General features: G+C 59.4%; 58 protein-coding genes and 1 tRNA gene (1 of these 59 cut by a window edge). 30 read left to right on the forward strand and 29 right to left on the reverse strand.

Going from position 1 to position 55,856, the window contains the following annotated elements; all coding sequences use genetic code 11:
• Together R6X40_RS01020 and R6X40_RS01025 are read right to left on the reverse strand one after the other, a co-directional pair.
• Positions 1-833 carry the 5' portion of an HWE histidine kinase domain-containing protein gene (locus tag R6X40_RS01020; RefSeq protein WP_412178317.1) on the reverse strand. 115 nt of this gene lie to the left of the window's left edge, so the window shows 833 of its 948 coding nt (coding positions 1-833); its start codon is at positions 831-833; its stop codon lies off the left edge, out of view.
• Between the two features lie 251 nt (positions 834-1,084).
• A complete protein-coding gene (locus R6X40_RS01025; protein ID WP_318410239.1) occupies positions 1,085-1,879 on the reverse strand; it encodes a response regulator in 795 nt (264 codons plus the stop codon).
• Positions 1,880-2,020: 141 nt separating this feature from the next.
• On the opposite strand from R6X40_RS01025, the gene R6X40_RS01030 reads away from it, so the two are divergent.
• The 3 genes from R6X40_RS01030 (at position 2,021) to R6X40_RS01040 (ending at position 4,465) form a co-directional block, all read left to right on the forward strand.
• Positions 2,021-2,218 (forward strand): NepR family anti-sigma factor, encoded by a 198-nt coding sequence (locus R6X40_RS01030; protein ID WP_318410241.1) that lies wholly within the window; start codon positions 2,021-2,023, stop codon positions 2,216-2,218.
• 8 nt (positions 2,219-2,226) lie between these two features.
• The gene (locus tag R6X40_RS01035; RefSeq protein ID WP_318410243.1) at positions 2,227-2,781 is read left to right on the forward strand and encodes an RNA polymerase sigma factor; all 555 of its coding nucleotides are present in this window, start codon (positions 2,227-2,229) and stop codon (positions 2,779-2,781) included.
• Between the two features lie 178 nt (positions 2,782-2,959).
• A complete protein-coding gene (locus R6X40_RS01040) occupies positions 2,960-4,465 on the forward strand; it encodes a sensor histidine kinase (RefSeq protein ID WP_318410245.1) in 1,506 nt (501 codons plus the stop codon).
• Between the two features lie 18 nt (positions 4,466-4,483).
• On the opposite strand, the gene R6X40_RS01045 is transcribed toward R6X40_RS01040, so the two are convergent.
• The 7 genes from R6X40_RS01045 to hemP form a co-directional block, all read right to left on the reverse strand.
• Positions 4,484-4,915: a hypothetical protein gene (locus R6X40_RS01045; protein ID WP_318410246.1), complete on the reverse strand. Its 432-nt coding sequence runs from the start codon at positions 4,913-4,915 to the stop codon at positions 4,484-4,486.
• Between the two features lie 119 nt (positions 4,916-5,034).
• Complete coding sequence (locus tag R6X40_RS01050; RefSeq protein WP_318410248.1) at positions 5,035-5,424, reverse strand: hypothetical protein; 390 nt, start codon at positions 5,422-5,424, stop codon at positions 5,035-5,037.
• Between the two features lie 144 nt (positions 5,425-5,568).
• Positions 5,569-6,354, reverse strand: a complete 786-nt coding sequence (locus R6X40_RS01055) for a heme ABC transporter ATP-binding protein (protein ID WP_318410249.1) — start codon at positions 6,352-6,354, stop codon at positions 5,569-5,571.
• Between the two features lie 3 nt (positions 6,355-6,357).
• A complete protein-coding gene (locus R6X40_RS01060; RefSeq protein ID WP_318410250.1) occupies positions 6,358-7,482 on the reverse strand; it encodes an iron ABC transporter permease in 1,125 nt (374 codons plus the stop codon).
• Positions 7,469-8,419, reverse strand: coding sequence for a hemin ABC transporter substrate-binding protein (locus R6X40_RS01065; protein ID WP_318410252.1), 951 nt, complete (start codon positions 8,417-8,419; stop codon positions 7,469-7,471). Before R6X40_RS01065 ends, R6X40_RS01060 begins: the two co-directional genes overlap by 14 nt.
• Before the next feature lie 10 nt (positions 8,420-8,429).
• Complete coding sequence (locus R6X40_RS01070) at positions 8,430-9,488, reverse strand: hemin-degrading factor (protein ID WP_318410253.1); 1,059 nt, start codon at positions 9,486-9,488, stop codon at positions 8,430-8,432.
• Between the two features lie 9 nt (positions 9,489-9,497).
• Positions 9,498-9,635, reverse strand: coding sequence for a hemin uptake protein HemP (hemP, locus tag R6X40_RS01075; protein ID WP_412178318.1), 138 nt, complete (start codon positions 9,633-9,635; stop codon positions 9,498-9,500).
• Positions 9,636-9,900: 265 nt separating this feature from the next.
• On the opposite strand from hemP, the gene R6X40_RS01080 reads away from it, so the two are divergent.
• The 5 genes from R6X40_RS01080 (at position 9,901) to R6X40_RS01100 (ending at position 12,527) form a co-directional block, all read left to right on the forward strand.
• On the forward strand, positions 9,901-10,335 hold the full coding sequence (locus tag R6X40_RS01080) for a hypothetical protein (RefSeq protein WP_412178319.1): 435 nt from the start codon (positions 9,901-9,903) through the stop codon (positions 10,333-10,335).
• Between the two features lie 25 nt (positions 10,336-10,360).
• A complete protein-coding gene (locus R6X40_RS01085) occupies positions 10,361-11,278 on the forward strand; it encodes a TonB family protein (protein ID WP_318410255.1) in 918 nt (305 codons plus the stop codon).
• 172 nt (positions 11,279-11,450) lie between these two features.
• Complete coding sequence (locus tag R6X40_RS01090) at positions 11,451-11,870, forward strand: DUF2325 domain-containing protein (protein ID WP_318410257.1); 420 nt, start codon at positions 11,451-11,453, stop codon at positions 11,868-11,870.
• 62 nt (positions 11,871-11,932) lie between these two features.
• Complete coding sequence (locus R6X40_RS01095) at positions 11,933-12,202, forward strand: hypothetical protein (protein ID WP_318410259.1); 270 nt, start codon at positions 11,933-11,935, stop codon at positions 12,200-12,202.
• A 10-nt stretch (positions 12,203-12,212) separates the two neighbouring features.
• On the forward strand, positions 12,213-12,527 hold the full coding sequence (locus tag R6X40_RS01100) for an antibiotic biosynthesis monooxygenase (protein ID WP_318410260.1): 315 nt from the start codon (positions 12,213-12,215) through the stop codon (positions 12,525-12,527).
• A gap of 56 nt (positions 12,528-12,583) precedes the next feature.
• On the opposite strand, the gene R6X40_RS01105 is transcribed toward R6X40_RS01100, so the two are convergent.
• Positions 12,584-12,952 (reverse strand): DUF423 domain-containing protein, encoded by a 369-nt coding sequence (locus R6X40_RS01105; protein WP_318410262.1) that lies wholly within the window; start codon positions 12,950-12,952, stop codon positions 12,584-12,586.
• A gap of 2 nt (positions 12,953-12,954) precedes the next feature.
• Complete coding sequence (locus R6X40_RS01110) at positions 12,955-13,350, reverse strand: group II truncated hemoglobin (protein WP_318411264.1); 396 nt, start codon at positions 13,348-13,350, stop codon at positions 12,955-12,957.
• Between the two features lie 153 nt (positions 13,351-13,503).
• Here R6X40_RS01110 and R6X40_RS01115 point away from each other — a divergent pair, with 153 nt between their 5' ends.
• The 4 genes from R6X40_RS01115 (at position 13,504) to R6X40_RS01130 (ending at position 16,416) form a co-directional block, all read left to right on the forward strand.
• Positions 13,504-14,064, forward strand: coding sequence for a TetR/AcrR family transcriptional regulator (locus R6X40_RS01115; RefSeq protein ID WP_318410264.1), 561 nt, complete (start codon positions 13,504-13,506; stop codon positions 14,062-14,064).
• A 51-nt stretch (positions 14,065-14,115) separates the two neighbouring features.
• A complete protein-coding gene (locus tag R6X40_RS01120) occupies positions 14,116-14,457 on the forward strand; it encodes a DMT family transporter (RefSeq protein ID WP_318410265.1) in 342 nt (113 codons plus the stop codon).
• Between the two features lie 121 nt (positions 14,458-14,578).
• The gene (locus R6X40_RS01125; protein ID WP_318410267.1) at positions 14,579-15,364 is read left to right on the forward strand and encodes a ThuA domain-containing protein; all 786 of its coding nucleotides are present in this window, start codon (positions 14,579-14,581) and stop codon (positions 15,362-15,364) included.
• Between the two features lie 8 nt (positions 15,365-15,372).
• A complete protein-coding gene (locus R6X40_RS01130) occupies positions 15,373-16,416 on the forward strand; it encodes a Gfo/Idh/MocA family protein (protein WP_412178320.1) in 1,044 nt (347 codons plus the stop codon).
• Here R6X40_RS01130 and R6X40_RS01135 read toward each other — a convergent pair.
• Positions 16,413-17,432 carry a substrate-binding domain-containing protein gene (locus tag R6X40_RS01135; RefSeq protein WP_318410269.1) on the reverse strand — a complete coding sequence of 340 codons (1,020 nt, stop codon included), beginning with the start codon at positions 17,430-17,432 and terminating at the stop codon, positions 16,413-16,415. The two genes, R6X40_RS01130 and R6X40_RS01135, sit on opposite strands and share 4 nt — an antisense overlap.
• Positions 17,433-17,472: 40 nt before the next feature.
• Positions 17,473-18,516: a DUF4105 domain-containing protein gene (locus R6X40_RS01140; RefSeq protein ID WP_318410270.1), complete on the reverse strand. Its 1,044-nt coding sequence runs from the start codon at positions 18,514-18,516 to the stop codon at positions 17,473-17,475.
• Positions 18,517-18,877: 361 nt separating this feature from the next.
• On the opposite strand from R6X40_RS01140, the gene R6X40_RS01145 reads away from it, so the two are divergent.
• From R6X40_RS01145 to R6X40_RS01175, 7 genes are all read left to right on the forward strand, one after another.
• Positions 18,878-19,933, forward strand: a complete 1,056-nt coding sequence (locus tag R6X40_RS01145; RefSeq protein WP_318410272.1) for a dipeptidase — start codon at positions 18,878-18,880, stop codon at positions 19,931-19,933.
• 47 nt (positions 19,934-19,980) lie between these two features.
• On the forward strand, positions 19,981-21,624 hold the full coding sequence (locus R6X40_RS01150; RefSeq protein WP_318410274.1) for an ABC transporter substrate-binding protein: 1,644 nt from the start codon (positions 19,981-19,983) through the stop codon (positions 21,622-21,624).
• Between the two features lie 14 nt (positions 21,625-21,638).
• Positions 21,639-22,706: an ABC transporter permease gene (locus R6X40_RS01155; protein ID WP_318410276.1), complete on the forward strand. Its 1,068-nt coding sequence runs from the start codon at positions 21,639-21,641 to the stop codon at positions 22,704-22,706.
• Entirely contained in the window at positions 22,703-23,638 is a 936-nt protein-coding gene (locus R6X40_RS01160; RefSeq protein WP_318410278.1) for an ABC transporter permease, read from the forward strand. Before R6X40_RS01155 ends, R6X40_RS01160 begins: the two co-directional genes overlap by 4 nt.
• Entirely contained in the window at positions 23,635-24,468 is an 834-nt protein-coding gene (locus R6X40_RS01165; protein ID WP_318410279.1) for an ABC transporter ATP-binding protein, read from the forward strand. The genes R6X40_RS01160 and R6X40_RS01165 overlap by 4 nt, the downstream gene beginning before the upstream one ends.
• The gene (locus tag R6X40_RS01170) at positions 24,465-25,226 is read left to right on the forward strand and encodes an ABC transporter ATP-binding protein (RefSeq protein ID WP_318410280.1); all 762 of its coding nucleotides are present in this window, start codon (positions 24,465-24,467) and stop codon (positions 25,224-25,226) included. The genes R6X40_RS01165 and R6X40_RS01170 overlap by 4 nt, the downstream gene beginning before the upstream one ends.
• A gap of 144 nt (positions 25,227-25,370) precedes the next feature.
• On the forward strand, positions 25,371-26,792 hold the full coding sequence (locus R6X40_RS01175; RefSeq protein WP_318410282.1) for an FAD-binding oxidoreductase: 1,422 nt from the start codon (positions 25,371-25,373) through the stop codon (positions 26,790-26,792).
• 260 nt (positions 26,793-27,052) lie between these two features.
• Here the strand turns inward: R6X40_RS01175 and R6X40_RS01180 are convergent, their stop codons facing one another.
• The 5 genes from R6X40_RS01180 to xylF all read right to left on the reverse strand — a co-directional run bounded on the left by R6X40_RS01180 (position 27,053) and on the right by xylF (position 31,170).
• On the reverse strand, positions 27,053-27,406 hold the full coding sequence (locus R6X40_RS01180; RefSeq protein WP_318410283.1) for an HNH endonuclease signature motif containing protein: 354 nt from the start codon (positions 27,404-27,406) through the stop codon (positions 27,053-27,055).
• Positions 27,407-27,594: 188 nt separating this feature from the next.
• Positions 27,595-27,671, reverse strand: a tRNA-Arg gene (locus tag R6X40_RS01185).
• Positions 27,672-27,898: 227 nt separating this feature from the next.
• The gene (locus R6X40_RS01190) at positions 27,899-28,684 is read right to left on the reverse strand and encodes an ATP-binding cassette domain-containing protein (RefSeq protein ID WP_318410285.1); all 786 of its coding nucleotides are present in this window, start codon (positions 28,682-28,684) and stop codon (positions 27,899-27,901) included.
• 14 nt (positions 28,685-28,698) lie between these two features.
• Positions 28,699-30,012, reverse strand: a complete 1,314-nt coding sequence (locus R6X40_RS01195; protein ID WP_318410286.1) for a sugar ABC transporter permease — start codon at positions 30,010-30,012, stop codon at positions 28,699-28,701.
• A 117-nt stretch (positions 30,013-30,129) separates the two neighbouring features.
• On the reverse strand, positions 30,130-31,170 hold the full coding sequence (xylF, locus tag R6X40_RS01200; protein ID WP_318410288.1) for a D-xylose ABC transporter substrate-binding protein: 1,041 nt from the start codon (positions 31,168-31,170) through the stop codon (positions 30,130-30,132).
• A 229-nt stretch (positions 31,171-31,399) separates the two neighbouring features.
• Between xylF and R6X40_RS01205 the strand changes: the two genes are divergently transcribed.
• Positions 31,400-32,635, forward strand: coding sequence for an ROK family transcriptional regulator (locus tag R6X40_RS01205; protein ID WP_318410290.1), 1,236 nt, complete (start codon positions 31,400-31,402; stop codon positions 32,633-32,635).
• 47 nt (positions 32,636-32,682) lie between these two features.
• Here R6X40_RS01205 and iolG read toward each other — a convergent pair whose 3' ends face one another.
• The gene (gene iolG / locus R6X40_RS01210; protein ID WP_318410292.1) at positions 32,683-33,678 is read right to left on the reverse strand and encodes an inositol 2-dehydrogenase; all 996 of its coding nucleotides are present in this window, start codon (positions 33,676-33,678) and stop codon (positions 32,683-32,685) included.
• A 388-nt stretch (positions 33,679-34,066) separates the two neighbouring features.
• Between iolG and R6X40_RS01215 the strand changes: the two genes are divergently transcribed.
• Positions 34,067-34,294 (forward strand): hypothetical protein, encoded by a 228-nt coding sequence (locus R6X40_RS01215; RefSeq protein WP_318410294.1) that lies wholly within the window; start codon positions 34,067-34,069, stop codon positions 34,292-34,294.
• Between the two features lie 3 nt (positions 34,295-34,297).
• On the opposite strand, the gene R6X40_RS01220 is transcribed toward R6X40_RS01215, so the two are convergent.
• Both R6X40_RS01220 and R6X40_RS01225 read right to left on the reverse strand, forming a co-directional pair.
• Positions 34,298-34,765, reverse strand: coding sequence for a hypothetical protein (locus tag R6X40_RS01220; RefSeq protein WP_318410295.1), 468 nt, complete (start codon positions 34,763-34,765; stop codon positions 34,298-34,300).
• A 52-nt stretch (positions 34,766-34,817) separates the two neighbouring features.
• Entirely contained in the window at positions 34,818-35,795 is a 978-nt protein-coding gene (locus tag R6X40_RS01225) for a LysR family transcriptional regulator (RefSeq protein ID WP_318410297.1), read from the reverse strand.
• A 291-nt stretch (positions 35,796-36,086) separates the two neighbouring features.
• Here R6X40_RS01225 and chvE point away from each other — a divergent pair, with 291 nt between their 5' ends.
• From chvE to R6X40_RS01260, 7 genes are all read left to right on the forward strand, one after another.
• Positions 36,087-37,154, forward strand: a complete 1,068-nt coding sequence (chvE, locus tag R6X40_RS01230) for a multiple monosaccharide ABC transporter substrate-binding protein (RefSeq protein ID WP_318410299.1) — start codon at positions 36,087-36,089, stop codon at positions 37,152-37,154.
• Between the two features lie 118 nt (positions 37,155-37,272).
• Positions 37,273-38,808, forward strand: coding sequence for a multiple monosaccharide ABC transporter ATP-binding protein (gene mmsA, locus R6X40_RS01235; RefSeq protein WP_318410301.1), 1,536 nt, complete (start codon positions 37,273-37,275; stop codon positions 38,806-38,808).
• Positions 38,808-40,016 (forward strand): multiple monosaccharide ABC transporter permease, encoded by a 1,209-nt coding sequence (gene mmsB, locus R6X40_RS01240; RefSeq protein WP_318410302.1) that lies wholly within the window; start codon positions 38,808-38,810, stop codon positions 40,014-40,016. The genes mmsA and mmsB overlap by 1 nt, the downstream gene beginning before the upstream one ends.
• Before the next feature lie 231 nt (positions 40,017-40,247).
• Positions 40,248-41,240, forward strand: a complete 993-nt coding sequence (araD1, locus tag R6X40_RS01245; protein ID WP_318410303.1) for an AraD1 family protein — start codon at positions 40,248-40,250, stop codon at positions 41,238-41,240.
• A gap of 70 nt (positions 41,241-41,310) precedes the next feature.
• Complete coding sequence (locus R6X40_RS01250) at positions 41,311-42,744, forward strand: aldehyde dehydrogenase family protein (protein ID WP_318410304.1); 1,434 nt, start codon at positions 41,311-41,313, stop codon at positions 42,742-42,744.
• A 54-nt stretch (positions 42,745-42,798) separates the two neighbouring features.
• Positions 42,799-44,538 carry an L-arabinonate dehydratase gene (araD, locus tag R6X40_RS01255; protein WP_318410306.1) on the forward strand — a complete coding sequence of 580 codons (1,740 nt, stop codon included), beginning with the start codon at positions 42,799-42,801 and terminating at the stop codon, positions 44,536-44,538.
• Positions 44,539-44,837: 299 nt separating this feature from the next.
• The gene (locus tag R6X40_RS01260; protein WP_318410307.1) at positions 44,838-45,527 is read left to right on the forward strand and encodes a hypothetical protein; all 690 of its coding nucleotides are present in this window, start codon (positions 44,838-44,840) and stop codon (positions 45,525-45,527) included.
• A gap of 42 nt (positions 45,528-45,569) precedes the next feature.
• Here the strand turns inward: R6X40_RS01260 and R6X40_RS01265 are convergent, their stop codons facing one another.
• The 4 genes from R6X40_RS01265 to R6X40_RS01280 all read right to left on the reverse strand — a co-directional run bounded on the left by R6X40_RS01265 (position 45,570) and on the right by R6X40_RS01280 (position 49,072).
• Positions 45,570-46,391: a transglutaminase family protein gene (locus R6X40_RS01265; RefSeq protein WP_318410308.1), complete on the reverse strand. Its 822-nt coding sequence runs from the start codon at positions 46,389-46,391 to the stop codon at positions 45,570-45,572.
• A gap of 21 nt (positions 46,392-46,412) precedes the next feature.
• The gene (locus tag R6X40_RS01270; protein ID WP_318410310.1) at positions 46,413-47,351 is read right to left on the reverse strand and encodes an alpha-E domain-containing protein; all 939 of its coding nucleotides are present in this window, start codon (positions 47,349-47,351) and stop codon (positions 46,413-46,415) included.
• A gap of 6 nt (positions 47,352-47,357) precedes the next feature.
• Entirely contained in the window at positions 47,358-48,752 is a 1,395-nt protein-coding gene (locus tag R6X40_RS01275) for a circularly permuted type 2 ATP-grasp protein (RefSeq protein WP_318411266.1), read from the reverse strand.
• A 119-nt stretch (positions 48,753-48,871) separates the two neighbouring features.
• Positions 48,872-49,072 carry a hypothetical protein gene (locus R6X40_RS01280; protein WP_318410312.1) on the reverse strand — a complete coding sequence of 67 codons (201 nt, stop codon included), beginning with the start codon at positions 49,070-49,072 and terminating at the stop codon, positions 48,872-48,874.
• Between the two features lie 49 nt (positions 49,073-49,121).
• Here R6X40_RS01280 and R6X40_RS01285 point away from each other — a divergent pair, with 49 nt between their 5' ends.
• Positions 49,122-50,012 (forward strand): DMT family transporter, encoded by an 891-nt coding sequence (locus tag R6X40_RS01285; protein ID WP_318410313.1) that lies wholly within the window; start codon positions 49,122-49,124, stop codon positions 50,010-50,012.
• Between the two features lie 55 nt (positions 50,013-50,067).
• Here the strand turns inward: R6X40_RS01285 and R6X40_RS01290 are convergent, their stop codons facing one another.
• Complete coding sequence (locus R6X40_RS01290) at positions 50,068-51,618, reverse strand: DEAD/DEAH box helicase (RefSeq protein ID WP_318410315.1); 1,551 nt, start codon at positions 51,616-51,618, stop codon at positions 50,068-50,070.
• A 301-nt stretch (positions 51,619-51,919) separates the two neighbouring features.
• Positions 51,920-53,020, reverse strand: a complete 1,101-nt coding sequence (locus R6X40_RS01295) for a DNA alkylation repair protein (protein WP_318410317.1) — start codon at positions 53,018-53,020, stop codon at positions 51,920-51,922.
• A gap of 246 nt (positions 53,021-53,266) precedes the next feature.
• Between R6X40_RS01295 and R6X40_RS01300 the strand changes: the two genes are divergently transcribed.
• Positions 53,267-53,713, forward strand: a complete 447-nt coding sequence (locus R6X40_RS01300) for a host attachment protein (RefSeq protein ID WP_318410319.1) — start codon at positions 53,267-53,269, stop codon at positions 53,711-53,713.
• 49 nt (positions 53,714-53,762) lie between these two features.
• Here R6X40_RS01300 and R6X40_RS01305 read toward each other — a convergent pair whose 3' ends face one another.
• Both R6X40_RS01305 and R6X40_RS01310 read right to left on the reverse strand, forming a co-directional pair.
• Positions 53,763-54,068 carry a hypothetical protein gene (locus tag R6X40_RS01305; RefSeq protein WP_318410320.1) on the reverse strand — a complete coding sequence of 102 codons (306 nt, stop codon included), beginning with the start codon at positions 54,066-54,068 and terminating at the stop codon, positions 53,763-53,765.
• Between the two features lie 114 nt (positions 54,069-54,182).
• The gene (locus tag R6X40_RS01310; protein ID WP_318410322.1) at positions 54,183-55,769 is read right to left on the reverse strand and encodes a trimethylamine methyltransferase family protein; all 1,587 of its coding nucleotides are present in this window, start codon (positions 55,767-55,769) and stop codon (positions 54,183-54,185) included.
• Positions 55,770-55,856 lie beyond the last annotated feature (87 nt).

Consider the following 55,856-nt stretch of genomic DNA (forward strand, 5'->3'; position numbering starts at 1 on the left):
ACCGTGCGCGCAAATGTATGTTCGTCAACCTCCCGCTGGGTGGCTGCCGGTGGCAGGTTTTCGACCCATGCCAGTTCGATGGCCGCATTTTCATCCAGCATCGTCTCGAAGCAGTCGATCGTCAGCGAGTTCACGCCCGCCGAGATCGCCCCATAGGATGCTGAATTGACGATCAGTTCGTGCAGTGCAAGGCCAATATGCAGCGTCGCATTGGGAGAGAGATGCGCATTGATGCCATTGATCGCGATCGGCGTTTGGGAATCTGGCCAATAGGCGCTGAATTGCCGCTCGGTCAATGCAAAGAGATAGGCCCCACGCCAGCTTGAATCGGTGACGAGGTCCTGTGAATAGGAAAGCGACTGGATGCGTCCGCGAAATTTTGTGAGAAAATAGTCCAGCGACAGAGCCTGGCGCGCTGTCTGCGTTGCAATCCCCTGGATGATGGCGAGCAGGTTCTTGGAGCGATGGCTCAGCTCGCGCAACAGGGTTTTCAAGATGCGTTCGCGATGCCGGGTTTCCGAGATGTCGGTAATCACGCAGAGAATTCCGGTCATTCCGGTGACATCGACGCGTTCGATATCGATCCGGTATGTCAGCACTCCTGTGGCCGATGTCAGGTCTATTTCGGTCGATGCTGGGGTATTCGTACAGGCGACGCTTCGTTTCAGCGCGACCAGACGTGTGCTTTCCTCGGCGCCAAAAACAGTTTCCTCTCCCAGATGTTCTGTTGCGAGCAGCCGCAGCCCTTCAGGCAGATTTCCGGAAATGACAGTGTCGAAATTGTCTGATTGATACACATATCCGGCCCCTGATTTCTTTAACACCAGTTCCATCAGGACCATGCTGGTATCGGCGCCGGTCTCGTTCGAGGCTGAATTGCCTGCATTACCCACGCGAAGCGCCTTCCATTTTCTGATCGGTTCTCAATGCCATTCCCGTGCTCGGCAAAGGGCGAAAATCCGATCGGCATACGGCCGGAAATGGGCCCGGCTCTCATGCCTAAAATTTACACGGGGGTTAATCGGTTTCCCCCGTGTCATTTTCCAATGAGATTATTCGACCACTGTTTCTGGCAGAAGCAATCTCAGGCCGCAGCCTTCGTGGATTCATTGAAGAACAATGCCTGGCTGATCAGGGCCTTCACCATGTCCGGGTTAAACGGTTTTGTGACCAGGAAGGTTGGTTCGGGCCGCTCGCCGGTCAAAAGGCGCTCTGGAAATGCGGTGATGAAAATCACCGGAATGGCAGTATTTTTCAGGATGTCGTTGACGGCGTCGATGCCAGAGCTGCCATCGGCCAGCTGGATATCGGCAAGCACCATGCTTGGCCGCGTCGCCTTGAACAGGGCAACGGCTTCGTCGCGCGTGCGGGCAATGCCGGTGACTGTGTGTCCCAGGCTTTCGACCATCTGCTCGATGTCGATCGCGATCAGCGGCTCGTCCTCGATGATCATGATGTCTGTTGCCACCTGCCGCGAAATCTCTTCCGACGCGCGCTCAAGCAGCTGGTTCATGCCGCTTTCGGTGGTGTCGAGAACCTCGGCCGCTTCGCTTGAGCGGAACCCTTCGACGGACACCAGCAGGAAAGCCTGACGGGCGAGTGGCGACACGGAAGCAAGATTGATCGACGCGCGCTTTTCCCAGGCAAAGGGCGAAACCGGTTCCGGGATCAGGACGGACGATGAACCGAACAACTTGGTATAAAGCTGAAACAGGGCGACCCTGTCGTTGCTCGCCTCCGGGAAAATGCTGACATCTGCGATCAGTGCTTCCAGAACGGCTGCGACATAGGCGTCGCCCGATGTCTGCGATCCGGTCAATGCGCGCGAATATCGGCGCAGATAGGGCAGAAACGGAGCGATCCGGGTGGAAAGTGACATATAAAACTCCCTCAATCTGGCCGAGACTGGTGGCCATGACAGCCGGAAAACGCGGCGCGAAAAAAAAGGTTCCTTTCGGCGGAACATTTTTTTTCGCCGCGCATTATGCTGCCAGATGAATATTGAAGGTATTTGGCATTGATGACCGATAAACTTGGGGCAGGGCGCGAAACTGGACGGTTCGCGCGCACCGACAATCCAAACGCGCAGATTGCAACGAAGCTCCGCGCGCTCTATCTTTCTGTCCAGGAAGAAGCAATTCCGGACCGCTTTCTCGATCTGCTGGAAAAGCTCGATGCTGTCGAGCAACGCCAGTCGATGCCGGATGTCGCAGAATGAGTGGCGCCATGACGTCTGAGGAACCCAGTTTCAAGCGTGAAATGCTCGCAGCCCTTCCAAGTCTGCGTGCCTTTGCCATGTCGCTGATCGGCCGGCATGATCGCGCTGACGATCTGGTTCAGGACACCATCATGAAGGCATGGGCTAAGCAGGACCACTTCGAGATGGGCACCAACATGAAGGCATGGCTATTCACCATCCTTCGTAACGAACTCTATAGCCAGATGCGCAAACGCGGCCGCGAGGTTCAGGACAGCGACGGCTATTTTACTGAGTCGCTTGCCCAGCATCCGGCGCAATATGGGTCTCTCGATCTTCAGGATTTCAAGCGGGCCCTGGATACGCTTCCGCCCGACCAGCGCGAAGCTATCATTCTTGTCGGCGCCTCAGGCTTTTCCTATGAAGAGGCAGCGGAAATCTGCGGTTGCGCACTTGGCACGATCAAGAGCCGCGTCAACCGCGCCCGCCAGCGTCTGCAGGATATTCTGCAGGTAACCGGTGAAAACGAATACGGTCCGGATGCCACGTCTGCGCCAATGACGTCGCGGGCTTTCATCTCCTGACATCGCCTTCATCGCTCGCTGAACTTGGTCGCCAAGGCTCGGCGGGCGTTTGCTGCGACAGAAGCCTCGCTTTGTGTGATTGCTTCGCCGCCCGCGATCGTGCAGAAACTGTGGCGGGCGCATTGCGGCGCTGAGGTTGTGCGGGATTTTGGTGCTGCCTGGGTTGGGTATGGAATTCATGAGTAAACAGACGAGTGATCTGCAGCCAGCAGTGGCAGCTGCTCTGGCCTCAGCCCAAAGGCTTGATGTCCTGCGCACGGTCGTCCCGGATATGGCCGAACCGGACGCGGATTTCCGCGATCTCGCCGATATCGCCGCCACTCTCTTTCAAGCTCCCGTTGCTTTGGTGACCCTTGTCGATGCGGAAAGCCAATGGTTCAAGGCCGCCAGCGGTATCGATGAGATACAGGCGCCAGCGGCCGGTTCCTTTTGTGTTCATACGATCGCCGGGCCCCTGGATGGAGCGCTGGTGGTTGCTGATGCCACGACGGACGCTCGTTTTTCTGATCAGCCGCGTGTCGTCGGGGCACCTTTCTTGCGATTTTACGCCGGTGTTCCGCTGGTCATCGAAGGCCAACCGGTGGGCACGATCTGTGTTTTCGATGTCAAACCACGCGAGGAGCTTGATCCGCAGCTCGTTGTGCAGCTGCAAAGGCTGTCCCGCGTCGCTTCCTCTCTCTTTTCGTTAAAGCATGAGGCCCATCAACGCGCCCTGAAGGAAGCTGCGCTCTCCCGCGAGGAGCAGCGGCAGGCGATGGCGCTGGATGCTGCCAATGTCGGCAGCTGGCTTTGGGATATTCGCTCGGGCAATGTTTCCTGTAATCAGCCAATGCTGCGGATGTTCGGCATGCCGTTCGCCAAAAGTGTGCAGGCCCGGGATATCTTTGGCGCCATTCATCCTGAGGACCGCGTGGCGACGCTTTCGAAGTTGCGTTCGGCGATGACGCAGGACCGGGAATATGACGGAACCTTCCGTGTGGCATCGACGGGGCGTTGGCTGCTCGGCCGGGGCCGGGTTCACGAGCGCGATGCCAAGGGCAAGCCGACCGTTTTTCTCGGAATCAATATCGATGTGACTGAGGAGCAGGGGGCGACCCAGCGAACCCGGCTTTTGCTGCGTGAACTCAATCACCGCGTCAAGAATACGCTGGCCATGCTGCAATCATTGGCGCGTCAGACGCTGCGGCAGACAAGCGACCCGCAGGAATTCATGACGGCGTTTGCCGGGCGGTTGCAGGCGATTTCTGAAGCGCACGGGCTCCTCTCTGATCATGAATGGGGCGAAATCCGCCTGTCCGCTTTGCTGGCCAAACAGTTGGCACCGCATGTGCGTGATTATGAAAAGCAGATCGAGATCCATAAGGACGAAATTCTGCTCGGACCGGATCAGGCTGTCGGTCTGGGGTTGGTTCTGCATGAGTTGGCAACCAACGCCGCAAAGTACGGATCATTGTCGGTTTATCACGGCCGTGTGGTGTTGACGGCACGCAGCGTCGATGAAGACGGCCGCCGTGTGCTACACATGACCTGGACGGAGGTCGGTGGCCCGCCGGTCGAAGAGCCGGCGCGGCGTGGTTTCGGCTCCATCCTGATCGAACGCAGCCTGGACAAGGTGATGGGCAGTTCGGTGAAAGTCGAATATCTACCGGCAGGTCTGACCGCGATCGTCCGCCTGCCGCTCTGAAAACCGTTTCTACCGATATCAAGATCGGTTGTTGTCACCTGACTTGCGCATCAGTCCGAGAACCGTACCAACGCCGACTGCAAGGCCGGCGGCCAGAAGCGGCTGCTTGCGGAAAAGGGTCAATGCCGTGGCGATGGCGAATGTGGTCTGCGCCTGCGAGCGGCGGCGCTTTTCGGCCGCGAGACGCTTATCGCGCGCATTGAGCGCGTACATGATCCCTATGATGATAAGGCCGATCACGATGGAAACCGCGGCAAGAATGAGGGTGGCTTTCAACGGCGTATACAGCGCGCTTAAATAAATTGCGCCGGCCACGAGTGCGAAGATGTAAGCGGTCAGGAAGAACAGCGATGCAACAGCCCACATCGCACCGTTGCGCTTGTAGCGCGACACGGTAACGCCGACATCCGTCACGACAAGAGCCGAAAGCATTGCGGCCAGAGGACCCATTTTTTTCTCCAGGAGGCGGATGGCACAAAGGCTGGCTGACAACCGTGTTGTTTCGCCAGCCTTTGACAGGAATGCAGGCGGCCGCCCATATGGACTGCCACCTGCCAGGATCGGCGTGTTTATCGGCGGATCAGCGCAGCAACCAGCAGGCCAAGTGCGGCAGCAGCGCCCAAAGTGGCGACCGGGTGCTGGCGCACCGTATGGCGAACCTGCTTTTCGGTTACCGAATAGCGGCTCCGCAGTTCGGCAAACAGCGCCTCGCCATTTTCCAGGAGGTCCTGAAGTCCGGCTTCGGCCTGATCCCGGGCATCATAGGCACGCTCACGCACATCCCGGGATGCTTCGGATGCCCTGGAGCGCACGTCTTTCGATGCATCTGCACCGCGTTGCGACAGGAGCTTGGCCAGTGATGCGATCTCGTCGCGGATTTCGCTTATCTGATCTTCGATCGGGGCATCGAGAAGGCTGCCGTTGCGCTTCTTTGCGCCGGAAAATAGACCTGTGGCCATTAAAAAATTCCTTCATACGTCGGGACTGCGACCTCAGGCCAAGCCCCGGTGTGCGGGTCGTGCCGACACGTGACATGGTCACAGTGTCAGCGGTTCACCCCATCAACGCGCAAAAAGGTTTTTGGTTCCATCGCCGCGCGCTATCTAGGCGGCCGTATGGGGAAGGACGAACGGGACATTGCCCATCGGCGTTGCATTGACGCGCATGGCGCAGCCGAACACCGCTTCCATCACAGCATCCGTCATGACGTCGTTTGGATGTCCCGTCGCGTGGACGCGTCCGGCCTTCATCATGATCATTCGGTCGGCGAACATCGCAGTCAGATTGAGATCGTGCATGATGGCAATGACACCGCCACCGCGGTCGCAGAAATTCCGGGCCAGCCGCATGATGGTCAGCTGGTGGCGGATGTCGAGGCTCGATACCGGCTCGTCAAGCAGCAGAAAGGCGGGCTCGCCATGCTGGACCGGTTCCCAGATCTGACACAGCGCACGGGCGAGCTGGACACGCTGTTGCTCACCACCGGAAAGCTCCTGGTAGAACCGGCCTGCAAACCCGGACAGATCGACCGCTTCCAGGGCATCGCGCGCAATCCGGTCGGTGTTGGCCGCATCGGCCTTCGCTCCGCCTGACAGCCCCATGCGGACGATTTCACGCACGGTGAAGGGAAAGGAAATGACGGTCGATTGCGGCAGAACGGCACGTTTCAACGCCAGTTCCCAAGGCTTCAGTGTCGAAATGTTGTGACCGTTGATACTGACGGTGCCGTTATAAGGCAGTTCGCCGGCGATAGCCTTGAGGCTGGTGGTCTTGCCGGAACCGTTAGGGCCGACGATTGCCGTCAGCTGGCCGGCCGCAGCTTCTATGCTCACGCTGTGCAGCACCTGGGTGCCGGAAAGCCGGACGGAAAGATTGTTGGCCTTGATCATGGTCTAAAGCCCCATATGGGAGCGCCCGCGCAGCAGGATCCACAGAAAGAACGGCGCGCCGGCAAACGCGGTGATGATGCCGATCGGCAATTCGGCCGGCGGGACAATGGTGCGGGCGATCATATCGGCAAAGATCAGCAATGTACCGCCGAGCAGGGCGGATGCCGGGAGCAGATATCGGTGGTCCGGGCCAATCACCATTCGCAGAACATGCGGAACGACGATGCCGACAAAGCCGATACCGCCGCTGACAGCAACCGAAGCACCGGTGGAGGCCGCGACGCTGACGATGGCGATGTTCTTCAGCCTTTGGACCGGAATGCCCATGTGGAAGGCAGCAGCCTCTCCAAGAGTCAGGGCATTGAGGCCGCGCGCGAGGAACGGAACGACCGCCAGCGAAACGAGGATGATCGGACCGGCCGACAGGATTTTCATCCAGTTGGCACCAGCCAGCGAGCCGAGGCCCCAGAAGGTCAAGTCGCGCAATTGTTTGTCGTCGGCCATGAAAATCAGGACGCCGCTGACCGCGCCAGCCAAAGCGCCCAGTGCGATACCGGCAAGCAGCATGGTGGCGACGGACGTCTGGCCGCTGCGGGTGGCGATCTTGTAGAGCAGCAAAGTCGTGATGAGGCCACCGATGAAGGCTGCAACCGGCAGAGCATAGAAGCCGAAGACCGCAAAGAGCGGACCGAAAAAAGAGCTGCCGAGCACGATGAGCAGGACTGCACCAAGGCTCGCTCCCGAGGAAACGCCGACCAATCCCGGGTCTGCAAGCGGATTGCGGAACAGGCCTTGCATCACAGCGCCCGAGACGGCAAGCGAGGCGCCGACCATCAGGCCGAGTACGGCGCGCGGCAGACGAATATCGAGGATGATGATCCGGTCGCGGACGCTCAAGGCCTGCTCGGCGCCTTCGATGCGGAGGAGCCAACGCAGAACGTTGCTCAGCGAGGCATCGGCAGCGCCCGTCATGATCGAGGCTGTAAACATCGCGGCGGCGGCCACGATGAGCACGAGGATGAGCAACTGGGCGAGCCGCGAACGGTCGCCCAACTGCCAATCGGATTTCAAGCGGGCTGCAAAAGACTGCGACCGGCCATCACCCGCGACCATTTCACTGCGAGGCATTCGGCTTTTTTCCGTAGATAGCGGCATTGAGTTCGCGCACCGAGCTTGCGGTTCGCGGACCAAAGCCAAGCATATGAAGGCCGTCCATGCGGATGATTGCCCGGGTCTTCGCCGCAGGCGTCAGGCTCAGGGCCGGATGGCTGAACAGTTCGTCGTCGCTGGCGGCGTGGCCACCGCTTCGGGTCATCATCAGGACGACATCGGGTTTGGCTTCGATGATGGCTTCGTCTGTCAGCGGCTTGTAGCCCTGGAATGTGCCGGTGGCGTTGACGGCGCCGGAGAGTGTAATGATGCCATCGGCAGCCGTGCCAGCGCCGGACGCCATGACCTTGCCGCCCTGTGTGCTCAGGATGAAGATCACGCGCTTGCGCTCGCTTTCCGGACGCTTGGCGGCATCTGCGACCGCTGCGTCGAGGTCGGCTTTGACCTGCTCGGAAAGAACGGACGCCTTTTCAGGGACACCGAGAAAATCTCCGACAGCACGGATTTTCAAGAGAATGCCGTCACGGTCGTAGGTTTCCGGAGCCGTCTGGAAGGGAATATTGGCGTCCTTGAGAACGGCGAGTGTCTCGGCCGGGCCGCTACCTTCGACGGCGATGATGGCACTCGGATTGATGGCGATCACGCCTTCCGGTGACAGTTGCCGCATGTAGCCGACATCCGGAAGCTTGGTTGCTGCTTCCGGATAAAGGCTGGTCGAATCGCGGCCGACGAGCTTTCCTTGTTCGCCGAGTGCGTAGATGATCTCGGTGATGGCTCCGCCAACCGACACGAGCCGGGAGGTGTCGGGCTTCTGCATTTCCTGTGCGACAGCCGAGCGGACGAAGGATGCGCCATCGGGCAGGGCTACCGGCAGCACAAAGGGGGTGGAGACTGCGAAGAGCGCCAAAGCCAGTTCCCAGGAACGCAGCCGACGGAGATTATAGGGAGCTTTCATGAGCGTTCCTTCAGGCAGCTTCGGTGATATCGAGCCGGACGAGATTTTCCATGACGGAGCGCCATTCCTCGCGTTCGGCAAAGCCTTCCTTGCGCTTTCCGAAGAACTGGATGACCATGTCGCCCTTGGCGTCGAGCGCTTCGAGCGAGGTTACATGGCCGTCGGCGGTCGGCTTGCGAACCGCCCAGATCTCGGCAAGGTGATCGCTGCGCAGGTGCAGATGCAATGTCGGATCCATGATGTTGAGCCAGGGACCCATGGTCTGGATATTGGCCACCGGACCGGAATGGATCTGGATGATGCCGTGATTGCCGACGAAACACATGATCGGCACTTCAATCCTGGCCGATTCGCGCAACATCGCTTCGACGGCTTCCGGGTGCAGTTTCCAGGCGTAATCCTCGCCGACTGACTGCAGCGCCTGGCGGCGGCCGAGCTTCAGCTTGCGCAGCAGTCCATGGAACTGGTGCGTATCGGTCATCTTGCTCCACTCGTCACGCAGTGTCGCAACATCGACCGGTACGGTCTCGCCATCGGCGATGCTGTCGACCTTGGTCTCAGGGATGAATTCCTCCGACTGATCATCAAGCCGGAACGCGTCGACAATGCTGTTATAGGCATCGAGATTGGAGGCGGGGCGCAGATGGACCTTGTGAACAGCGGTTCCCTGCTTGTCGAAGAACTGTAGGCTGCGGCGCACGTCGTCGCCATCGGTCTTGGTCACGGCAAAGCCATGTGCCCAGGCGCCGGGAAAGATGCGCAGGTCGATATTCTCGCCGAGCACGATCGAGGCATGTTTGCCGGGTGTGATGTTCTCGTAGATACCGATCTTTTCGTGAACAGCGCTTTCGTTGCGGGTCAGTGCCATGACTTCGCCGAGCTCCGCTGCGCGTTCCAGAAAGCGATTGGCGCCGCCATCGATCCGGATGCTGGTCAGGCCACATTCGGCGGCAACGAGGGCGGCTTCCGAAATGCCAAGCTGAGCAGCGATATCGCGCTCGCGCATCTTCGGATTTTCAGCCCTGTAGGCACGGATTTCGGTCGGGGTCGGGCGGGATGTTTGGGTCATGTGTCTGGCCTATTTGTTCAGAATAAGTTTGCCCTGGCGGGTGATCTTCATGCGATAGATCGCGCCTTCATGTGCGATAAGGATTTCGTTTCCGCCGCGGAAAAGCTCGCGGCTTTCGACTATGCGCTGCGTCTGGCCTGCCGGCAAAACGAGCGGCACGGCTTCTGGTTCATTCGGTGTCACAGGCTTCCGGTCCTGATCGTGGCGGTCAAAACCGGGGATTTTTCCCCTTCTTTGACCGGGTCATTGTGATTAGTATCTTGACTTCATTACTCATCTTTTATTATGGACGCAATACAGGATTTTTTTAGTCCAGTTTAATTGCCGAGCCGAAATGTGCTGTGTGCGGATGGGCTCCAAATGAGCCGATGTCTCGGTTGCAAGGCCACTCTGTGGGGATGGATAGACTATGATGAAACTTGTTCGCCTGCTCCCTCTGACTGTTCTGATTGCCTTGTCTTCAGGCTCGGCCGTATGGGCGCAGGATGCTGGGACGTCCGGCAACCTGTCGATCGAGATCAACGACCTCACTCCATCCGAAAAAGGCTGCAAGTTGACATTCGTGGCGGCAAACGACCTGCCGCAATCACTGTCGAAAGCCTCCTTTGAATTCGTGCTGTTTGATGAAAAGGGCCTGGTCGAGCGGATGGCTGTTCTCGATTTTCGCGATCTGCCGGCCGGCAAGACGAAGGTTCGGCAGTTCGATCTGCCCGGAACGAAATGCGAGGCTGTGAAGAGCCTGCTGATCAACGACGCCCCGGTTTGCACCGGCGATGGTGTTGCCAAGGACGCCTGCATGAAGGCGTTGAAGACAGGTTCAAAATCACCCGTCGAACTGAAGGGCTGATGCGGGTTTCGTATCGGTATCTGTGATGAACACTACGATCAAATGGACCGGGGCGATCCTGCTCTCGCTGCTGGCACATGCTGGCGCGACACAACTGTTCGAGCCGAACGAAAAGCCGCTCGATCAAGCATTGTTTGCAGGCGGCGAAGCTATGGAAGTGGCTGTTCTCGGCAACGCCTTCGAAGAGACTGTGCTGGCTGGCGATCCCACCGAAGCGATCGAGCCGGAAAAGGTGGAGCCCGAAGAGGTCGTGCCGGAACCGCTGGAAGTGGCGGAGATAGCGCCGGTTCCATCCGAAGTGACAGCGGAGACGCCGACGGATATCGTTCCCACCGAAGCCGATGTCATTCTTCCTGCAGAAGAAATTGTGCCGGCAACTGCCGAACAGCCGGAAATCAGGGCAACCGTTGCGCCGGTAGAGACCGTCATTCCCGAGGAAAAGCCGGAAATCAAACCCGAGCCTGAAAAGAAACCGGAACCGAAGAAGGAACCGGACAAGGAGAAGCCTAAGAAGAAGCCTGTCCGCAAGAAGGCGGGCGATGCCGGCAAGCAGGTCGAAACCGTGACCAAAGGCCAGGCGGATGGTGTCGAAGGCGCCGTTGCCACGGCCAGCACCGGCAAGAAGGGCAAGATGGACCAGGCATTCGGCAATGCGGCGGAAAGCAACTATACAGGCAAGGTCCGCTCGAAGGTTCAGCGGCATTTCAAATATCCCAGATCGGCCGACCGGGCGGGGGTACAGGGAACCGTGACGGTGAGCTTCACTGTATCTGGCAGCGGTGGGGTGAGTGGCGTCCGGATCGTTCGGGGGTCTGGCTCACCTGTGCTTGACGAGGCCGCGTTGAACGCTGTTCGGCAGGCTGCGCCGTTCCCCAAGATTCCAGAGGCTGCCAATCGTGTCAGCTGGCTCTTTAACTTGCCGCTTCAATTCGGTCGCCGATGACGGAGTAAACCCGTTTTTCACGGGTTTGCGCCTCGCCACATCCGTTGTGGCGCAACGCTTGCAGATAATATGATAAAAAAACTCATGTTTATACTTTACTATTTTTATCAAGTTAAATAGGGTTCCCGCACGATCAGCCGAACGGCCGATTCCGAAACACGCGGAGACTGACATGGGTGACAAGCGGCATCAGCTCAAGCCGAAGCAAAAGCAGAGCCGGGAGGCAGAAACACGTAATGCTTCGGTTTCTGTCAAGACGCAGGAAACACGTCTGGAGGGGCGCAGCTTCCTCTATGTCGGCGGCCGCGATTGCCAGGTGGCGCATCTTCGCCAGATCGCCAGCTCCCATGGCGCCGAACTGATCCATCATGACGGTGGTCTGCGCGAAGCGGTGTCCCGCATCGACAATATCCTGCCCTCGGTCGACTGCGTCTTCTGCCCGATCGACTGTATCAGCCATGATGCGTGTCTTCGGGTCAAGACCGGCTGCAAGAAGTGGGGCAAGGCCTTTGTGCCTTTGCGCAACGGCAGCAAGTCGAGCCTGGAGCGCGCTTTCCTGGACCTGAAAGCAAGCCGCAGCAACGCCAGTTGACCTGCTGTTCGGGCCGATATCCGGGCGCATCTTCAGCCGCCCAATTCTTCTGGAGATAAGAGATGAGCAATGAGCGTCCCGATCAATTCACGATGATCGGACTGCACAAGCTGGCTTCGCAATTCGGCGATGGGCTGGTTCCGGAACTGTATGAGCTATTGTCGCGCCGGGCGCGTTTGGTTGAAGACAATCCGAACGTCGAGGCATTTCCCGTCTGGCACGCCCGCCCGCCGGCGCGCGCGCCGTTGGGGCTTGCGCCTGAGCCAAGAGACAATATCCTGCCATTTCCTTCCAATACTGCAGCGACGGTGCAGGCCAAAAATCAAGCTTGAGGATATCCGCATGTTTTTTGCCATGAATAGGTTCAGGATCGCGATCGGCCACGAAACGGCGTTCGAAGACGTCTGGAAAAACCGCGATTCCAGCCTGGCAGAAAATGCTGGCTTTAAGGAGTTCAAGCTCTTGCGCGGCGATACCGTTGCTGACGAAGGCTACACTTTGTTTGTGTCGAGTTCGATCTGGGAAAGCCGGGACGCCTTTACCGCCTGGACAAAGTCGGAGAATTTTCGCGCGGCACATAAGAGCGCTGGCGATAACCGGGCGATGTATCTTGGGCCTCCGAAGTTTGAAGGTTTCTCCGTCGTCGAAGGCGCATAGAGCCATTGCAGCAAAAGTGCGCAGCGATTTTGCGTCCGGAATTGCGCAGAAATGGTCTAGCTTTCTTTCCGCATGAAGAATGCACCGGCTGCGACGGAGAGCCAGCCGAGCATCATCAAAACGCCGCCTGATGGTGCTGACATCGGAAACAGTCCGTGACCGAGGAAATGGCGCGCGGTCAGATCGGCGGCAAACAGGGCCGTTCCTGCCGAAAGCAGCAAGGCTGCAATCGCCGCCGTCCGCATGACCGGCCAGGCGGCATATAGCGCGATCAGGGCAGGGGCGTGCGCCAGACACATTGCCGAAGCGCCACCCAGCAGGCGTGGATCCGCTCCATGAGACGCAGCAGCGGCGCTGATAACTCCGAACAGCCCCATCAGGCCGGCGATGAAAAGGGTAACCGGCCGAAACTGCCCGTTCTGCATGTCTATTCGTCCTTGTTCTGCATATGATGGGCAAGCCGTGTCACCGGCTCCAGAATGATCGATCGCAATTGCGGATGCGGCACCGTCTCTTCCAGTGCTCGCGTAAAGCACAGCAGCCATTCGTCGCGTTCCTCCGCGCCGATTGCAGCACCGAAATGGCGGCTTCTGAGGCGAGGGTGGCCGCGCTTGTCGGTGTAGAGCGGCGGTCCGCCGAGCCAGCCGGTGAGGTATTCGTAGAATTTCTCTTCACTGCCAGTGAGATCGGCCGGATGGATGGCCCGGCAGCGGGCGGCTTCCGGCAACGTATCCATCAATTGATAGAAACGATGAGTGAGCGCCCGGACGGTGCCGTCGCCGCCGATAGCGTTGTAAAGTGTTTCCGTCTGGCCGTCGGTCATCATAATGCCCCTGCTCGATAGCCGTTCTAGCGTGTCATGCTCTGCCGTTCCAACCGTTTTTCACGGGGGAACAAGGGTTGCGTCGATTGATCGCGTCGAAATCCGGAAATTGAATTGCCTTGACAAACCGTCCAGACGGTATCTTAATGCCTCATGTCCATCGCTCACCATCGCCGCAAGCAACCGGAACTGGTCCGCCAGCAACTGCTGGAGGTGGCCGCGCGACTGTCGTTGGAGCAGGGGGCCGCGGGCGTGACGCTCGATGCGGTGTCGCAGGCAGCCGGCGTCAGCAAAGGCGGTTTGCTGCATCATTTCCCCAACAAGATGGCGCTTCTGAACGGTCTCTTCGACGATCTGACGGAGAAACTCGATCGGGCGATCGAGGAGGAAATGCGCAACGATCCGGTCGCCCACGGCCGTTTCACCCGCGCTTACCTGTCCGTCGTCTTTGCGCTGGAGGAGGATGCGGATGCCCAGGGTTGGCAAGTCCTGACCGTTGCTCTTCTGTCCGAGCCGCAGTTGCGTGAACGCTGGCGGTTATGGGTGGCGGATCACGCCGATGAATTCGTCGGCACCGATTCCTCGGCCGGATGTCTGCTGGCGCGGTTTGCTGCAGATGGTCTTTGGCTGGCGGATATCCTCAAAAGCCACGATCTCGACCAGTCGATGCGTCAGGCGATGCGGGCGCAACTCGTGGCACTTTCCCTGCAATAAAAGGCCCCTGCCATATTCTGGCTCTGCAATCATCGGCGATCGGAACCTTACATGAACCCTGCAATGCTCTACGCCGTGCTCGTCGTCGCCATTGTTTTCGAGGTGCTCGGCACATCGGCAATGCAGGCCGCCCAGCATTTTACCAAGCTGGTGCCAACACTCATAATGGTAGTCTGCTACGCGATCGCCTTCTATTTTCTGTCCTACACGCTGCGGGTCATTCCGGTCGGTATCGCCTATGCGATCTGGAGCGGCCTCGGCATTGTGCTGATTTCGCTCGTCGGCTATTTTGTCTTCGGGCAGAAGCTTGATCTGGCAGCCATTCTCGGGCTCGGGCTGATCATTGCCGGCGTTGTGGTTCTCAACGTCTTCTCCAAATCCACCTTCCATTAAACCCGTCCTGGCGTCAGATTTTCACTTGCAAAAGTGTTGGGTGGAATCTATCGCTGAAAATTGAAAGCGGTTTCAATTTTATCGAGCGCTGATGGATGAAGCGTCGAAAGAAGGATTGGTCATGACCATCAAGGCAGTTGTCTGGGGCGAGAATATCCACGAGCAGACCAACGAGGTCGTCAGAAGCATCTATCCGAACGGCATGCACAACACGATTGCCGCGGCGCTGAACACCGATACGGGCATCGAGGCGACGACGGCGACATTGCAGGAGCCGGAGCACGGCCTCAGCGTCGATCGTTTGGCGAACACCGATGTCCTGCTCTGGTGGGGACACCAGGATCATGGCGCCGTATCCGACGAGATCGTCGAGCGCGTCGCCAAGCGGGTCTGGGAGGGCATGGGCCTGATCGTGCTGCATTCCGGCCATTTCTCCAAGCCCTTCAAGCGGCTGATGGGCACGCCTTGCGCGCTCAAGTGGCGCGAGGCGGGCGAGCGCGAGCGGCTGTGGGTAATCAATCCGCGCCATCCGATCGCCGAAGGCCTGGATGAGAATTTCGTGCTCGAAAACGAGGAAATGTACGGCGAGCAGTTCTCCGTGCCGGAGCCGCTGGAAACCGTGTTCATCTCGTGGTTTGCCGGTGGTGAAGTGTTCCGCTCGGGTCTCACCTGGCGCCGCGGGGCTGGCAACATCTTCTATTTCCGTCCCGGCCATGAGACCTATCCGACCTATCATGACGCCAACGTGCACAAGGTTCTACGCAACTCGGTGAAGTGGGCTTACAATCCGCAGGGCACCTACAGCGCCATCCACGATGCGCCGAACGTGCCGGTCGAAAAGGCACTGGAGCCGATCGTCGAGCGCGGTCCCAAACTGCATCAAGCCGGTGAGCAGGGGTACAAGTGATGAAGCCGATCCGTCTCCTCGTTCTCGGCACCGGCGGCATGGCCAATACGCATGCCATGAACTTTGCCACGATCGCAGGCGTTGAACTCGTTGCGGCCGTCGATGTCGATCTCGTTCGCGTGCAGGCATTTGCGGCGCGCCATGAGATCGCCAGGACATTCACCTCGCTCGACGAGGCGATTGCCTGGGGCGAATTCGATGCCGTCACCAATGTGACGCCGGACAAGATCCACTATCCGACGACGCTCAAGCTTCTCGCTGCCGGAAAGCACGTGCTGTGTGAAAAGCCATTGGCCGAGGACTATGCCAAGGCCGACGAGATGGCGGCGGCTGCGGAAAAATCCGGTCTGGTGACGATGGTCAACCTCACCTACCGCAATGTTGCCGAGGTGCAGAAGGCCCGGCAGATGGTTCTGGCCGGCGAGATCGGCAAGGTCCGCCATATTGAGGCGTCCTATCTGCAGAGCTGGCTGGTCTCCAAGGCCTGGGGCGACTGGGCAACGGAATCGCAATGGCTCTGGCGGCTGTCCACCAAGCATGGCTCAAACGGCGTGCTCGGCGACGTTGGCATCCATATCCTCGATTTCGCAGGTTATGGTGCGGCGACCGACGTGGAGCATATTTTCGCCCGCCTGAAGACCTTCGACAAGGCGCCCGGCAACAAGATCGGCGAATACGATCTCGATGCCAATGACAGTTTTACCATGACGGCCGAGTTCGACAATGGCGCCATGGGCGTCATTCATGCCAGCCGGTGGGCCGTGGGTCATCTCAACGAGCTGCGCCTGCGCATGCACGGCGACGAGGGCGCGATCGAGGTGATCCACACGCCCGATGGTTCGACGCTCAAGGCTTGCCTTGGAGACGACATCGAAAAGGGCGTCTGGAAGGATGTCGATGCGGGAACTGTGCTGACCAACTACCAGCGCTTCATCGACGCGGTCCGGGCCGGCAAGACGGTTGAGCCTGGCTTCCGCCATGCCGCCGATCTGCAGAAGGTTCTCGATCTGGCTATGGTCACCGAGAAGGAACGCCGCGAACTCGCGGTTTAGGCCCTCTTTACCGCAGCCGTCGAGTTGCGGATGACCAGTTCCACCGGCCAGACTTCGCGCAGGTTTTCGACCGGTGCCCCCTGCAGCATTTCCAGCACCATTTCTCCGATCCGCGCACCCGCTGCGCGGATCGATGATCGCGTCGTCGAGAGTGTCGGCACGAGGTGATCGGGGCTGATATACGGAAAGACGTCGTCATGGGCGATCAGCGAGATATCCGCGCCGACCGTCAGACCAGCGATGCGAATCGCCCGCATGGCACCGAGCGCTGACATCATCGATCCGGCAACGACGGCGGTCGGTGGGTTTTCGAGCTTGAGAAATCCCTGCATCAGCCGAAAACCCATCTCGTCGGTGAACTCACCATGCCCGCAAAGTGCTGGATCAATACTGACGCCGCGGGCGCTCAGCGCGGTCTGGTAGCCGTCCTGGCGATGTTCGGCAAAGATCCGGCCGCGATAGCCGTTGAGCAGGCCGATGCGGCGATGGCCGAGATCGAGCAGGTGGCTGGTGGACTGGCGCACGGCGCCGAAATTATCGATATCCAGCCAGCCGAAATTGCCGTCGGAATTGGTGCGGCCATGAACGATGAAGGGCAGGCGGAGCGAATTGAGCAGCGCGATGCGCGGATCGTCGAGAAAGGGCGAATGCAGGATGACGGCATCGACGCGTTTGCTGGCGGCAAGACGGCGGTAGGTGGACAGTTCGGCTTCCTCGGAATCCACCGTGGAAACGAGAATGTCGATCTCTTCTTGCTGCAGCCGCCCGCCAAGTCCACCCATGAATTCGCTGGTATGCGGCCCGAATTCGCCACCGCCCTTGAGCACGATGCCGATGGCGCCGACCCGGCCTGTCGCGAGCCCGAGTGCGCTGGTATTGGGCCGGTAGCCATATTCGAGCGCCGCCTTCAGCACGCGTTCGCGGGTTGCCTGCTTGACCTCCGGATAGCCACTCAAAGCGCGGCTGACTGTCGTCTGCGACAGTTCGAGCCGGTTTGCGAACTCCTTGAGGTTCATGCGGGTGTTCCTGTCATCTGCCGTTCCAATTCAAGACGCATTATGGTTGCGGCAAAGGGGTTACGCCCGGCACGCCCTCGCGAATTTGGCGGGAGAAATCGGGCGCATTATCCGCTGCCTGCGCCCGTGCGCTGATGGCGCCGCCGCTCCGGAGTTGCTCCAGCGTAAAGCCGGGCGTGAAGCCATTCACGTCGATGATGTAGGAGGGCAGGTAGCCTGAAAAGATCAGCCGGTAATCCAGCGGCAGAGCGCCGGAGACGATATGGTTGATCATGGCGAAAACGATCGTCGTGCAGTTGCCCGTGATCGTATTGTAATATTGCGGCGTCTCGTTGAGGCCATTCGCCGTGTCGACATAGGACAGGAAAAGCGAGCGCATCGCCGGTTTGGGAATGTTGAGACGGTAGAGATAGACGTCTTCCTTGCGGACATTGGTGCGCACCCTGACGATATCGCGTTCGTCGGCGGCAATGACGCTCATCTCGAATTCCTTGAAGAAGCCGCCGATCTCCGAGAAGCTCTCGGTTCGTTCCTTGCGGATTTCCACCGAGAAGGTGACGAACTGACCATCGTCGAAGCCGAAGGAGACCAGCGTATGGGCAATCGCCGGGCTCGACCAATAGGAAAGCAGCAGATCAACCGAGGCGAGCTTATCGAGATCGTAGGTTCGATTTTCCCAACGTGCCGTGTAGTCGGTCGATGTCCGCCAGTCGAAATTGCGGACATTGGCAAGGGTCACCTGCGGGCCGTTGACGACGCCCGAAACGATATGCGCGACTTCGTCTGCCCAGTCGCGGCTGTTGCTCGCCGGTATGGCGTTCCACCAGAACAGCAGCGCAGCGATCATCAAGGGATAGAGCAGTGCCGCGATACGGGAGTGCCAGCGTATATAGGCATAGAGTGCAACAAGCGAGACGATGACCCATAGCGCTGCGATCAATAGTCTCACCGGTTCAGGACCGGGCGCCTGATAAAACAGCGCCATCGCCCCCCAGGCTGCGAAGCCAAGAATGGCAAGGCTCGAAATCACCCGTATGATGATGCCGAGGAGGTGAAAGCGAGGGCGTTGAACAGGTTCGCTCATAATGCGGCACCCGTCATCGAGGGCTGTGTCGCAAGCACTTCACGCCGTTCCATGTTCATGACAGCCCTCCTTCGTTTCCCTGTCCTGCAATGCCAGATTTTCCCGCCAACAGACATAGAATTTTTGTTTTCCTGCATTTTTTCAACGGCCCGGCTGCACGTCTCCGTCTGCCTGGGGATCACGCCGTTCTCGTCTGACGCGAGCAGGTAAGGTGTTATACCATCATTGTTTTTTGCCTGTTGAATTTTTCAGAAGCCGCATTGTTATTTGTCATATCATTGACTAGCATCGCATTCTTGACCAATCGGACAAAAATTGGCTGACGCCAATAGACGGACCAGGCAGGACGGGATTTTTTTGAATGCAGGCGGTTTTCGACGGCCACAACGATGTGTTGCTGAGACTGTGGAGCAATGCCAAAAATGGCGCTGACCCGGTTATCGAGTTTTCTGAAGGCACAACGGAAGGCCATATCGATGGCCCTCGCGCCAAAAAGGGTGGTCTCATTGGTGGGCTGTCGGCGATCTACATCCCGTCCGACCATCTCGTTCTGAAGACGCCCGACGAGAATGGCCACTATGCCACGGACTTGTCCGAGCCGCTGGAGCGGCAACCGTCTCTCGACATCGCGCTGGAGTTCGCCGCCATTGCTCTCCGGCTCGATCGTGCCGGTGCCTGGAAGCTTTGCCGTTCAACCGCCGATATCCGGGCGGCGATGGAGAAGGGCATTTTTGCCGCGGTTCTTCATATGGAAGGCTGCGAGGCGATCGGCGCGGATCTGACCGCGCTTGAAACATTCCACGCTGCCGGATTGCGTTCGCTTGGGCCTGTGTGGAGCCGCAATAATATATTTGGCCACGGTGTGCCTTTTGCCTATCCGATGGGACCTGACACCGGGCCGGGCCTGACCGAAGCCGGCTTCGACCTCGTGCGTGCGTGCAACCGCCTCGGGATTCTCATCGATCTCGCCCATATCACCGAGAAGGGCTTCTGGGACGTGGCGAAAACCACTGACCAGCCGCTGATCGCCAGCCATTCCAACGCGCATTCCCTGACTGCCGTTGCCCGCAACCTGACGGACCGCCAGCTGGATGCGATCCGCGACAGCAGGGGCCTGGCCGGGCTGAACTACGCGACCACGATGTTGCGGCCGGACGGGCTGGAAAACGCCAATACGCCGATCTCCGACATGGTCCGCCATATCGACTACATGGTCGAGCGTATGGGCATCGATTGCGTGGCGCTTGGGTCCGACTTCGACGGTGCGACCATTCCGGAAGGCATAACCGACGCGGCAGGCAGTCAGAACCTGATTGCTGCCCTGCGGGACGCCGGATATGGTGACGCCGAACTGACAAAAATATGCCGGGAAAACTGGCTGAGGGTTTTGGGGCAGGCCTGGCACGAAGCCGCTTGAACCAAAAAGAAAAGGCCCATTGCGGGCTTAAAAAAGGGAACAGAGAGATGATGCATTCACTGAACAAGCATGTTCGCATGTTGACGGCTGGCGCCGCCATGTCGCTGATCTTGATGGCAGGTGCGCCTGCATTCGCCGAAACCCCAGCCGACACGCTGGTCGAAGGCTGGGCGATCGACGACATTATCAGCATGGATCCGGGCGAAGCGTTCGAACTGTCGACCGCCGAAGTCACCGCCAACACCTATAGCTACCTTGTTCGCCTCGATATCAACGACACGTCCAAGGTCGTTGGTGATCTCGCCGAAAGCTGGACCGTCTCCGACGATGGCCTGACCTACACGTTCAAGATGAAGCCCGACACGAAATTTGCCTCCGGTAACCCGGTAACGGCTGAGGATGTCGCGTTCTCCATCGAACGCGTCGTCAAGCTCGACAAGAGCCCGGCCTTCATTCTCACGCAGTTTGGTCTGACCGGCGACAACGTCACGGAAAAGGCCAGGGCGACGGATGCGAGCACGTTCACATTCACCGTCGACAAGGCCTATGCGCCGAGCTTCGTGCTGAACTGCCTGACGGCAACGGTCGGCGCTGTCGTTGACAAGAAGCTGGTGATGGAACACGTGGCTGCCGTTACGCCATCGGCCGAATACAAGTATGACAACGATTTCGGCAATGAATGGCTGAAGACCGGTTACGCCGGATCGGGCGCCTTCAAGCTGCGCGAATGGCGCGCCAACGAAGTTGTCGTCATGGAGCGCAATGACAACTACTACGGCGAAAAGACGCCGCTGGCCCGCGTCATCTATCGTCACATGAAGGAAAGCTCCGGTCAGCGTCTGGCACTGGAAGCTGGCGACATCGATGTGGCGCGCAATCTCGAGCCGGGCGATTTCGACGCCGTTTCGAAGAATGCCGAGCTTGCCACCACCAATGCGCCGAAGGGTACGGTCTATTACTTCAGCCTCAACCAGAAGAACGCCAATCTGGCAAAGCCGGAAGTCGCGGAAGCCTTCAAGTATCTGGTTGACTACGACGCAATCGGATCGACCCTGATCAAGGGCATCGGCGAGATCCACCAGACCTTCCTGCCAAAGGGCGTTCTGGGCGAACTGCCGGAAAATCCCTACAAGCTCGATGTTGCCAAGGCCAAGGAACTGCTGGCCAAGGCCGGTCTTGCTGATGGTTTCTCGGTGACGATGGATGTACGCAACACCCAGCCGATCACGGGTATTGCCGAATCCATCCAGCAGACGCTGGCTCAGGCCAACATCAAGATGGAAATCGTCCCGGGCGATGGTAAGCAGACGCTGACCAAGTACCGCAATCGCACGCACGACATCTATATCGGCCAGTGGGGCCAGGATTACTTCGATCCGAACTCCAACGCCGAAACCTTTACCGTCAACCCGGACAATTCCGACGAAGGCAAGAACAAGACGCTCGCCTGGCGCAATACCTGGGACGTTCCGAAGGAATGGACGGAAGAGAGCAAGGCTGCCCTGCTCGAGAAGGATGCCGCCAAGCGCGCCGACATGTACAAGGACCTGCAGAAGAAGGTGCTTGAGAAGAGCCCGTTCGTGGTCATCTTCCAGCAGACGGAAGTTGCAGGCACGCGCGCCAACGTGAAGGGTTTCAAGCTCGGTCCGAGCTTCGATACCAATTACGTCTTCACGGTCTCCAAGGATTGATCCGGGGATAGCCTGTGACATCTCCTGAAACAACGCAAGTGGCCGGGCGCAAACGCGCCCGTGCCAACGGCTGGGCTAAGAGCATCCTGCGCTTCCTGGTCATCATCGTCACGACCTATCTCGGTCTTCTGGCCGTGACATTCTTCATCGGCCGCGTGATCCCCATCGATCCGGTACTCGCCGTTCTCGGCGACCGGGCGCCGGCGCATGTCGTCGAGCGAACCCGCGAGTTGATGGGCTTCAACAAGCCGCTCTATGAACAGTTTTATATCTATGTGCGTGATGCGCTGACCGGCAATTTCGGCACCTCGGTGCTAACAACCAATCCGGTCATGGCCGATATCCGCCGCGTCTTTCCCGCGACGCTGGAGCTTGCGACGCTGGGCACCATCATCGGTAGCCTGATCGGCGTACCGCTTGGCGTGCTCGCAGCCGTCAAGCGTGGCTCGATCGCCGACCAGATCGTTCGCGTCATCGGGCTTGTCGGCTATTCGGTGCCGATCTTCTGGCTGGCTCTGCTGTCGCTGCTGTTCTTTTACGCCAAGCTTCGCTGGGTCGCCTATCCGGGCCGTATCGACATTGTCTACGAATACAGTTTTACGCCGATAACCGGCCTCTACCTGCTGGATTCACTCTGGCAGGGGCAGTGGGACGTGTTCCGCGATGTCTTCCGTCACATCATCCTTCCGGCCAGCCTGCTCGGCTATTTCTCGCTGGCTTATATCAGCCGTATGACCCGCAGTTTCATGCTCAACGAACTCGGCCAGGAATATATCGTCGCGGCGCGTGCCAAGGGCCTGTCGGAAACCCGCATCATCTGGGGACATGCCCTGCGCAACGCCGCGGTGCCGCTGGTAACGGTGATTGCGCTCTCCTATGCCGGGCTACTCGAAGGCTCGGTGCTCACGGAGACTGTGTTCGCATGGCCGGGGCTTGGGCTCTACATCACCAATTCGCTGCAGAACGCCGACATGAACGCGGTTCTGGGCGGCACCATCGTCATCGGTTCCGTCTTCATCGCCATCAATATCCTGTCCGATCTTCTTTACCGGACACTTGACCCAAGGACGCGTGCGCGATGAGCCAGTCCAGCCTTCAAACCACCCCCATGACCCGCCGCCAGTGGCTGATGTCCGACAGGCCGCAATCGCGCCTGCAGGCCCGGCTTGGTCGCGCCTATATGACCTGGCAGCGGTTTTCCGCTAACAAGCTTGCGGTTGCCGGTCTCTGCATCATCCTGCTGCTTATCCTGGTTGCCATCTTTGCCGATGTCCTTGCGCCGCATTCACCCGTCATCGGCAATCTTGGCGGTGCACGGCTATTGCCGCCGGGAAGCGAAGGTTATCTGCTCGGGACAGACGATCAGGGCAGGGATATCCTTTCACGCCTGTTGCACGGTTCGCGGTTGACGCTGCTGGTTATCGTACTCGTGGCGATCATCGCAGCCCCCATCGGCCTGCTGGTCGGCGCCATCTCCGGCTATGCAGGCGGCTGGGTCGATGCGGTGCTGATGCGCATTACCGACATTTTCCTCGCGTTTCCGAAGCTGGTTCTGGCACTCGCATTCGTTGCGGCCATGGGGCCTGGCATCCAGAATGCGATCATTGCCATCGCTATTACCTCTTGGCCGCCTTATGCCCGTATTGCTCGCGCTGAAACCTTGAGCGTGCGCAATTCCGATTATATCGCCGCCGTACAACTGATGGGCGCATCGCCATTCCGCATCGTCCTTCGGCATGTGATGCCGATGTGCACGTCGTCGCTGATCGTCCGTGTGACGCTCGATATGGCCGGGATCATTCTGACGGCCGCCGGTCTCGGTTTCCTCGGCCTCGGCGCTCAGCCGCCGCTGCCGGAATGGGGTGCGATGATTGCCTCCGGCCGCCGCTTCATTGTCGATCAGTGGTGGGTTGCCACCATGCCAGGCATCGCCATCCTGATCGTCAGCCTCGGCTTCAACCTTTTGGGTGACGGCCTGCGCGACGCACTCGATCCACGGGAGAGCGGCCAATGAGCACGATGCTGACGGTCGATGATCTCAGGGTCTCGTTTCCCACACGTACCGGCTTGATCGAGGCGGTGCGCGGTGTTTCCTTCACGCTCGGCCGCGAACGGCTCGGCATTGTCGGCGAAAGCGGCTCGGGAAAATCGCAGACGGGCAGGGCGATCATGGGCCTGACGCCCGTCCATGCCAAGATTTCGGCCAAGACGTTGAACTTTGACGGCATTGACCTGCTGACCGCGCCGGCGAAAACCCGCCGGAACCTGCGCGGCAGCCGCATCGCGATGATCCTGCAGGATCCGAAATACTCGCTCAACCCGGTGATGAGCATCGGCCGCCAGATCGTCGAGACGCTGCGCACGCATGAAAATGTCAGCAAGCGCGAAGCCCGCGATCGTGCCATCGCCATGCTCGAGGCCGTGCAGATTCGCGATGCCGGCCGTGTCTTCGATCTTCATCCGCACGAGGTTTCGGGCGGCATGGGCCAGCGGGCGATGATCGCGATGATGCTGATCGCTGGGCCTGAACTGCTGGTCGCCGACGAACCGACCTCGGCGCTCGATGTGACCGTGCAGCTCGAGGTGCTCGGCATTCTCGACAAGCTCGTTGCAGAACGCGGAATGGGGCTGATCTTCATCTCGCATGATCTGCGGCTGGTCTCGTCCTTCTGCGACCGTGTCATCGTCATGTATGCCGGCAAGATCGTCGAGGAACTGGCAGCGTCCGATCTCGGCAATGCGAAACATCCTTACACGCAGGGCCTGCTCAATTGCATGCCGACGCTCGGCACCAACCGGCATCCGTTGCCAGTGCTCGACCGCCAGCCGGAGTGGGCGCTATGACCGCAATTGTTTCGGCAGAAAACCTGACCGTCGCCTATGAAGATTTCCTGGCGCTCGATAATGTCAGCATCGATGTCACGCTAGGCGAATCCTTCGGTCTTGTCGGCGAATCCGGATCAGGAAAATCGACGCTCTTGCGCGCCATCGCCGGGCTTTCGCCGGTGGCATCCGGCCGCATCGTGCTTGATGGCAAACCGCTGGATGTGAAGCGTCGCGACAAGGCGTTCTATCGCCAGGTGCAGATGGTGTTTCAGGATCCCTATGGTTCGCTGCATCCGCGCCAGACGGTCGACCGGCTGCTGCAGGAACCGCTTGCCGTTCACGGCATTGCCGATGCCGAACGGCGCATCCTGCGGGCGCTCGATGAAGTCGGTCTCGGCTCGTCGTTCCGCTTCCGCTATTCGCACCAGCTCTCCGGCGGCCAGCGCCAGCGCATCGCCATTGCCCGGGCGCTGATCATCGAACCGCAGATCATGCTGCTCGATGAACCCACCTCGGCGCTGGATGCTTCCGTCCAGGCCGAAGTGCTCAACCTCCTGGAACAGGTTCGCCGCGACCGCAAGCTCACCTACATCATGGTCAGCCACGATCTCGGCGTCGTCACGCATATGTGCGAACGGCTGGCGGTGATGAAGGGCGGCAAGGTCGTGGAACGGCTGTCATCCGCCGATCTGGTCGCGGGTCGTCTCAAGGAAGACTATACCAAGAACCTGATGGTCGCGAGCAAGGGCTTCGTCCGGGACGCCAGCATGGCGTGAGGTCGGGAACCGGCACCTGAGCTGGTTCCTCCTCGACCCCAGAATCAGTCGTCCGGTCTGCTCAATTGGGCCTGTCTTGCGCTATACATTAGAAAGGCGCAAAGTACGGCGGCTGGGGCATGGTTCACCTTGGAGGGGTGTGTCATGAACGATATGAGCCTCATGAATCTGCAGGCAGGAAAGACGACCGTAAGCGCGGCGGCCATAGAGGCTTTCGCGTGGCAGCAGCGCGGCGACGTGCTGGATGCCGACGATGCGTCCTATGACGAAGTGCGGGCCATCTGGAATGGGATGATTGACCGCAAGCCCGCGCTGATCGTGCGTTGTGCCGGTGCTGCGGACGTTCTTCGTGCTGTGCGGTTTGCCAGCGATAACAGGCTGCTTGTCGCCGTGCGTGGCGGTGGGCACAACATTGCCGGCAATGCGGTCTGTGAGGGCGGCGTGATGATCGACCTGTCGCCGATGACGTCCGTGCGGGTTGATGCCGCCGCTAAACGGGCCTGGGTTGAGCCCGGTGCAACACTGGCCGATGTCGATAGCGAAACCCAGTCCTTCGGGCTTGCCGTGCCGACCGGGATCAACTCGACGACGGGTATTGCCGGGTTGACGCTCGGCGGTGGGTTTGGCTGGATCACGCGCAAGTTCGGTCTGACGATCGACAGTCTTGTGTCTGCCGATGTGGTAACGGCGGATGGCAATCTGGTGCGTGCCAGTGCGACGGAAAACAGCGATCTGTTCTGGGCGCTGAGAGGTGGTGGCGGCAATTTCGGTATCGTCACGGCATTCGAATTCAAGCTTCATGATCTCGGTCCGCAGGTCACCGCGGGGCTTGTCGTCCATCCGTTCGAGGATGCGAAATCAGTGCTCGAACAATACCGTCAAGTGTTGGAAACCGCGCCGGATGAACTGACCTGCTGGGCCGTGATGCGGCAGGCGCCGCCGTTGCCATTTCTACCTCAGGAGTGGCACGGCAAGGAAGTGCTGGTTCTCGCCATGTGCTACTGCGGCGATGCCGCGTCAGGTGAGGCGGCGACCGCCCGCCTGCGCTCGATCGGCAATCCCATCGCTGATGTCGTCGGCCCCAGTCCGTTTTCCGGCTGGCAGCAGGCATTTGATCCGCTGTTGACACCCGGCGCGCGCAATTACTGGAAGAGCCACGATTTCATGGCGCTTTCCGATAGGACGATCGACATTCTGCTCGATGCCGTCCGCAAGCTGCCGGGACCGGAATGCGAGATCTTCATCGCCCATGTCGGTGGCGCTGCCGGTCGCATCGCAGCCGACGCGACTGCCTTCCCGCAACGCAACGCGCATTTCGTCATGAACGTGCACGCGCGCTGGCGCGAACCGGGGATGGACGATGCCTGCATCGGCTGGGCGCGCCAGCTCTTCGAGGCAGCCAAACCGTATTCCACCGGAACCGCCTATATCAACTTCATGCCTGAAGATGAGGGAGACCGCGTCGCGGCCGCCTATGCCGGCAACTATCAGCGGCTCAGCGAGATCAAACGGCGATACGACCCGCACAATCTGTTCCGCATGAACCAGAATGTGAAACCGGTTTAGATCAATTGAGGGATTTCATCGCAAAACAGAAAGTGGTGCGCTCACAATAGGTGTGAACTGGATAGATTGGACTGTCGATGCGTTCGCGGAATCTATTATGCCGGAATGCTTAGGGAGACGTGTAAGAGAAGGACTGTAACTTACTGGATGAGGGCGAAACTCATCCGAAACCGCTTGGCCGAAGTCTAGCGGCGGCTTTTAGTGCATAGCAGCCACTGGTTCCGTGACCGTTGTCAGCCCAACGCAGAGGGTTCGTGCGGTTATTGTTTGCGCCCTCGACCTGATCCAGGCCCTTGCCGCGATTCCTTCGCCAAGTCGGAGAAGCCGGGAGGCTTGCTTTTGACCCACGCGACGAATTTCTGCACAGCAGGGTCCTCAAGGATGGCCTCGATCGTGAAGAATTTTTTCGCGAGTTGGGAATCAGTGAAGATCGCATGTATCTGGTTATGACAGACACGGTGCAGGCAAACGGTTTTCTTACCACCCTTGCTTTTCGGAACGAGATGGTGGGCATCTTTCTGATCATCCGGAATCACGCGCTCGCACATCGGGCAAAGCGTTGGTTCTGGCTCCACGTCCCAGGAAGCCACCTCGTCTCTGTTCTTGCGGGCCATAGGTCCTCGGTCGATTTTTCTACGTGGCGATCGCTTGCGTCCATATCGCATGGATCAATGCAGGCTCCTACCGCAGATATCGGTTCTGCTGGCGGGGAGTAATGATGTTCTACATCTGCCGTGAGCTGGGTAGCGTCCAATTCCGTTTGCGAAACCGGATACCACAATCTGGCGGCAAGGTCAGCAAATGGTGCACCCGACTGGATTCGAACCAGTGACCCCTGCCTTCGGAGGGCAGTACTCTATCCAGCTGAGCTACGGGTGCATCCGCGACGGCAAGGCGTCGAAGCAGGCTGTGACCGGTTCATAGCCTAGGACAAGCGGCGCATCAATGGTGAAAGCGTTATGGCGGCAGGAAATTCCGGTTCGTTGAAATCAGCCTCATTTGTCCCGCAGCCAATGTGGAAGGGCGGAGGCTTCGCGCTATCGGTCATCATGAAAAATGCCGCGCTCCGGGAGCGCGGCATCGGATTTTTCAGGCAACCGGATCACTCAGGCCGTCTGCATGGCGCCCGGGCCGGGAATTGCCTTGGGCGGGACCTTGCCGAGAATGATCATCCCCAGCACTTCGTCCTTGGTGACGTCTTCGGTGCGGGCATGGCCGACGACCTGGCCGTTCTTCATCACCGACACACGATCGGCAAGGTCGAAGACGTCGTGGATGTCATGGCTGATCAGGAAGATGCCAATGCCTTCGCGCTTCAGCTGCTTGATCAGCTCGCCGACCTGCGCCGTTTCCTGGGGTCCGAGTGCTGCCGTCGGCTCGTCCATGATCAGGATACGAGCATCGAACAGGATGGCGCGGGCGATGGCCACCGACTGGCGCTGACCACCGGACAATGCCTTCACCGGTTCCTTGAAGCGGCGGAAGTTCGGGTTGAGCCGGCCCATGACTTCGCGGGCTTTGGCTTCCATCGCAACATCGTCGAGCGTGCCCCAGGGGGTGCGCAGCTCGCGGCCGAGATAGAGGTTGGCTGCGGCATCGACATTGTCGGCAACGGCGAGCGTCTGGTAGATCGTCTCGATGCCGTAACCCTTGGCGTCACGCGGGTTGTTGATCTGAACCGGTTCGCCATTGATCAGGATCTCTCCGGCATCGCGCTTGTAGGCGCCCGACAGGATCTTGATCAGTGTCGATTTTCCGGCACCATTGTGCCCGAGAAGAGCGACGACTTCGCCCGGGAAAAGATCGACCGAGGCATTGTCGACGGCGTGGATGCCGCCGAAGGAGATGGAAATATTCTTCATTTCCACCAGCGGAGTGCGTTGTTCCGTCATTGTTCGAACTCCTCTTACTTGGCTCGGCCGCGATAAACGGTATCCAGCCAGACGGCCATAACCAGCACGATGCCGATGACGATGCTTTGCAGCGGTGTGTCGATGCGCAGGAGCACCATGCCGGACTGCAGGGATTGCATGACGATGGCGCCGAGAACCGCACCGGAGATGGTGCCCATGCCACCGGCAAGCGAGGTGCCGCCGATGACCGCAGCGGCGATCGTGTACAGTTCGTCGAGCGTGCCTTGCGCATTGGTGGCAGCGTTGAGACGTGCCGTCGAAATGGCGGCGGCGATGGCGCAGAGCGCGCCCATCAGCGCGAAGATGCGTACCGTCACCCAGCGGGTCTTGATGCCTGCGAGTTCTGCTGCTTCCGGGTTGCCGCCGATCGCAAAGACATAACGGCCGAAACGGGTGCGGGTGGTGAGGAAGCTCATGGCGATGGCGATACCGACGGCCATGAGGACCGGGATGGCGATGCCGAGCGGGATCTGCAGACCGCCTTCAGGCCAGGGAATGTTGTGGGCCTCGGCATATTTCTTGGCGAGGTTGACCGGCATGTAATAGCTGTTCAGCACCCAGACGGCGATCATCACCGTGACGCAACCAACCAGCGAGAGGAAATATTCAGCCCACATCGGCCGCAGCGGAAAGCCGAAGCGCTTGCGCTGCTTGCGCGAGTTGATGATCGAGGCAACGATGATGAGGCAGGCGATGATGCCGACGACCCAGCTTGCCGTGGCGCCGATCGATCCTTCAGCGCCGCCGCCCATCAGGCGGAAGGTCGAGTCCATCGGGGCGACGGTAGCGCCGGAGATGACGAGGAAGGCCGCAGCGCGCCAGATCAGCAGGCCGCCGAGCGTGACGATGAAGGCGGGCACATTGAGAAAGGCGATGATGACGCCCTGGAAGGCGCCAATGGCGGTTCCAAGCACGATGCCAACCGTCAGCGCGATGATCCAGGTGGCCGGATTGTCGAAGCCGATCAGCGGTGGCAGGATCTTGGCCTGGGTGATCGCCATGATCATGCCGACAAAGCCGAGGATCGAGCCGACCGAGAGGTCGATATTGCGGGTGACGATGACGAGCACCATGCCCGTTGCCATGACCGAGACCGACGCAGCCTGAACCGTCAGGTTCCACAGATTGCGTGGCGTCAGGAAAAGCCCGCCGGTAAAATATTGAAAGCCGAGCCAGATGCACATCAGCGCTGCGATCATGCCCAAAAGCCGGGTATCGATCTCCGTCGCCTGCAGGAAACGCTGCAGGGCAGTCCCCTGTGTCTGGCGCACGCTGCTGGAAGGCGTGGCAATGGTGGTGTTCGCCATTTGCTGATTACTCCCCCTTTATTCTTGTCTAAAAAGTCCCGCACATCGGAGAAGCGCCGCAACGTGGTCGCTGCGGCGCTCGTGACGGGACTTTATCTGCCCATGTTCAGGATCGGATCAGTTGCAGACTGCAACGGTTCCGGCCTTCACGCCCTGGCAGGTTTCTTCCTTGGAAATCCAGCCGGCGTCGATAACGACGTTCAGATTGTCCTTGGTGATCGGCTGCGGTGCGATGAAGAACGACTGCATCTCGACGCCCTTCGGGCCGCCAGCGAACTTTACAGTTCCCGGGATCGCATCCATGGCCGCGCCGCCAGCAAGTGCTACGGCGATTTCGCCGGCCTTCTTGCCGAGTTCGCGGCTGTCTTTCCAGACGGAGACGGTCTGGGTGCCGAGGGCAACGCGGTTCAAAGCGGCCTTGTCGCCGTCCTGACCCGAAACAGGAACCGAGCCTGCGAGGCCCTGTGCTTCAAGTGCTGCGACAACGCCGCCGGCCATGCCGTCGTTCGAGGAGACGACACCGTCGACCTTGTTGTCGTTGGCGGTCAGGAACTGCTCCATGTTCTTCTGGGCAGCTTCCGGCTTCCAGCCGTCCGTGTAGGCTTCGCCGACATTCTTGATCTTGCCTGCGTCCATGGCAGCCTTCAGCACTTCCATCTGTCCGGAGAACAGGAAGTCAGCGTTCGGGTCTGTCGAAGCGCCCTTGATGAAGACGTAGTTGCCTTCCGGCTTGACCTTGAACACTTCGGCAGCCTGCATGCGGCCGACTTCCTTGTTGTCGAAGGTGATGTAGTAAGCAGCCGGGTTTTCAATCAGGCGGTCGTAGCCGACGACCGGTATGCCTTCAGCAGCTGCCTTTTCGATGGCCGGGCCGATGGCTTCCGAATCCTGCGCCAGAACGATGATGGCGTTGGCGCCCTGTGCGATCAGCGACTCGATGTCGGTCAGCTGCTTGGCGGCGGATGCCTGGGCGTCAGCGGAGATATACTTGTCGCCGGACGCTTCGAGGGCAGCCTTGATGGCGGCTTCGTCGGTCTTCCAGCGTTCTTCCTGGAAGTTCGACCAGGAAACGCCGACGACCAGATCCTTGGCCATGGCTGCAGTGTGCAGGGATACGATGATGGCAGCGCCTGCCATCAGTGTCAAAACTGATTTCATGAAGTCCTCCCAAGTGACCGCTGGCCGTCCGCGCGAACCTCCCGCACGGCCCCCGGCCAGCAAATTTGCCTGCCGCGAACCCAAAAGAGTTTTTTCTCGACAGTCGAGAAAATAGATGTCAGAGTTTTTCGGGGCTGTCAACAAAGCTTTGGACAAGGCCATTTGACATCGGGCAGATGCTTTGGGAGGAGCATGTGTTTGTGGAATTCGTGAATCATAGGGATGCGCAATGCTGACTAAATCCAGCACCGAACTGGTGCGTCAGCAGAACAGTGCGCTCGTGCTTGCGACGTTGCGGCGCCTTGGCCCGCTCTCTCACACAGATATATCCGAACATACCGGACTGGCGTCTGCGACGGTTTCGGCGATCACTGCCGAGCTGGAGCGGGTAGGGGTTATCGAGAAGGCGGAGCAGCAGGCGCCTTCGGGGCGCGGACGGCCGCGGGTGCTGTTTGCACAGCGCCGGGACAGCGGCTTTCTGATCGCTGTGCGAATCTCCTCGGATATGGTGCAATATTCGCTGGTCGATTATTCCGGGCGGCTGATCGACCGTTTCGAGGAGCCGCGCAATCACAAGGTCGTCGGAACGCAGGATTTCGCCGAGGGATTCCTGGATGCGCTGGTGCGTCTCGTTCATCGCTCTAGGCTGAACAAGGAACAAATCCTCGCGATTTCGATCTCCAGCAAGGGCACGGTCGATGCCGACGGAAAGCGGCTGTTGTGGTCGCCGGTCTTTGGCGGCGAGCAGATCGATTTTGTTTCGCTGCTGCAGCCGGAATGGGGCGCCAAGGTTACGTTGAACAACGAGACCCTGCTGGTTGCGCAGGCTCTGGGGATGAAGGCGGATGCAAGCCAGGCCGGTTCGTTTCGCGCACTGGCCGCCTTGTCGCTTGGCCATAGCATCGGGCTTGGCGTTGCCCGCAAGGACAGGTTCGGCGAACTGGAGGTAACGGCTCCCAATTTCGGTCACATGCTGCATGCGGCCAATGGTTGCCTGTGCCGTTGTGGCTCCTTCGGCTGCATCGAGGCGTCGGCTGGGTTCTATGGCATCCTACGCACCGCTTTCGAGGTGCCACCCGATACGATCCCGGCCAAGTTCGTTCCGTTGGCGGAAATGGACAAGATCGCCGCGAGTGCCCGCCAGGGAAATCGCATGGCGGGGTATGCCTTTCGTCAGGCCGGTATTGCACTCGGTAACGGTCTTTCGCGGCTGCTCAGCCTTTACGATCGCATGCCGATCTACATCACCGGACCGGGAACGCGCTATTTCGATCTCTTGCAGCGGGGCGTCGACGAAGGGCTTGAGCAATCGCATGAGGTCCGTCTGCAAGGCAAACCGGAGATTTCGGTGATCTTCGATGAACAGAGACTGGTTTTTGATGGTCATCTGGATCGGGCGCTGACCGACATGGACCACGATATCGCGGCTTTCCGGCCGGTTCCGCCAACGGTTGAGCAAGCCTGATATAAAAAGGCCGGGCGAACCCGGCCTTCCGTCGTTGCATTTATCGTTTAAGCGCCGACGCGGATCTGCTTCTTTTCGGCGACCGACTTCACAGCTGCATCGGCCAGCGCCAGAGCTGCAAGGCCATCAGCGCCCGAAGGTGTGATCTTGGTGCCCTTTTCGATCGCAGAGATGAAGCTGGCGATTTCGTTGGCATAGGCTTCGGTGTAGCGGGTCATGAAGAAATCATGGAGCGGCGGGCGGGTATAGCCGTCGCCATTGGCGATTTCGATCGAAACGGCGCGCTGGTTTTCGGCCGAAACGACGCCCTTCGAGCCGTGCACTTCAATGCGCTGGTCGTAGCCATAGGTGGCGCGGCGGGAGTTGGAGATGATCGCCTGCTTGCCGGATGCGGTTTCGAGAATGACCGATACGCTGTCGAAGTCGCCGGCCTTGCCGATTTCCGGATCGACCAGAACGGCGGCATGGGCGGTGACGGCGACCGGTTCTTCACCGAGCAGGAAGCGGGCCATGTCGAAATCGTGGATGGTCATGTCGCGGAAGATGCCGCCGGAGCGCTTGATGTAATCGACTGGCGGGGCGCCCGGATCGCGCGAAATGATCGTAACCATTTCGACATCGCCAATCTTGCCATCGTCGATCGCCTTACGGACGGCCATGAAATGCGGGTCGAAGCGGCGGTTGAAGCCGACCATCAGCTTGCCCTTGGTTTCTTCGACAACTTTCATGCAGTCGCGTACGCGGCCGACATCGAGATCGATCGGCTTTTCGCAAAAGATCGCCTTGCCGGCGCGGGCGAAGCGTTCGATCAGGTCGGCATGGGTGTCGGTCGGGGTGCAAATGACGACGGCATCGATATCTGCCGACTTTTGGATATCTTCAATTGTGCGGACCGCGCAGCCATATTGCTTGGCAATGGCGTTGGCGGCCTCGGGGAAGGCGTCCGCGACGGCGACGAGAACAGCATCCGCATTGGCGCTGACGGCTTTTGCGTGGACCTTGCCGATACGGCCGGCACCAAGAAGACCAAATCTGACGGTCATGTTCATCTCTTTTTGACGAGCGGCACAGCGCCGCGAAGGGACGGGGTGATGACGCTCACTCCGGACAGGCGTTGCGGAAGACAGGTCCGCGCTGATGCAATGAAGACAGTCTCATGCGTCTGCCGGTCGCAGATGGCGGGCAGGTGCAGTCTCTCTCTCCCTGTTTCTTTCTTAAGCCGATAAGCGCGCCGTATATCTCCTCCGGCAGATACGAAAATCGGAATAAAAACGTAACGAACTTATTTTTCGGAATATTTATTCTATTTAGGGCCGTGCCGTCAAGCTGTTAAACCCACCAGCCTCTTGCGGCAAATGTCGTTTTGGACATAAAGCTGTGGCCTTTGATGCGAGGCCCGTATGGCCGGGCAAATCCTCAAGGACAGTTAGCATGATGAAGCTCATCGATCCGGATCACCCATTCTACAAGCCGCTCTGGGTTCGGCTTTTGATCGTGGTGCTTTGCTGTGCATGGACTGCCGTCGAATTCTGGAACGGGGCGGATACCTGGGGGATGATCTTTCTGGCGGTCTCGGCCTATACCGCCTGCGTGCTGATCATCTTCTTCAAGCCGAAGGCGGAGATAGTCGAAGAGGCAAAGACCGACGATCCGGTCTGATTGTCAACGCCGCTGCATCAGTCGCAATCGCCTTTGTGCCTCATCGATCAGCATGTTGGCGATTTTCATCCTGATGGTCGCGTTGGTGCGAAATTCCGGGGGGTGCACGTCCGGATGGTTGTCACCAGCAAAACGCCTGCGCTTGTCGGCCAGTCCTTGCGCCGTCTCAGTCTCCGTCAATCCCAGATCGGCGGCAATCTGCCCGGGGCGAATGCGGTGCAGGTGTTCCGGCATGACAGGTTTAGGCAGAGGTTTCGGTGGCGCCAGCATCTCGTCGCTGGCCGTATCGAAATAGGCGCGCTGAACTGCGCTGCTGTCGGCCATGCCGGATGCAGCAAGGTTGCCGACGAAGCCGCCGTTCAGGCCACGGATACTGGTGTGGAGCGCCTGCTCATCATCAGCCGCGCCTTCCTCGTCTTCTTCCGCTTTCAATCGCTCCAGAACCGACTGGAACACTGACATCCCGAACATCTGTCTCTCCGCTTTCCCGGCGTTAGAGCATGGCAAGGTTTTGCGGGCCTGATCAGGCATTGCTCTGTTTCAGGATCAGGTCGTAAAGCAGCTTGGCACTTGGTGGCAGAGCGCGGCCGCGTGCGGTGATCAGGCTATAGGGTCGGATCTTGATATCGAAGTCTGTCGGAAGCACGCGGATTTCGCCCGCTTGGCTGCCGCTTCCGGCAATCAGTGTTGCCACGTCTCGGGCAACGGGAGCCACGGCGTTGGTATGGCGAACGATGGAAACCGTCAGAATGGTGGAAGACGTATTGATGATGGTGGCGGGCAGGGGCGTGCCGGCCGACAGGAAGCTATCCTCAACGGCGCGCCGCAGCAGTGTTCCGGAAGGCTGGAAGACCCAATCGTAACCGGGAAGATCGGCCGAGGTGACGATCTTCTTGTCGAGCAGCGGGTGGCCCGTTCGAACGATCAGGCAGACATCTTCCTCCCCAAGCTCGATCAGATTGAACTGCCGTGGGTCCATGTCGTCCGGTATCCGGCCGATGACGAAGTCGTGCCGGGCGGCGAGCAGTTCGCGCACGAGCACGTTGCTGTTTTCGATCTGGATATTGATTTCGATGCCGGGATAGGCAGTCGAGACCTGCCGGATGGCGGGAACGGCGAGGTTGAGGGCCGGGCCAGTGACGGAGCCGAGCGACACCGAGCCGCCGCTTCCCGTCTTCAGTTCATTGATCTCGCGCGTCGTCTCCCGCAGTTCCAGGAAGATGGTGCGCGCGCGCCGCGCCAGTGCCCGGCCGTATTGCGTCAACTCGACGCCGCGAGCGACGCGGGCGCAGAGCGGCGCGTTGAGGATGGTCTCGATTTCACCCAGCATGCGCGACGCCGCCGGCTGCGAAATACTGAGGGAATCAGCCGCTGCACTGATCTGACCATGCTCTTCGATGGCCAGAATCAGCTGTAGATGACTCATTTTTAAGCCTAAGCGAAAAATTCCTCGTTCTGAATAATCCACCGGAACGGATGAGACCGGTAAAGAATCGTCCATATTTAACCCACCTTCCGAGAAAAATACCCTCGCACCTGCGAAAAATCACACTGTTTCGACGTTCTATATCATAATTGTTATAAGTATGAACATATATTGCATTTGACAGTTATGATGTTTGATTCCAGTTTGCGAACATGTGCGCCAGCGTGCTTGGGAGCGTGTAAGGCCTGGGAGGGCTTTCTTTCACCCCTTAAACCTCCGCCAAGGGACTTTGTCTCTCGGCTACGCGAAGCGCTGCATATCGAGGCTGGCTGGCAGCCGCCTGGATCAACACTCAGGGAGAGATACATGAGATTAGTTACTTCGCTTCTCGCCGCCGCAGCGCTCAGCGTGGCGTCGTTCGTCGTTCCGGCTATTGCCCAGGACAAGGGCACCGTCGGCATTTCGATGCCAACCAAGACCTCGACCCGTTGGATTTCCGACGGCGAGACCATGGAAAAGCTGTTCAAGGAAGCCGGTTACACGGCGGACCTGCAGTTTGCTGACGACGACATTCCGAACCAGCTGGCCCAGATCGAGAACATGGTCACCAAGGGTGCCAAGGTTCTGATCATCGGCGCCATCGACGGCACGACGCTCTCCGACATCCTGGCGAAGGCTCACGAAGCTGGCGTCAAGGTCATCGCTTACGACCGTCTGATCCGCGATTCCGGCAATGTCGACTACTATGCAACGTTCGACAACTTCCAGGTTGGCGTTCTGCAGGCAACGACGCTCGTACAGGGCCTCAAGCTCGACGGCGCGACCGAGCCGAAGAATGTTGAACTGTTCGGCGGTTCCCCGGACGATAACAACGCCTTCTTCTTCTACGATGGCGCAATGTCGGTTCTGCAGCCGCTGATCGACGCCAAGAAGATCGTCGTCAAGTCCGGCCAGATGGGCATGGAAAAGGTTGGTACGCTGCGTTGGGACGGTGCTGTTGCACAGGCCCGCATGGAAAACCTCCTGTCCTCGACCTACACCGATGCCAAGGTTGACGGCGTTCTGTCGCCTTACGATGGTCTCTCCATCGGCATCATCTCGGCTCTGAAGGGCGTTGGCTACGGTTCCGGCGACATGCCGATGCCGATCGTTACCGGCCAGGACGCTGAGCTTCCGTCGGTCAAGTCGATCCTCGCTGGCGAACAGTATTCCTCGATCTTCAAGGATACCCGCGAGCTTGCCAAGGTTGCCGTTTCGATGACGGACGCCATCATTGGCGGCAAGGAGCCGGAAATCAACGACACCAAGACCTACGACAACGGTGTCAAGGTTATCCCGTCCTACCTCCTGAAGCCGGTTGCTGTTGACAAGACCAACGTCAAGGACGTTCTGGTTGGTGCTGGTTACTACACGGAAGACCAGATCAACAACTGATCCCGTCTTCTCCACTCTGGGCCCGCATCAGTTGCGGGCCCTTTTATCTTGATGAGAGACTTGTATTGTATTCGTGTCTGGCCTCATCATCCACGGACTGCCGCAGGAATACCTGAACATGGACAACATCATTCTCGAAATGCGGGGCATCACCAAGACGTTTCCGGGCGTAAAGGCCTTGGACAACGTCAACCTCAAGGTCCGCGAAGGTGAAATTCACGCATTGGTCGGCGAAAACGGCGCCGGCAAATCAACGCTGATGAAGGTTTTGAGCGGCGTTTATCCCGCCGGGACCTATGACGGCGAAATCCACTACGACAATGAAGTTCGCAACTTCTCGACGATCTCCGACAGCGAGCATCTCGGTATCATCATCATTCACCAGGAACTGGCGCTTGTGCCGCTTCTGTCGATTGCCGAAAACATCTTTCTTGGCAACGAACTGGCGACCAAGGGTGTCATCGACTGGAAACAGACGTTTTCACGCACTCAGGAGCTGCTCGACAAGGTTGGCCTGCGCGAGCCGCCGACGGCGCGTATCACCGATATCGGCATCGGCAAGCAGCAGTTGGTCGAAATCGCCAAGGCGCTGTCGAAGAAGGTCAGGCTGCTGATCCTCGACGAGCCGACCGCATCGCTCAACGAAACCGATTCCGACGCGCTCTTGAAGCTTCTGATAGAGTTCCGCAAGCAGGGCATGACCTCGATCATCATTTCGCACAAGCTGAACGAGATCAAGAAGGTCGCCGACAAGATCACCATCATCCGCGACGGCGGAACCGTCGAAACGCTCGACTGTCATAACGAAGATATCAGCGAAGACCGGATCATCAAGGGCATGGTCGGCCGCGATATGGAAGACCGCTATCCGGCACGCGAGCCCAAGATCGGCGAGACGCTGCTGGAAGTGAAAAACTGGAATGTCTTTCACCAGCACCATCGCGACCGGCAGTTCCTGCACGATATCAATTTTACGGTTCGCGCCGGTGAAGTCGTCGGTATTGCCGGCCTGATGGGTGCCGGCCGCACCGAAACCGCGATGAGCATCTTCGGCAAGTCCTGGGGTCACAAGATCACCGGCGACGTGCTGATGCACGGCAAACCCGTCGATGTCAGCACCATTCCGCGTGCCATCGATGCCGGTCTTGCCTATGTGACGGAGGACCGCAAGCATCTGGGCCTGGTGCTCAACAACAACATCATGCACAACACGACGCTGGCCAACCTCGATGCCGTTGCCAGCGGCGGCGTCATCGATAGCCACCGGGAAGCCAAGGTCGCCACCGATTACCGTACCAAGCTGCGCATCCGTTCCCATTCGATCTATCAGGAAGCCGTCAATCTGTCCGGCGGCAACCAGCAGAAGGTCGTGCTGTCGAAATGGTTGTTCACCAACCCGGAGGTTCTGATCCTCGACGAACCGACGCGCGGCATCGATGTCGGTGCGAAATATGAAATCTATTCCATCATCAACCAGCTTGCAGCCGAAGGGAAAGGCATTCTGATGATCTCATCGGAAATGCCTGAACTGCTCGGAACCTGCGACCGTGTCTACGTCATGAACGAAGGACGCATCGTCGCCGAGCTTTCGAAAGCGGAAGCAAGTCAAGAATCCATCATGCGCGCCATCATGCGCTCCGGGGAGAAACACTAATGGCCGCCGACAAAAGCGCTCAGAAAACCACACCATCCCTTGGCGATTACTTCAAAAGCAATATCCGCGAATACGGCCTGCTCATCGCCCTCGTTGTCATCATGCTGTTCTTCCAGGTCATGACCGGCGGCGTTCTGTTCCGTCCCGTCAACATTACCAACCTGATCCTGCAGAACTCCTTCATCGTCATCATGGCGCTGGGCATGCTTCTGATCATCGTGGCCGGTCATATCGACCTTTCGGTCGGGTCGATCGTTGCATTGACTGGTGGCTTATCGGCGATCATGCTGGTGAAATGGGGTATTCATTACTCTATCGTTGTGCCGCTCTGCCTCATTCTCGGCGGTCTCGTCGGTGCTGCGCAGGGCTATTGGGTCGCCTATCAGAAAATCCCGGCCTTCATCGTCACGCTTGCGGGCATGCTCGTCTTTCGCGGCGTGACCTATGTGGTGCTGCAGAACAGGCCAATCGGCCCTTTCCCGAAGGATTTCCAGTCGCTGTCGACCGGCTTCGTCCCCGACTTTCTGTATTTCCTCAATCCGGCACCGGACACGATCACCAACTTCTTCTCACTGGTCGTTGTTGTGGCTCTGGTCGCCCTGGCCATCTATTACGGTGTGCGCGATCGCCGCAACAATGAGAAGCACGGTACGGAAAACGAACCCTTTGCCTTCTTTGCCGGCCAGATGACGATCATTGCCGCCGTGGCGATTTTCCTCGGCTTCCAGCTGTCGACCTACAAGGGTTTCCCGAACGTTCTGATCGTCATGGGTTTGCTCATCGCGCTCTACACGTTCATCACCACGCGCTCGACGATCGGCCGCCGCATCTATGCGATGGGCGGCAATGAGAAGGCGGCAAAGCTCTCCGGTATCAACACCGAGCGGCTGACGTTCTACACATTCGTGAACATGGGTGTGCTTGCTGCTCTTGCCGGCATGATCATCGCGGCTCGCCTGAACTCGGCAACGCCGAAGGCTGGTGTCGGCTTCGAACTCGACGTTATCGCAGCCTGCTTCATCGGTGGCGCGTCGGCCTCGGGCGGCGTTGGCAAGATCACCGGTGCTGTCATCGGCGCTCTGATCATGGGTGTGATGAACAACGGCATGTCGATCATGGGGCTCGGCATCGATTACCAGCAGCTGGTCAAGGGCCTTGTGCTTCTCGCTGCCGTCTTCTTCGACGTCTACAACAAGAACAAGGGCTGACCGGTTCCGGTCTGTCCGGCGCGCCGGGCTGTGTCCGGCCGAGCAAACTGGTGCCGGGCGCATCTCGCGCTGAATGTTGATCGAGATGCTCCGGCCCACGCATCATAACGAGAACGGCGGCCTTGCCGCCACCAACGGGAGCATGTGCCATGTCTCCCAACGGGTTGTTGTTGCCGAAAGCCAATCGCTGGACGCCGAAAAGACAGCCCGGATTGAGAAAAGGATAGTGCAGTGCTGATTTCCCAGGTGAAGACCAATGACGGCTCGATCACGGTCGCCGTTCGTGAAGCGGGGCAAACCGCACGCGCAGTGAAGAACGCGCCAAGCGTTTATGCACTGGCGATGGAAGCGGCAAACTCCGGCAAGAGCCTGAAAGCTGTCGTCGAGGCACATGGTCTTGGCCAGGAGGTCGATCTTCAGGACGCTTATGCCAAGGGAAATTTCCTGCCGCCGATCACTCATCCGGACAATGCACATCTGCATCTGACTGGAACGGGCCTCACCCATCTTGGCTCCGCCTCGACGCGCGATGCCATGCACGCGGCCGTGTCGAAGGTGGAAGAGGGCGCCACCGATACCATGAAGATGTTCAAGATGGGTCTGGAAGGCGGCAAGCCGAAGCCGGGCGAAAAGGGCGTGCAGCCGGAGTGGTTCTACAAGGGCAATGGCTCGCAGACGGTTGCACCGGGTGGCGATCTCGTCTCGCCATCCTTTGCTCAGGATGGCGGCGAAGAACCGGAAATGGCCGGCATCTATGTCATCTCCGACACGGGCGCGCCGTTCCGCATCGGTTTTGCCGTTGCCAACGAATTCTCCGATCACGTGACCGAGCGGGTCAACTATCTCTACCTCGCCCATTCCAAGCTGCGGCCTGCGAGCTTCGGCCCGGAAATCCGGGTTGGAGAAGCGCCTGCCGATATTCGCGGCACCTCGCGCATCATCCGCAATGGCGCCGTTTTCTGGGAAAAGCCGTTCCTGTCAGGCGAAACCAACATGTCCCACACATTCGCCAACCTTGAATATCACCATTTCAAGTACGGCATTTTCCGTGCACCGGGCGATGTGCATGTCCATATGTTCGGGACGGCGACACTGTCCTTCGGCGACGGCATCAAGACCGAGGCTGGCGACATCTTCGAGATCGAGGCGTCCGAGTTCGGCCTGCCGCTGCGCAACACGCTGGCGCTTGCTGCTGAAGACGACGTGACGATCGGCCAGCTCTGATTTCTGCACGCATTTGAGGGCGGGCGCCGGTCCCAAGGCACTCGCGCAAAACCAAGGAGGCTTTGAGCCCATGACACTCCATCACAACCTGATCGCCGGCGAATGGGTCGGCAGCAACGGCGTCGAGAACATCAATCCGTCGAACACCAACGAAATCGTCGGTCTCTATGCCAGCGCCAGTGCCGACGATGCAAAGACCGCGATTGCTGCTGCGAAGGCCGCTTTCCCGGCTTGGTCACGTTCGGGCATCCTCGAGCGTCACGCCATTCTGAAGAAGACCGCCGACGAAATCCTCGCTCGCAAGGAAGAACTCGGCAACCTGCTCGCCCGCGAAGAAGGCAAGACGCTGCCGGAAGCCATTGGCGAGACCATCCGCTCGGCACAGATCTTCGATTTCTTCGCAGGTGAAGCGCTGCGTCTGGCTGGCGAAGTGCTGCCGTCGGTGCGCCCGAACATCGGCGTCGAGATCACCCGCGAGCCGATCGGTGTCATCGGCATCATCACGCCGTGGAATTTTCCGATCGCCATCCCGGCGTGGAAGATCGCGCCGGCCCTTTGCTACGGCAACACCATCGTCTTCAAGCCGGCTGAACTGGTGCCGGGCTGCTCCTGGGCGATCGTCGATATTCTCCACCGCGCCGGCCTGCCGAAGGGCGTGCTCAATCTCGTCATGGGCAAGGGTTCGGTCGTTGGCCAAGCGATGCTCGACAGCCCGGATCTCGCCGGGATCACTTTCACCGGCTCGACCGGCACCGGCAAGCGCGTCGCAGCTGCCTCCATCGAGCATAACCGCAAGTTCCAGCTGGAAATGGGCGGCAAGAACCCGATGGTCGTGCTTGACGATGCCGACTTGACCGTCGCTGTCGAAGCGGCTGCAAACTCCGGCTTCTTCTCGACCGGCCAGCGCTGCACGGCATCGTCGCGCCTGATCGTGACGGAAGGCATTCACGACAAGTTCGTCGCGGCTCTCACTGAAAAGCTGAAGACGCTGGTGGTCGATGATGCCTTGAAGGCTGGCACCCATATCGGTCCGGTCGTCGATGAGCGCCAGCTTGCCACCGATACCGACTATATCGCCATCGGCAAGCAGGAAGGCGCCAAGCTGGCTTTCGGCGGCGAGACGATCACCCGCGACAATCCCGGCTTCTACCTGCAGCCAACGCTGTTTACCGAAGCCACCAACCAGATGCGCATCAGCCGCGAAGAAATCTTCGGCCCGGTCGCATCCGTCATCCGGGTGAAGGATTATGAGGAAGCGCTCAGCGTTGCCAACGACACGCCGTTCGGCCTGTCGGCCGGTATCGCGACGACCAGCCTCAAGCACGCGACGCATTTCAAGCGGAATTCGGAAGCCGGCATGGTGATGGTCAACCTTCCCACAGCCGGTGTCGATTTCCACGTGCCGTTCGGTGGCCGCAAGGCCTCCTCCTTCGGCTCGCGTGAGCAGGGCAAGTATGCGGCCGAGTTCTTCACCGTGGTCAAGACCGCGTACACGCTGGCGTAACGCATTTTTCGCCGGATCGGCTTTGTCGATCCGGCATGTCAAAGGACAAAAGTAATGTTCAAGAAAGCAGAATGGCCGCGCCAGTTGCGGTCGCAGCATTGGTACGGCGGCACCAGCCGTGACGTGATCTATCACCGCGGCTGGATGAAGAACCAAGGCTATCCGCACGACCTGTTCGACGGCCGTCCGGTGATCGGCATCCTCAACACCTGGTCGGATATGACGCCGTGCAACGGCCATCTGCGCGAGCTTGCCGAAAAGGTGAAGGCTGGTATCTGGGAGGCTGGTGGCTTCCCAATGGAAGTGCCGGTGTTCTCGGCATCCGAAAACACGTTTCGTCCGACCGCGATGATGTACCGTAACCTGGCGGCACTGGCGATCGAAGAGACGATCCGCGGCCAACCGATGGATGGCTGCGTGCTCCTGGTCGGCTGCGACAAGACCACGCCGTCGTTGATCATGGCTGCGGCCTCCGTCGACCTGCCGTCGATCGTTGTCACCGGCGGGCCGATGCTGAACGGTTATTTCCGCGGTGAGCGCGTCGGTTCCGGCACGCATCTGTGGAAATTCTCCGAGATGGTGAAGGCTGGCGAGATGACGCAGGACGAGTTCCTCGAGGCGGAAGCCTCGATGAGCCGTTCGTCGGGCACCTGCAACACGATGGGCACTGCTTCCACCATGGCCTCCATGGCCGAAGCGCTTGGCATGGCCCTTTCCGGCAACGCCGCAATCCCGGGCGTCGATAGCCGCCGCAAGGTGATGGCGCAGCTCACCGGCCGGCGCATCGTGCAGATGGTCAAGGACGATCTGAAGCCTTCCGACATCATGACCAAGCAGGCCTTCGAAAACGCCATCCGCACCAACGCGGCGATCGGTGGATCGACCAATGCCGTGATCCATCTTCTCGCCATGGCTGGCCGCGTCGGCATCGACCTGACGCTTGACGACTGGGACCGTTGCGGCCGCGACGTGCCGACCATCGTCAACCTGATGCCATCGGGCAAATACCTGATGGAAGAGTTCTTCTATGCAGGCGGCCTGCCGGTGGTCATCAAGCGCCTCGGTGAGGCGGGCCTCTTGCATAAGGATGCGCTGACGGTCTCCGGCGAAACCATGTGGGAAGAAGTCAAGGACGTCGTCAACTGGAACGAGGACGTCATTCTGCCGACCGAGAAGGCGTTGACGCAATCGGGCGGCATCGTCGTGGTGCGGGGCAACCTTGCGCCGAAGGGTGCGGTGTTGAAGCCGTCTGCCGCTTCGCCGCATCTGTTGACGCACCGGGGCAGGGCTGTCGTGTTTGAGGATATCGACGACTACAAGGCCAAGATCAACGACGACACTCTCGATATCGACGAGACCTGCATCATGGTCATGAAGAACTGTGGGCCGAAGGGTTATCCGGGCATGGCCGAGGTCGGCAACATGGGGCTTCCGCCAAAGGTGTTGAAAAAAGGCATCACCGACATGGTGCGTATCTCCGACGCCCGCATGTCCGGTACGGCCTACGGTACTGTCGTGCTGCACACATCGCCGGAAGCGGCGGTCGGTGGACCGCTCGCCGTGGTCAAGAACGGCGACATGATCGAGCTCGACGTGCCGAACCGCCGCCTGCATCTCGACATTTCCGATGCGGAACTGGCACAGCGTCTCGCCGCATGGCAGCCAAACCACGACCTGCCGAAGTCAGGCTATGCCTTCCTGCACCAGCAGCACGTCGAAGGGGCCGACACCGGCGCCGACCTCGACTTTCTCAAGGGATGTCGTGGTAGTGCTGTCGGCAAGGACAGCCACTGATTGTGGTTTCAGCCCGTCTGAAATCGAAGCCCGCCGCTAGGATCCCTGCGGCGGGCTTTTCTCAACAGGATTATTCAGCTTGCTTCGTCATGATCCCGGGCGATGTGCCAACAGGACGGTCGCGCCCCCGCACTCCCATTCCGTTTCATATCGAAACACTCGCTTAAAGTGTTATTGGTCGCGGTAGAATCCTATATACGGGCACTTTAAATCCTTCTCCAGGGGCGGAACGAACCACGCATCCGCCAGTTGCTTGCCCACACCAGTCCAATCCGGGCTGGTTGAAACAGGAGGAAGTCATGCGACGTGTTATCATCAACTTTTCTCTGGGATTTCTGGCGGTTACCACCGCTCTTTCACCATTGGCCGCTCATGCGGAAGACACTGGCCAGCGAAACGGCGGTCTTGGGCTTAGTGTGTCTCTCGGCGGCGATAAAGGTGTAAATGCCGATGTCGGCATTGGGGGCGGAAATGGCCTGAACGCAGGTGCCAAGGCGTCGGTCGGTGGTAATCGTGGGGTCAACGCAGATGTCTCTGCCTCCGCCGGGGGGAGCAGGGGCATCAATGCCGATGTGGATGCAAACGCTGGCGGTCAACGTGGTCTTGCAGCGGCAGTCGATGCCAGTGTTGGTGGAAGGCAAGGCATCAATGCCGGCGTGGATATCGGTGTTGGCGGATCGCGCGGATTGAAGGCGGATGTCGACGCGAATGTCGGTGGCGGCAAGGGGATTGGTGTCAATGTCGGCATCGGGACCGGCTCGAATGGGGGCAGCCAGACGCCGGGCGTAACTGTTCCCGGCGGGAGCGATGGGAGCGGCACGGGAACCGGCGTTCGGCCGGTAACTCGGTCGGTGTCGGCGTTCAACAACCTGTCTGCTCGCGAACAGCATCGCCTCATCCGCCGTTGCCGCGACATTACAGGCTCGGGTCAATATGACGCCAGCCTCGTCAGCTTGTGTCATTTGCTGCAGGCCAGTGCTTCGCGTTGAGGCGGCAAACCCCGCCTTCAGCTTGAGGGCGGGGTTTTTCTTCTACTGACTTTGCGTCTGGCTCTGCCCCTGCTGCTCGACGGTCAACGACACTTTCAGCGCTTCCTTTGCGGCACCATGGACAAGTCCCGAGATCGGTGCCGCATCGCGATAATCCAGCCCGCAGGCGATGCGGACGTAGCGCTCGTCCGGGCACATGTTGTTGGCGGCGTCGAAGCCGACCCAGCCGAGACCGTTCAGATGCACTTCCGCCCAAGCGTGGCTGGCCGTCTGCTCCGGCTGGTCTTCCATCATCAGGTAGCCGGAAATGTAGCGGCCAGGCATGCCCAGCGTGCGGGCCGCCGCAATCATGATATGGGCGTGATCCTGGCAGACGCCGCTCTTTTGCACGAGGGCTTCCTCAGCGGTCGTTTCCGTGCCGGTTTCGCCCTGCCTGTATTCGACGAGTTCGTGGATCTTGCCCATCAGTGCGTGCATTTTGGCAAGGTCCGTATCGCCAGCCATTGCCTTGGCGAGGTTGCGGATCGGCTTTGCCATTTTCGTCAAGGGCGTTTCGCGCAGGTAGAGCCAGAGTGGGGCGTAGGCCTGATGCGCACCATAGACGCCGGCCTTGTCCTCTGTTTCCACTTCCCCAGATGCGACGATGCGGATGAAGGTCTGGTCGCCATCGACGCTGACGAGGTTGACGCGGTTGCCGAAATGATCGTCGTAGCCGACCTCCATCTTGGCGCCCTCGACGGAGGTTTGCCAGCTGATGACGGTTTGGCCCGGTTGCGATAGCGGTGTCAGGCGCAGGCGCTGCAGCGAATACTGCACCGGTTCGGCATAGGTATATTCGGTGGTGTGGCTGATCTTCAGACGCATGTGGTCTCTCCCATCCGAATCTCAGTTGAACCGGTAACCGTCGGAAATTTCTGCTCCGAGACGGTTATTGTGGCTGATGAAATTCTCGATGTATTCGTGCAGCCCCTGATCCATCACATCCTTGATCGAATGGTTGCGTAATGACGACAGCGTTTCCTCCGCTGTTGCGTGGGCCGAGTGGGCGTCGCCATATTCGCGGGCGAGATAGCCGAGATTGCTGACGATCTTGTCGTAGCAATAGGCAAGCGAACGGGGCATGCGGCCGTTGAGGATCAGGAAGTCGGCGATGTTGGACGGCTTGTATTCCGCCTCATAGACCCAGCCATACGAGCGGTGTGCCGAGACGGACCGCAGGATCGATTCCCACTGGACGTTATCGATCGAGGAGCCGACTTGCGACACGGCAGGCAGCAGCACGTAATATTTCACGTCGAGAATGCGCGCGGTGTTGTCTGCCCGCTCGATGAACGTGCCGATACGCGAGAAGTTGAAGATTTCGTTGCGCAGCATCGTGCCGTGGAACGCGCCACGGATCAGGCCGGTCTTGCGCTTGATGCCGTCGATGACTTCCGGAAGGTCGGCCGGTTTCACGCGCCGGGACAGGGTGGCCTTGAGGTCGAGCCAGCATTCGTTGGTGGCTTCCCAGGTTTCCCGCGTCAGTGCCGTTCTGACCATGCGGGCGTTATTACGGCCTGAATCGATGCAGGACATGACACTGGAGGGATTGGACTTGTCGCGCAGCAGAAAGTCGATGGCGTCGGCGCTGGTCAGCTTTTCATAGAGGTTATCGTAGATGTCTCGGACACCGGAGCTTTGCAGCACACCATCCCAGTCGTCTTCGGTTGCTTCCGAGCGTGTCAGCGCCATGCGCAGGCCGGCATCGATGAGCCGGGCGCTGTTTTCGGCCCGCTCGATATAGCGGAACATCCAGTAGAGGCCGTTTGCGGTTCTTCCAAGCATGTCGTGTCAGTCCTCCAGAACCCAGGTATCCTTGGTGCCGCCGCCCTGGCTGGAATTCACCACCAGCGAGCCGGCCTTCAAAGCCACGCGGGTCAGCCCGCCCGGAATGATCTGCACCTTGTCGGAGACGAGGACATAGGGGCGCAGATCCACATGGCGTGGCGCAATGCCCTTGTTGACGAGGATCGGCACGGTCGAAAGCGAGAGTGTCGGTTGTGCGATATAGTTGGAAGGGCGCGCCTTCAGCTTTTCGGCAAACAACGTACGCTCTTTCTTGGAGGCCGTCGGACCGACAAGCATGCCGTAACCGCCAGAGCCGTGCACTTCCTTGACGACGAGATCGGCGAGGTTTTCGAGCACGTATTTCAAGCTGTCTGCTTCGGAACAGCGCCAGGTGGGCACGTTTTCGAGCAGAGCCTTGCGGCCGGTGTAGAACTCGACGATCTCCGGCATGTAGGAATAGATCGCCTTGTCGTCGCAGATGCCGGTGCCGGGAGCATTGGCGATGGTGATATTGCCGGCGCGGTATACATCCATGATGCCGGGAACGCCGAGTGCGGATTCCGGCTTGAAGGTGAGGGGATCGAGATAGTCGTCATCGACGCGGCGGTAGAGCACGTCGATCGCCTCGTAGCCGCGCGTGGTGCGCATCTTCACCTTGCCGTCGATGACGCGCAGGTCCGAGCCCTCGACCAGTTCGACACCCATCATGTCGGCGAGGAAGGCGTGTTCGTAATAGGCGGAGTTGTAGATGCCGGGGGTCAGCACCGCGACACGCGGCTTGCCTTCGCAGCCGGGAGGGGCAAGTGATGCCAAGCTGTGGCGCAAAAGGTAAGGATAGTTCTCGACCGGGCGGACGCGGTTTTGATGGAAGAGTTCCGGGAACATCTGCATCATCGTCTCGCGGTTTTCCAACATGTAGCTGACACCGGAGGGCGTGCGGGCATTGTCCTCGAGAACATAGAACTGGTCTTCGCCGGTGCGCACGATGTCAGTGCCAACGATGTGGGTGTAGACGCCGCCCGGCGGACGGAAACCGATCATTTGCGGCAGGAAGGCGACGTTGCGCTCTATCAGTTCGCGCGGAACGCGACCGGCCTTGATGATTTCCTGCTTGTGGTAGATGTCGTCGAGAAAGGCGTTGAGGGCGATGACCCGCTGTTCGATGCCCTGCGCCAGCTTGCGCCATTCACGGCCGGAAATGATGCGCGGTATCAGATCGAAGGGGATGAGTTTTTCGGAGCTGTCTGCGTGTCCGTAGACCGCGAAGGTGATGCCCGTCTTGCGGAAGATGTTTTCCGCCTCCCGCGATTTGGCGATCAGGCGGGCCTTGTCCTGGGCTGCGTACCAATCATTGTAAGTCGAGTAAGGCTGGCGCGGGCTATTGTCCGCATTCATCATTTCGTCAAATGCCAACGGTGTGATCCCCTTTTTTGTCATTTGAGACCAACAACAGGGGCAATGCAAGAAGCATGCTCATTTGAAGGCAAAAGAAATTTTGGCGGGTGATCGCCGTTTTTTTAGGCTGCTAATTCGGCTTCGGGGGTGTGGCTGCCTCCTGTTTCATCATGCCTTCGCGCGAGAGCTGCCACGCCGTTCCATTCGCGTCTTGCAATGAGAGTAGGCGACCCGTTGCGTGCCTGATTTTTGTGCGGCCGGCTGCGCGCGATCCGGCTCTTGCTGAAGATAAACATCAGGAATTTTGCTTTGACCATCACCATGCGCGCCTCTATCGCAGTCGGCGACGCAAAGATTGCCTCTGGAGTTCGCATGACCCTCGACCGCCTGGCCCCGGCCATTTTCGTTCTGCTCTGGTCGACGGGATGGGTGATGGCGAAATATGCCGACATCTATGCCGATCCGATGACATTTTTGGTGATGCGCTATCTTCTCGCGACGCTGCTGTTTGTCGGCTTCTGTCTCGCCACCGGTGCCGTATGGCCAAAGACGTGGACGGCGGCCGGACATGCGGTTGTCTCCGGGATTTTCCTGCACGGGCTTTATCTCGGTGCCGTCTGGTGGGCGATCGGCCAGGGCGTGCCAGCGGCGATTTCCGGTATCATTGCCGGTCTGCAACCGCTGATGACGGCTGTCGTGGCGCCGGCCCTGATCGGCGAGAACCTCTCGGGCCAGCAGAAGCTCGGGCTGACGCTCGGTTTTCTCGGTATTGCACTTGCCGTTATTCCGAAGGTTCTGGCGATCGATACCGGCATGACGCCGATCGACCTTTTTCCAGTCATCGTCAATGTGGTCGGCATGGCAGCCGTGACCTATGGGACCATCTATCAGAAACAGCACCTGCAGGCCGGAGACATCCGCTCGACGGCGGCCCTGCAATATGTCGGCGCTCTGATCGTCACCATACCCGCTGCATTTTTGCTTGAGGACATGCGGGTGATCTGGAGTGTGCAACTGTTTGCGGCTTTGGCCTGGGCCGTGCTCGGCCTGTCGATGGGAGCGATCGCCCTGTTGCTCTACCTCATCCGGCGCGGTCAGGTGTCAAAAGCCGCTTCGCTGATCTATCTGGTCCCGCCGCTTGCAGCATTGCAGGCCTGGCTGCTGTTTGATGAGGCCCTGACTTTGCCGATGATTGTCGGGACGGTGATTGCGGTTGCGGGAGTTTATCTCACCAATCGGAAGCCGACAGCGGTTCCGGCATAAAAAAACGGCGGGTCCAGCCCGCCGTTGTTCATTTCAATTCACTGTCGCGAAAGGCTTATGCCTCGTCGCGGCGTGGTGCTGCGTTGGCGCGCTTGCGCTGGCCTTGGGCAGCGGCGCCGCCTTCGCGGCTCTGACCACCGGCAGCATTGCCGCCGCCATGGTTGCGGTTACGCCATTCGCCCTGCTTCTGGCCGGGACGTCCGTTGCGGTTGCCGCCGGGACGCTTGGCAATGGCAGTTTCGTGGGCTGCCTGTGCGGCCGGGCCCTGACCCTTGCGGTGCAGCTTCTTCGGTTCGCCGGTTGCGAGAAGATCGTCGCCTGCAAACGGGCTCGGAGCCGAACGTTCAGCGCGGTGCACGTTGTCGCTACCACCCTGCGGACGCGGACGGCGTTCGGCATGGCCGTTGCCTGCCGGGCGTCCGGCGTTGCGGGCGCCATTGCCGCCGCGGGCACCCTTGGGGCGGGCGCGGTCGGCTGGCACTTCGCCGCTGGCAACAGCGATGTCGATCTTCATCAGGCGTTCGATATCGCGCAGCAGGCGGATTTCGTCCGGTGCGCAGAAAGCGATGGCGATGCCATCGCGGCCGGCGCGGGCCGTACGGCCGATGCGGTGAACGTAGGCTTCCGCGACTTCCGGCAGGTCGTAGTTGTAAACGTGGGTGACGCCAGGAATGTCGATGCCGCGGGCAGCAACGTCAGTGGCAACCAGAACGCGGGTTGCACCGTCACGGAACGCCTTCAAGGCGCGCTCGCGCTGGCCCTGGCTCTTGTTGCCGTGGATCGAGGCGACGGAGAAGCCGACATGCTCCAGATGCTTCATCAGCTTTTCGGCGCCATGCTTGGTGCGCGAGAAAACCATGGCGCGGCCATCCGGGTTGTCGGTCAGCGTCTTCTTCAGGATTTCAGTCTTCTGGCTGGCGCCCTGGACGAAGTGGACGAACTGCTCGACCTTGTCGGCAGCCTTGCCGGCAGGCGAAACTTCGACGCGCTTCGGGTTGCTCAGATATTCAGCGGACAGATCGGCAATTGCCTTCGGCATGGTGGCCGAAAACAGCAGCGTCTGGCGGTTCTTCGGAACCAGCTTGGAAATCTTGCGCAGGTCGTGGATGAAGCCCAGGTCCAGCATCTGGTCGGCTTCGTCGAGAACGAGATAGCGGGCCTGCGTCAGGGTCACAGCCTTGCGGGCAATGAGGTCGAGAAGACGGCCGGGCGTGGCGACGAGGATATCGACGCCGCGGGAAAGCTGCTCGGACTGCTTGTTGATCGAGGCGCCGCCGACGACGAGGCCGATCTTGATCGGGGTCTTCTTGACGAAGTCCTTCAGGTTGGCCGCGATCTGGTTCACCAGTTCGCGGGTCGGAGCGAGGACGAGCGCGCGGATGTTGCGCGGATCCGGACGCTTGCCGTCCGAGATCATCTTTTCGATCATCGGCAGGCCGAAAGCGGCTGTCTTGCCGGTGCCGGTCTGGGCGAGACCGATCAGGTCATGGCCTTCCATCACGAGCGGGATTGCTTCGGCCTGGATCGGCGTCGGCGTTTCGAACCCGAGGGACTCGAGGGTCGAAAGAACGTGCTCGGAGAGGCCAAGGTCTTTGAAAGTGGTCAATGTAATACCTTTTCGGGGGCGCAAAACGAGATTTGCCGGAACTGCACCATGCGGTTCCGGTTTCGCTTCGCGTCAAGAACCCCGCGTGATTTGGGAACTTGTGGGTTGATTCTGCTGTCTGCGCTGCATCCTGCCGCGTTTGGCAGGACATTCTCTGTTGCGCTTATCCTTCGTTACGGATCGTTGAGATCCCGCAGGGCTCGCTCACGCGGCGGCCGGAAGGTGACGCTGGGCCTCATGTCGTTGTTTTGCCGCCAAAAGTCAAGGGGTAGTTTTTTGCAGGTGCGAAGAGACCGATGGATCAGGGCATGACGAGCTGGAAATCTCCGCCTGCCAGCACAGTCCCATTGACGAGAATTTCCACGCGATGGCCGCCGGGATAATATTGCCGTGTGGTGATGGCGCGCATCGCATGTTGACGTGTCATCGTCGATGTCTCGCCGGGCGCGAGCACAAGGCTTTTCCATTTGAAGACTTTTGGGGCAAGGCTGCCATTGGCTTTACGATGATGGATCGCATAGTCGATCATCACCTGTTGTGGTGCAGAGCCCTGATTGACGATGGTCAGCGTGAAGGCGAGTGCATTGCCGAAATCCACGTGCAGGGTCTGTATCTCCATAGTCGCGCCAATGCCGGAGATCGGCGCGAAGCCGAAATTCGACAGCGCGGCCGTGTGCCCCTTCTTCAACAGCGTGCGTGAGGCATGCCGCAGAAGCTGGCGCCGCTCGGAGGAAGCAGTTGCAATATGCCGGCCAACAAATTCCGCAACGAGATCGGGATGATCCTTGGCGATATCGTTGAGGCTGTTGGCGACGGATCGGCGCACGTACTCTTCGGGATCATCGAGCAGAGCGGTGAGAATCGGTAGGATCGGTGCGGGATCGCGCATCAGCGCCGGCAGGCGGATCGCCCAGGGCAGGCGGGGGCGGGTGCCTTCGCTCGCCAGCCGACGGACATGATGATTGCTGTCTGTGGCCCATGCGCCGATTGTTGCCAGTGCGCGGTCCTGCTCTGCAAGAATGAAGGGCCGGATACCGAATTCGGCGGTAAAATGCGGCGTCAATTGCTTCAGGAGATTCAAAGACAGATCGAAATGGCCAAGCCCTTTCTGCGCCACGAACTGGCTGACCGGTAGCAAGGCCCAGCCGGTGATGCCGGGTTTTCCATTTTGCGGCAGGCTTGCCGACAGAACTGCTGCGGCCGGTTCGAAATCGTCGGGCAGGGTGTCGCCAAGTGCATCACGGATCTGCAGCGCGCGCTGCATCAGCTCCAGCTGATCCATATCGCGGGTGGCGATATCCACGAAGCGTGCCCTGTCGAAACCAGCGGCATTCGCGGCGATATGCGCGGCCACCGTTTCCACAAGTGCCGGGTGCAAGAGGTTCTTCAGTGGTTCAGCCATTTGCGTATTCGTCCTGTGATTCCCATCAACCATAGCGGCTGTTCTGCCGGGAACGTACGACGGTTTTTGGCAGTAGGATTGATCTCTCGAATTCGCCGCCCCGTGGTTTTCTACGGAACCATCCGTTTTCCCAATGCGTTGATTCCGTTGCGTGCCTCGCCTTTGGAGGTGCGGCCGGCCTTCAGTCGCAGTGCCGCCGGTGCTGCGCCATGTGAATGCCGGGTCACTATGCTCGAGGAGTGAAAAATGACCACAACTTGGATTCTTGCCGCCGATGGAAATCAGGCCCGTCTTTTGAAGGGCGTGAATTTCCTCAAAGATGGACCCCAGAGCCCCGAGCAGGAGATTTTTCAGATGGATACCAAGCGTGTTCAGGACATCATGGCCGACAAACCCGGCCGCAGTCATTCATCCACCGGACACGGCAGGTCGGCGATGGAATATTCGAGTGATCCGGTGCGCGAGGAACAGCAGAAGTTTACGGCTGATGTCGCCAGCAAGATTGACGGTTATGAACAGGAGGGAGCATTCGACCGCCTCGTTGTTTGCGCCGCGCCGCAGACGCTTGGCGATCTTCGTTCGATGCTTTCAACCGCAACACGGGCAAAGACCACTGCGGAGATCAGCAAGGACTACAGCAATCTACCGACGGAAAAACTGATCTCGTCGGTGCGCGCCGCGATGGAGAACTGATCCGGAGCAGCGGGGCAGGCAAGTGCCTGCCCCTTGCCGTTCGAGTATGTCAGGAGCAGACACGGACCCTGTACTGGTCGCCCCAGCGATTCTGGCGCCAGGCAACGTGGCAACGGGGATATCCGCCACCCACATAATAAGGGCGGTATACCGGGGCGTAATAGGCTGGAGGTGCATAGTAGCGGGGCTGGCTCAGCGCGCCCCCGACGATCGCTCCACCGACAAAGCCGGTGGCCAGACCCGGCCAGAAATGATCGTGATCATGGGCATTGGCCTGAGAGGCGGTGGCAATTGTGGTGCCCGCAATTGTCAAGGCAATCAGACCGCTGGAAATTGCTGTTCGCAACGAAAGCATGGTCTTGTTCCCTAAGTTCGAGCGGTGACCGCCAACCGGTCATGCCGTGCTCGAACAGGAACATTAGGGGGCTGAAATGTGGCTTTGTTGCCTTAGGTTTTCATTAAATTTCCGTTAGAAATCAGTCGGAACGCCGCCCTCGACTTTCCGGCGGGCAACAAACGCGTCAAGCTCTTCCTCAATGGCTGGATCAAGTGGCGGCTTCTCGTATTCGTTGAGCTTTTCCTTGAAGACGCGGTTGGCGTGATCGTAGGTCGTCGGCCGTCCGGCTTCGGTCCAGGTCTCGAAATTGCGCCAATCGGAAAGGATCGGCGAATAGAAGGCCGTCTCGTAGCGCGCAAGTGTATGGGCGGTGCCGAAGTAATGGCCGCCGGGGCCGACATCGCGGACCGCATCGAGCCCGAGCGCGTCCTCGCTGACATCGAGCGGCGTCAGGAACTCGGCAACCATCTGCAGCATGTCGACATCGAGAATGAATTTTTCGAAGGATGCGGTCAGCCCGCCTTCACTCCAGCCGGCCGAGTGCATGATGAAATTGCCGCCGCCCTGCGTCAGTGCCCAGAGCGACAGCGCCGATTCGTAAGCCGCCTGCGCATCCAGCGTGTTGGAGGCATTGGTGTTGGATGTGCGGTAGGGAACGTTGTAGCGGCGGGCGAGCTGTCCGCCGGCAATCACGGCTTTCATATATTCCGGTGTGCCGAAGGCGGGCGCTCCGGTTTTCATGTCGACGTTCGATGTGAAGCCGCCATACATGACCGGTGCGCCGCGGCGGACCATCTGCGTGAAGGCGATGCCTGCCAGCGCCTCGGCATTTTGCTGCACCACAGCACCGGCGATCGTGACCGGCGCCATGGCGCCGGCCAGCGTGAATGGCGTGACGACGACCACCTGATTGCGCGACGACATTTCGATAATGCCCTGCAGCATCGGCCCGTCGAGCCTTAGTGGCGAGGATGTGTTGATGATGGTGAACAGCGACGGTTCGGTTTCCATCTGCTCTGCTGAAATGCCGCGGCCGATACGGGCGATCTCGATGGCGTCGATATTGCGCTGCTGGCCGAGTGAATAGCAGTGGAACACCTTGTCGGTCAGTTTCACCATGTCGGAGAGGCAGTCGAGGTGGCGCACCGAGGCATGGATGTCGATCGGCTCGACCGGATAGCCGCCTGTCGTGTGGATGATGTCATAGGACTGTGCCAATTTCACCAGCTTGCGGAAATCTTCCTGATTGCCAGCGCGTCGCCCGCCTTCGCGGTCGGACACGAACGGGGCCGAGGCAATCTGCGCGAACACCAGATTGTTGCCGCCGATCTGAACGTTGCGCAGCGGATTGCGCGCATGCATCGTAAAGCCGGATGGCACCGACGCCATCATGTCCATGATCAGGCCGCGATCGAAGCGCACCCGGTCGGTGCCGGGGGTCACATCAGCTCCTGCAGCCTTCATCCGGTCGCGGGCCTCCGGCAGGATGACGTCCATGCCGATCTCTTCAAGGATGGTCAGCGAGGCGTCATGAACGGCCTCCAGCGCGTCTTCCGACAACACGGCAGATTTTGCCATGGTGTTGACGAGGTTGAGATATTTCGAGCTGCTGCTGCCTTTGCGGGAACGATCTGCGCCACGCCCGCCGGTTCTGCGGCGTCGCTCCACCGGGGCTTCTGCGTCGCTCAGGGTGGTCTGCAGAAATTCGTTCTCGCTCATGACTTTTCCATCGGTTTGGACAGAGGGTCATGTTGCATAGTCTGGACAATAAAGGCGCCACCATTTGCGACAGCAAATTTCCTTGGC

Origin of the sequence: Rhizobium sp. PL01, from assembly GCF_033447125.1 — a bacterium.
In the GTDB taxonomy this organism is placed as follows: Bacteria; Pseudomonadota; Alphaproteobacteria; order Rhizobiales; family Rhizobiaceae; genus Pararhizobium.

Bases quoted from the DNA above. Each gene is read 5' to 3' on its own strand.
- R6X40_RS01160 (WP_318410278.1), top strand. From the start codon at position 22,703: ATGAGCCAGTCCAGCCTTCAAACCACCCCCATGACCCGCCGCCAGTGG.
- R6X40_RS01050 (WP_318410248.1), bottom strand. From the start codon at position 5,424: ATGGCCACAGGTCTATTTTCCGGCGCAAAGAAGCGCAACGGCAGCCTT.
- R6X40_RS01280 (WP_318410312.1), bottom strand. From the start codon at position 49,072: ATGGTGATGGTCAAAGCAAAATTCCTGATGTTTATCTTCAGCAAGAGC.
- R6X40_RS01180 (WP_318410283.1), bottom strand. From the start codon at position 27,406: ATGGCCCGCAAGAACAGAGACGAGGTGGCTTCCTGGGACGTGGAGCCA.
- R6X40_RS01085 (WP_318410255.1), top strand. From the start codon at position 10,361: ATGAACACTACGATCAAATGGACCGGGGCGATCCTGCTCTCGCTGCTG.
- mmsB (WP_318410302.1), top strand. From the start codon at position 38,808: ATGGCCGCCGACAAAAGCGCTCAGAAAACCACACCATCCCTTGGCGAT.
- R6X40_RS01060 (WP_318410250.1), bottom strand. From the start codon at position 7,482: ATGCCTCGCAGTGAAATGGTCGCGGGTGATGGCCGGTCGCAGTCTTTT.
- chvE (WP_318410299.1), top strand. From the start codon at position 36,087: ATGAGATTAGTTACTTCGCTTCTCGCCGCCGCAGCGCTCAGCGTGGCG.
- R6X40_RS01250 (WP_318410304.1), top strand. From the start codon at position 41,311: ATGACACTCCATCACAACCTGATCGCCGGCGAATGGGTCGGCAGCAAC.
- R6X40_RS01115 (WP_318410264.1), top strand. From the start codon at position 13,504: ATGTCCATCGCTCACCATCGCCGCAAGCAACCGGAACTGGTCCGCCAG.
- R6X40_RS01120 (WP_318410265.1), top strand. From the start codon at position 14,116: ATGAACCCTGCAATGCTCTACGCCGTGCTCGTCGTCGCCATTGTTTTC.
- R6X40_RS01225 (WP_318410297.1), bottom strand. From the start codon at position 35,795: ATGGACGATTCTTTACCGGTCTCATCCGTTCCGGTGGATTATTCAGAA.
- R6X40_RS01095 (WP_318410259.1), top strand. From the start codon at position 11,933: ATGAGCAATGAGCGTCCCGATCAATTCACGATGATCGGACTGCACAAG.
- R6X40_RS01305 (WP_318410320.1), bottom strand. From the start codon at position 54,068: ATGCTTTCGTTGCGAACAGCAATTTCCAGCGGTCTGATTGCCTTGACA.
- R6X40_RS01070 (WP_318410253.1), bottom strand. From the start codon at position 9,488: ATGACCCAAACATCCCGCCCGACCCCGACCGAAATCCGTGCCTACAGG.
- R6X40_RS01265 (WP_318410308.1), bottom strand. From the start codon at position 46,391: ATGCGTCTGAAGATCAGCCACACCACCGAATATACCTATGCCGAACCG.
- iolG (WP_318410292.1), bottom strand. From the start codon at position 33,678: ATGACCGTCAGATTTGGTCTTCTTGGTGCCGGCCGTATCGGCAAGGTC.
- R6X40_RS01300 (WP_318410319.1), top strand. From the start codon at position 53,267: ATGACCACAACTTGGATTCTTGCCGCCGATGGAAATCAGGCCCGTCTT.
- R6X40_RS01135 (WP_318410269.1), bottom strand. From the start codon at position 17,432: ATGAACCTCAAGGAGTTCGCAAACCGGCTCGAACTGTCGCAGACGACA.
- R6X40_RS01145 (WP_318410272.1), top strand. From the start codon at position 18,878: ATGCAGGCGGTTTTCGACGGCCACAACGATGTGTTGCTGAGACTGTGG.
- R6X40_RS01150 (WP_318410274.1), top strand. From the start codon at position 19,981: ATGATGCATTCACTGAACAAGCATGTTCGCATGTTGACGGCTGGCGCC.
- R6X40_RS01190 (WP_318410285.1), bottom strand. From the start codon at position 28,684: ATGACGGAACAACGCACTCCGCTGGTGGAAATGAAGAATATTTCCATC.
- R6X40_RS01055 (WP_318410249.1), bottom strand. From the start codon at position 6,354: ATGATCAAGGCCAACAATCTTTCCGTCCGGCTTTCCGGCACCCAGGTG.
- R6X40_RS01220 (WP_318410295.1), bottom strand. From the start codon at position 34,765: ATGTTCGGGATGTCAGTGTTCCAGTCGGTTCTGGAGCGATTGAAAGCG.
- R6X40_RS01035 (WP_318410243.1), top strand. From the start codon at position 2,227: ATGACGTCTGAGGAACCCAGTTTCAAGCGTGAAATGCTCGCAGCCCTT.
- R6X40_RS01100 (WP_318410260.1), top strand. From the start codon at position 12,213: ATGTTTTTTGCCATGAATAGGTTCAGGATCGCGATCGGCCACGAAACG.
- R6X40_RS01175 (WP_318410282.1), top strand. From the start codon at position 25,371: ATGAACGATATGAGCCTCATGAATCTGCAGGCAGGAAAGACGACCGTA.
- R6X40_RS01295 (WP_318410317.1), bottom strand. From the start codon at position 53,020: ATGGCTGAACCACTGAAGAACCTCTTGCACCCGGCACTTGTGGAAACG.
- R6X40_RS01165 (WP_318410279.1), top strand. From the start codon at position 23,635: ATGAGCACGATGCTGACGGTCGATGATCTCAGGGTCTCGTTTCCCACA.
- R6X40_RS01260 (WP_318410307.1), top strand. From the start codon at position 44,838: ATGCGACGTGTTATCATCAACTTTTCTCTGGGATTTCTGGCGGTTACC.
- xylF (WP_318410288.1), bottom strand. From the start codon at position 31,170: ATGAAATCAGTTTTGACACTGATGGCAGGCGCTGCCATCATCGTATCC.
- R6X40_RS01025 (WP_318410239.1), bottom strand. From the start codon at position 1,879: ATGTCACTTTCCACCCGGATCGCTCCGTTTCTGCCCTATCTGCGCCGA.
- R6X40_RS01040 (WP_318410245.1), top strand. From the start codon at position 2,960: ATGAGTAAACAGACGAGTGATCTGCAGCCAGCAGTGGCAGCTGCTCTG.
- R6X40_RS01105 (WP_318410262.1), bottom strand. From the start codon at position 12,952: ATGCAGAACGGGCAGTTTCGGCCGGTTACCCTTTTCATCGCCGGCCTG.
- R6X40_RS01275 (WP_318411266.1), bottom strand. From the start codon at position 48,752: ATGATGAATGCGGACAATAGCCCGCGCCAGCCTTACTCGACTTACAAT.
- R6X40_RS01195 (WP_318410286.1), bottom strand. From the start codon at position 30,012: ATGGCGAACACCACCATTGCCACGCCTTCCAGCAGCGTGCGCCAGACA.
- R6X40_RS01090 (WP_318410257.1), top strand. From the start codon at position 11,451: ATGGGTGACAAGCGGCATCAGCTCAAGCCGAAGCAAAAGCAGAGCCGG.
- R6X40_RS01215 (WP_318410294.1), top strand. From the start codon at position 34,067: ATGATGAAGCTCATCGATCCGGATCACCCATTCTACAAGCCGCTCTGG.
- R6X40_RS01170 (WP_318410280.1), top strand. From the start codon at position 24,465: ATGACCGCAATTGTTTCGGCAGAAAACCTGACCGTCGCCTATGAAGAT.
- R6X40_RS01045 (WP_318410246.1), bottom strand. From the start codon at position 4,915: ATGGGTCCTCTGGCCGCAATGCTTTCGGCTCTTGTCGTGACGGATGTC.
- R6X40_RS01205 (WP_318410290.1), top strand. From the start codon at position 31,400: ATGCTGACTAAATCCAGCACCGAACTGGTGCGTCAGCAGAACAGTGCG.
- araD (WP_318410306.1), top strand. From the start codon at position 42,799: ATGTTCAAGAAAGCAGAATGGCCGCGCCAGTTGCGGTCGCAGCATTGG.
- R6X40_RS01310 (WP_318410322.1), bottom strand. From the start codon at position 55,769: ATGAGCGAGAACGAATTTCTGCAGACCACCCTGAGCGACGCAGAAGCC.
- R6X40_RS01110 (WP_318411264.1), bottom strand. From the start codon at position 13,350: ATGACCGACGGCCAGACGGAAACACTTTACAACGCTATCGGCGGCGAC.
- R6X40_RS01285 (WP_318410313.1), top strand. From the start codon at position 49,122: ATGACCCTCGACCGCCTGGCCCCGGCCATTTTCGTTCTGCTCTGGTCG.
- R6X40_RS01030 (WP_318410241.1), top strand. From the start codon at position 2,021: ATGACCGATAAACTTGGGGCAGGGCGCGAAACTGGACGGTTCGCGCGC.
- mmsA (WP_318410301.1), top strand. From the start codon at position 37,273: ATGGACAACATCATTCTCGAAATGCGGGGCATCACCAAGACGTTTCCG.
- R6X40_RS01125 (WP_318410267.1), top strand. From the start codon at position 14,579: ATGACCATCAAGGCAGTTGTCTGGGGCGAGAATATCCACGAGCAGACC.
- R6X40_RS01065 (WP_318410252.1), bottom strand. From the start codon at position 8,419: ATGAAAGCTCCCTATAATCTCCGTCGGCTGCGTTCCTGGGAACTGGCT.
- R6X40_RS01140 (WP_318410270.1), bottom strand. From the start codon at position 18,516: ATGAGCGAACCTGTTCAACGCCCTCGCTTTCACCTCCTCGGCATCATC.
- R6X40_RS01270 (WP_318410310.1), bottom strand. From the start codon at position 47,351: ATGCTTGGAAGAACCGCAAACGGCCTCTACTGGATGTTCCGCTATATC.
- R6X40_RS01080 (WP_412178319.1), top strand. From the start codon at position 9,901: ATGAAACTTGTTCGCCTGCTCCCTCTGACTGTTCTGATTGCCTTGTCT.